General features: G+C 71.4%; 51 protein-coding genes, 1 other RNA gene and 1 pseudogene (1 of these 53 only partly in view). 17 read left to right on the top strand and 36 right to left on the bottom strand.

The genetic code is table 11. From position 1 onward, the window contains the following. From murI to clpS, 3 genes are all read right to left on the bottom strand, one after another. A protein-coding gene (gene murI / locus ABD907_RS21025; RefSeq protein ID WP_345219232.1) for a glutamate racemase crosses the window boundary here: on the bottom strand, positions 1–721 show its 5' portion. 110 nt of this gene lie to the left of the window's left edge; only the first 721 of its 831 coding nucleotides appear in the window; it begins with the start codon at positions 719–721; the stop codon falls past the left edge of the window. Positions 722–828: 107 nt separating this feature from the next. Next, positions 829–1506, bottom strand: coding sequence for a DUF2017 family protein (locus tag ABD907_RS21020; RefSeq protein WP_345219231.1), 678 nt, complete (start codon positions 1504–1506; stop codon positions 829–831). Beyond that, complete coding sequence (gene clpS, locus ABD907_RS21015; RefSeq protein ID WP_345219230.1) at positions 1506–1811, bottom strand: ATP-dependent Clp protease adapter ClpS; 306 nt, start codon at positions 1809–1811, stop codon at positions 1506–1508. The genes ABD907_RS21020 and clpS overlap by 1 nt, the downstream gene beginning before the upstream one ends. Before the next feature lie 108 nt (positions 1812–1919). Between clpS and ABD907_RS21010 the strand changes: the two genes are divergently transcribed. Further along, entirely contained in the window at positions 1920–3299 is a 1380-nt protein-coding gene (locus tag ABD907_RS21010) for a nicotinate phosphoribosyltransferase (protein WP_345219229.1), read from the top strand. A 156-nt stretch (positions 3300–3455) separates the two neighbouring features. On the opposite strand, the gene ABD907_RS21005 is transcribed toward ABD907_RS21010, so the two are convergent. The 10 genes from ABD907_RS21005 to ABD907_RS20960 all read right to left on the bottom strand — a co-directional run bounded on the left by ABD907_RS21005 (position 3456) and on the right by ABD907_RS20960 (position 11677). Next, complete coding sequence (locus ABD907_RS21005; protein WP_345219228.1) at positions 3456–3611, bottom strand: hypothetical protein; 156 nt, start codon at positions 3609–3611, stop codon at positions 3456–3458. Between the two features lie 47 nt (positions 3612–3658). Then, on the bottom strand, positions 3659–3814 hold the full coding sequence (locus ABD907_RS21000; RefSeq protein WP_345219227.1) for a hypothetical protein: 156 nt from the start codon (positions 3812–3814) through the stop codon (positions 3659–3661). A 117-nt stretch (positions 3815–3931) separates the two neighbouring features. Continuing rightward, positions 3932–5758 (bottom strand): DEAD/DEAH box helicase, encoded by a 1827-nt coding sequence (locus ABD907_RS20995; RefSeq protein WP_345219226.1) that lies wholly within the window; start codon positions 5756–5758, stop codon positions 3932–3934. Continuing rightward, positions 5755–6111, bottom strand: coding sequence for a DUF3039 domain-containing protein (locus ABD907_RS20990; RefSeq protein WP_345219225.1), 357 nt, complete (start codon positions 6109–6111; stop codon positions 5755–5757). The genes ABD907_RS20995 and ABD907_RS20990 overlap by 4 nt, the downstream gene beginning before the upstream one ends. Positions 6112–6121: 10 nt before the next feature. Then, positions 6122–6988: an ABC transporter ATP-binding protein gene (locus ABD907_RS20985; RefSeq protein ID WP_345219224.1), complete on the bottom strand. Its 867-nt coding sequence runs from the start codon at positions 6986–6988 to the stop codon at positions 6122–6124. Next, positions 6985–7995, bottom strand: coding sequence for a FecCD family ABC transporter permease (locus ABD907_RS20980; RefSeq protein WP_345219238.1), 1011 nt, complete (start codon positions 7993–7995; stop codon positions 6985–6987). The genes ABD907_RS20985 and ABD907_RS20980 overlap by 4 nt, the downstream gene beginning before the upstream one ends. A gap of 68 nt (positions 7996–8063) precedes the next feature. Further along, on the bottom strand, positions 8064–9119 hold the full coding sequence (locus ABD907_RS20975; protein WP_345219237.1) for a FecCD family ABC transporter permease: 1056 nt from the start codon (positions 9117–9119) through the stop codon (positions 8064–8066). 46 nt (positions 9120–9165) lie between these two features. Continuing rightward, entirely contained in the window at positions 9166–10209 is a 1044-nt protein-coding gene (locus ABD907_RS20970) for an iron-siderophore ABC transporter substrate-binding protein (RefSeq protein ID WP_345219223.1), read from the bottom strand. A 217-nt stretch (positions 10210–10426) separates the two neighbouring features. Next, the gene (nagB, locus tag ABD907_RS20965; RefSeq protein WP_345219222.1) at positions 10427–11212 is read right to left on the bottom strand and encodes a glucosamine-6-phosphate deaminase; all 786 of its coding nucleotides are present in this window, start codon (positions 11210–11212) and stop codon (positions 10427–10429) included. A gap of 183 nt (positions 11213–11395) precedes the next feature. Then, the gene (locus ABD907_RS20960; RefSeq protein WP_345219221.1) at positions 11396–11677 is read right to left on the bottom strand and encodes an HU family DNA-binding protein; all 282 of its coding nucleotides are present in this window, start codon (positions 11675–11677) and stop codon (positions 11396–11398) included. 297 nt (positions 11678–11974) lie between these two features. Between ABD907_RS20960 and ABD907_RS20955 the strand changes: the two genes are divergently transcribed. Continuing rightward, a complete protein-coding gene (locus ABD907_RS20955) occupies positions 11975–12967 on the top strand; it encodes an aldo/keto reductase (protein WP_345219220.1) in 993 nt (330 codons plus the stop codon). Positions 12968–12988: 21 nt separating this feature from the next. Here the strand turns inward: ABD907_RS20955 and ABD907_RS20950 are convergent, their stop codons facing one another. Further along, complete coding sequence (locus ABD907_RS20950) at positions 12989–14005, bottom strand: threonine aldolase family protein (RefSeq protein WP_345219219.1); 1017 nt, start codon at positions 14003–14005, stop codon at positions 12989–12991. 12 nt (positions 14006–14017) lie between these two features. Further along, on the bottom strand, positions 14018–15499 hold the full coding sequence (locus ABD907_RS20945; RefSeq protein WP_345219218.1) for a hypothetical protein: 1482 nt from the start codon (positions 15497–15499) through the stop codon (positions 14018–14020). A gap of 218 nt (positions 15500–15717) precedes the next feature. Between ABD907_RS20945 and ABD907_RS20940 the strand changes: the two genes are divergently transcribed. After that, complete coding sequence (locus ABD907_RS20940; protein ID WP_345219217.1) at positions 15718–16821, top strand: 5-methyltetrahydropteroyltriglutamate--homocysteine S-methyltransferase; 1104 nt, start codon at positions 15718–15720, stop codon at positions 16819–16821. Positions 16822–16953: 132 nt separating this feature from the next. On the opposite strand, the gene ssrA is transcribed toward ABD907_RS20940, so the two are convergent. The 6 genes from ssrA to ABD907_RS20910 all read right to left on the bottom strand — a co-directional run bounded on the left by ssrA (position 16954) and on the right by ABD907_RS20910 (position 22814). Continuing rightward, positions 16954–17321, bottom strand: a transfer-messenger RNA (tmRNA) gene (gene ssrA / locus ABD907_RS20935). 107 nt (positions 17322–17428) lie between these two features. Next, complete coding sequence (locus tag ABD907_RS20930; protein ID WP_345219216.1) at positions 17429–18478, bottom strand: LLM class flavin-dependent oxidoreductase; 1050 nt, start codon at positions 18476–18478, stop codon at positions 17429–17431. Positions 18479–18500: 22 nt separating this feature from the next. Then, positions 18501–18929: a hypothetical protein gene (locus ABD907_RS20925; RefSeq protein WP_345219215.1), complete on the bottom strand. Its 429-nt coding sequence runs from the start codon at positions 18927–18929 to the stop codon at positions 18501–18503. 107 nt (positions 18930–19036) lie between these two features. After that, a complete protein-coding gene (locus tag ABD907_RS20920) occupies positions 19037–20995 on the bottom strand; it encodes a DUF2207 domain-containing protein (protein WP_345219214.1) in 1959 nt (652 codons plus the stop codon). Positions 20996–21082: 87 nt separating this feature from the next. Then, positions 21083–21607: an SsrA-binding protein SmpB gene (gene smpB / locus ABD907_RS20915; RefSeq protein ID WP_345219213.1), complete on the bottom strand. Its 525-nt coding sequence runs from the start codon at positions 21605–21607 to the stop codon at positions 21083–21085. Between the two features lie 211 nt (positions 21608–21818). Next, entirely contained in the window at positions 21819–22814 is a 996-nt protein-coding gene (locus ABD907_RS20910; protein ID WP_345219212.1) for a stage II sporulation protein M, read from the bottom strand. 18 nt (positions 22815–22832) lie between these two features. Here ABD907_RS20910 and ABD907_RS20905 point away from each other — a divergent pair, with 18 nt between their 5' ends. Next, the gene (locus ABD907_RS20905; RefSeq protein ID WP_345219211.1) at positions 22833–23696 is read left to right on the top strand and encodes an RDD family protein; all 864 of its coding nucleotides are present in this window, start codon (positions 22833–22835) and stop codon (positions 23694–23696) included. A gap of 54 nt (positions 23697–23750) precedes the next feature. Here the strand turns inward: ABD907_RS20905 and ABD907_RS20900 are convergent, their stop codons facing one another. Next, positions 23751–25049 (bottom strand): glycine cleavage T C-terminal barrel domain-containing protein, encoded by a 1299-nt coding sequence (locus ABD907_RS20900; RefSeq protein WP_345219210.1) that lies wholly within the window; start codon positions 25047–25049, stop codon positions 23751–23753. Positions 25050–25180: 131 nt separating this feature from the next. On the opposite strand from ABD907_RS20900, the gene ABD907_RS20895 reads away from it, so the two are divergent. Then, positions 25181–25960 (top strand): IclR family transcriptional regulator, encoded by a 780-nt coding sequence (locus ABD907_RS20895; RefSeq protein WP_345219209.1) that lies wholly within the window; start codon positions 25181–25183, stop codon positions 25958–25960. Positions 25961–25985: 25 nt separating this feature from the next. Here the strand turns inward: ABD907_RS20895 and ABD907_RS20890 are convergent, their stop codons facing one another. Beyond that, a complete protein-coding gene (locus ABD907_RS20890; protein ID WP_345219208.1) occupies positions 25986–28505 on the bottom strand; it encodes a GcvT family protein in 2520 nt (839 codons plus the stop codon). Positions 28506–28573: 68 nt separating this feature from the next. Here ABD907_RS20890 and ABD907_RS20885 point away from each other — a divergent pair, with 68 nt between their 5' ends. Continuing rightward, positions 28574–29311: a GntR family transcriptional regulator gene (locus tag ABD907_RS20885; RefSeq protein WP_345219207.1), complete on the top strand. Its 738-nt coding sequence runs from the start codon at positions 28574–28576 to the stop codon at positions 29309–29311. 129 nt (positions 29312–29440) lie between these two features. Beyond that, positions 29441–30271 carry a ChbG/HpnK family deacetylase gene (locus tag ABD907_RS20880; protein WP_345219206.1) on the top strand — a complete coding sequence of 277 codons (831 nt, stop codon included), beginning with the start codon at positions 29441–29443 and terminating at the stop codon, positions 30269–30271. Between the two features lie 142 nt (positions 30272–30413). Here the strand turns inward: ABD907_RS20880 and ABD907_RS20875 are convergent, their stop codons facing one another. From ABD907_RS20875 to ABD907_RS20860, 4 genes are all read right to left on the bottom strand, one after another. Then, on the bottom strand, positions 30414–31631 hold the full coding sequence (locus ABD907_RS20875) for an ABC transporter permease (RefSeq protein WP_345219205.1): 1218 nt from the start codon (positions 31629–31631) through the stop codon (positions 30414–30416). Further along, the gene (locus ABD907_RS20870; RefSeq protein WP_345219204.1) at positions 31628–32521 is read right to left on the bottom strand and encodes an ABC transporter ATP-binding protein; all 894 of its coding nucleotides are present in this window, start codon (positions 32519–32521) and stop codon (positions 31628–31630) included. Before ABD907_RS20870 ends, ABD907_RS20875 begins: the two co-directional genes overlap by 4 nt. Before the next feature lie 164 nt (positions 32522–32685). Further along, the gene (locus tag ABD907_RS20865) at positions 32686–33540 is read right to left on the bottom strand and encodes a response regulator (RefSeq protein WP_345219203.1); all 855 of its coding nucleotides are present in this window, start codon (positions 33538–33540) and stop codon (positions 32686–32688) included. 47 nt (positions 33541–33587) lie between these two features. Next, a complete protein-coding gene (locus ABD907_RS20860; RefSeq protein ID WP_345219202.1) occupies positions 33588–34946 on the bottom strand; it encodes a sensor histidine kinase in 1359 nt (452 codons plus the stop codon). A 484-nt stretch (positions 34947–35430) separates the two neighbouring features. On the opposite strand from ABD907_RS20860, the gene ABD907_RS20855 reads away from it, so the two are divergent. From ABD907_RS20855 to ABD907_RS20845, 3 genes are all read left to right on the top strand, one after another. Beyond that, positions 35431–36666, top strand: a complete 1236-nt coding sequence (locus ABD907_RS20855; protein WP_345219201.1) for a quaternary amine ABC transporter ATP-binding protein — start codon at positions 35431–35433, stop codon at positions 36664–36666. After that, positions 36666–37607: an ABC transporter permease gene (locus ABD907_RS20850; protein WP_345219200.1), complete on the top strand. Its 942-nt coding sequence runs from the start codon at positions 36666–36668 to the stop codon at positions 37605–37607. The genes ABD907_RS20855 and ABD907_RS20850 overlap by 1 nt, the downstream gene beginning before the upstream one ends. Positions 37608–37669: 62 nt before the next feature. Then, positions 37670–38617, top strand: a complete 948-nt coding sequence (locus ABD907_RS20845) for a glycine betaine ABC transporter substrate-binding protein (protein ID WP_345219199.1) — start codon at positions 37670–37672, stop codon at positions 38615–38617. A 320-nt stretch (positions 38618–38937) separates the two neighbouring features. On the opposite strand, the gene ABD907_RS20840 is transcribed toward ABD907_RS20845, so the two are convergent. Further along, the gene (locus ABD907_RS20840; protein ID WP_345219198.1) at positions 38938–39909 is read right to left on the bottom strand and encodes a hypothetical protein; all 972 of its coding nucleotides are present in this window, start codon (positions 39907–39909) and stop codon (positions 38938–38940) included. A gap of 161 nt (positions 39910–40070) precedes the next feature. Between ABD907_RS20840 and ABD907_RS20835 the strand changes: the two genes are divergently transcribed. Next, a complete protein-coding gene (locus tag ABD907_RS20835; protein WP_345219197.1) occupies positions 40071–41003 on the top strand; it encodes a cation diffusion facilitator family transporter in 933 nt (310 codons plus the stop codon). Positions 41004–41691: 688 nt separating this feature from the next. Here ABD907_RS20835 and ABD907_RS20830 read toward each other — a convergent pair. Continuing rightward, the gene (locus ABD907_RS20830) at positions 41692–41913 is read right to left on the bottom strand and encodes a Trm112 family protein (RefSeq protein ID WP_345219196.1); all 222 of its coding nucleotides are present in this window, start codon (positions 41911–41913) and stop codon (positions 41692–41694) included. A gap of 25 nt (positions 41914–41938) precedes the next feature. Continuing rightward, on the bottom strand, positions 41939–42352 hold the full coding sequence (locus tag ABD907_RS20825; protein WP_345219195.1) for a DUF3499 domain-containing protein: 414 nt from the start codon (positions 42350–42352) through the stop codon (positions 41939–41941). Positions 42353–42485: 133 nt separating this feature from the next. On the opposite strand from ABD907_RS20825, the gene ABD907_RS20820 reads away from it, so the two are divergent. Then, positions 42486–42947: a metallopeptidase family protein gene (locus tag ABD907_RS20820; RefSeq protein ID WP_345219194.1), complete on the top strand. Its 462-nt coding sequence runs from the start codon at positions 42486–42488 to the stop codon at positions 42945–42947. A 50-nt stretch (positions 42948–42997) separates the two neighbouring features. Here the strand turns inward: ABD907_RS20820 and ABD907_RS20815 are convergent, their stop codons facing one another. From ABD907_RS20815 to ABD907_RS20800, 4 genes are all read right to left on the bottom strand, one after another. Next, complete coding sequence (locus ABD907_RS20815; protein WP_345219193.1) at positions 42998–43738, bottom strand: hypothetical protein; 741 nt, start codon at positions 43736–43738, stop codon at positions 42998–43000. Between the two features lie 84 nt (positions 43739–43822). After that, positions 43823–45448 (bottom strand): DUF5719 family protein, encoded by a 1626-nt coding sequence (locus ABD907_RS20810; protein ID WP_345219192.1) that lies wholly within the window; start codon positions 45446–45448, stop codon positions 43823–43825. Continuing rightward, positions 45445–48993 (bottom strand): glycosyltransferase family 2 protein, encoded by a 3549-nt coding sequence (locus tag ABD907_RS20805; RefSeq protein WP_345219191.1) that lies wholly within the window; start codon positions 48991–48993, stop codon positions 45445–45447. The genes ABD907_RS20810 and ABD907_RS20805 overlap by 4 nt, the downstream gene beginning before the upstream one ends. Positions 48994–49027: 34 nt before the next feature. After that, positions 49028–49366: a WhiB family transcriptional regulator gene (locus tag ABD907_RS20800; RefSeq protein ID WP_345219190.1), complete on the bottom strand. Its 339-nt coding sequence runs from the start codon at positions 49364–49366 to the stop codon at positions 49028–49030. Positions 49367–49552: 186 nt separating this feature from the next. On the opposite strand from ABD907_RS20800, the gene ABD907_RS20795 reads away from it, so the two are divergent. The 5 genes from ABD907_RS20795 to ABD907_RS20775 all read left to right on the top strand — a co-directional run bounded on the left by ABD907_RS20795 (position 49553) and on the right by ABD907_RS20775 (position 55034). Next, positions 49553–50353, top strand: a complete 801-nt coding sequence (locus tag ABD907_RS20795; protein ID WP_345219189.1) for a TIGR03089 family protein — start codon at positions 49553–49555, stop codon at positions 50351–50353. Positions 50354–50357: 4 nt separating this feature from the next. Next, positions 50358–51227 (top strand): glucose-1-phosphate thymidylyltransferase RfbA, encoded by an 870-nt coding sequence (gene rfbA, locus ABD907_RS20790; protein ID WP_345219188.1) that lies wholly within the window; start codon positions 50358–50360, stop codon positions 51225–51227. Positions 51228–51839: 612 nt separating this feature from the next. Then, positions 51840–53363, top strand: a complete 1524-nt coding sequence (locus ABD907_RS20785; protein WP_345219187.1) for a SpoIID/LytB domain-containing protein — start codon at positions 51840–51842, stop codon at positions 53361–53363. Between the two features lie 107 nt (positions 53364–53470). Further along, positions 53471–54088 (top strand): dTDP-4-dehydrorhamnose 3,5-epimerase family protein, encoded by a 618-nt coding sequence (locus ABD907_RS20780; RefSeq protein WP_345219186.1) that lies wholly within the window; start codon positions 53471–53473, stop codon positions 54086–54088. 1 nt (position 54089) lies between these two features. Then, on the top strand, positions 54090–55034 hold the full coding sequence (locus ABD907_RS20775) for a glycosyltransferase family 2 protein (protein WP_345219185.1): 945 nt from the start codon (positions 54090–54092) through the stop codon (positions 55032–55034). Here the strand turns inward: ABD907_RS20775 and ABD907_RS20770 are convergent. Continuing rightward, positions 55007–56206 (bottom strand): CAP domain-containing protein, encoded by a 1200-nt coding sequence (locus tag ABD907_RS20770; protein WP_345219184.1) that lies wholly within the window; start codon positions 56204–56206, stop codon positions 55007–55009. The genes ABD907_RS20775 and ABD907_RS20770 overlap by 28 nt on opposite strands. A 246-nt stretch (positions 56207–56452) precedes the next feature. Beyond that, positions 56453–57270 (bottom strand): annotated as a pseudogene (locus ABD907_RS20765) (hypothetical protein); the annotation flags it as partial.

The following is a 57270-nucleotide window of genomic DNA, read 5'->3' as shown; positions in this document are numbered from 1 at the left end:
GGAACCGGCTCGGGGCGACTGGAGCAGCCGGGTCGCGCAGCAGGTCGTGCGCGACGAGGTTCCGATAGACGTCCTTGGCGGTCTCCTCGGCGGAGGAGACGAGCGTGACGCCCTCTCCCATGACGTAGGAGACGACGCCGGTCAGGAGCGGGTAGTGGGTGCACCCGAGCACCAGGGTGTCGACGTCGGCCTCGCGGACCGGCGCGAGGTACTCCTGCGCGGCGGCGAGCACCTCCGGCCCGGAGGTGATCCCCCGCTCGACGAACTCCACGAACCGTGGTGCGGCCGCCGTCGTGAGCGTCAGGTGAGGCGCGGCGGCGAAGGCGTCGGGGTACGCGTCGGAGTCGATGGTCGCGCGGGTGCCGATGACGCCGACGCGGCCGGTGCGGGTGGCGGCGACGGCCCGGCGCACCGCGGGCTGGATGACCTCGACGACCGGGACTCCGGCGTCGATCGCGTACCGTTCCCGCGCGTCCCGCAGGACGGCCGAGGAGGCGGAGTTGCACGCGATGACGAGCATCTTCACGCCGGAGAGGACCAGGTTGTCCATGGCTTCGAGGGCGAGCGCTCGCACCTGCGCGATCGGCTTCGGACCGTACGGCGTGTTGGCGGTGTCACCGAGGTAGAGGATGGACTCGCCGGGCAGCTGGTCGAGCACTGCGCGGGCGACCGTCAGGCCGCCAACGCCGGAGTCGAAGATGCCGATCGGTGCGTCGTCCACGACGTTCGAGCCTAATCGCGGGCTCCGCCGCGGAACATGCCTGGCGGAGTGACTCCGGCCACCTCGTCGGCCCTGTGACCAGCGCTGGGATCGGCCCGGTGACCGCGTTAACGGCCGCGGCCGCGGCCTCTGCGGGTCATCGCCTGCAGAAGTGACTCCTGCCACCACGTCAGTGCGGCGTACATGGTCGCCATCGCCTCCTCGACCTCGTCGCGCTCGCCGCTGCCGGGCTCCTCGGTGCCTCCGGTGCCCTCGCCGCCGGACGCCTCCTCCGGTCGGCCGGAGCGCGGCCGTTGCGCCCGGCGGTAGACGGCCTCGGCGTCGGCCTCGTTCTCGATGTGGAGCCGCGAGGCGAGGACGAGCCGCACGTCGGTGAGCGCGGACAGCCACTGGTCCTCGGTGCCCTCGTGGACCACGACGGCGTCCCTGTCCGCCGCCAGGGCGCGCCAGACGGTGTCGAGGCGCTCCACCTTGGCGGCCCGCAGCGAGCTCTCGGTCAGGCCACGCAGCTCGGCGGCGAGCTCCTCGTCGTGGCTCATCGGCGGCAGCAGGCGGGCGAGTGCGGCGTCGGCGGGTGCGTCGGGCGCGGACTCCTCGGCGGGCTCGAAGTCGAGGGAGGCGAGGATGTGGTCCTCGCCGGTGGCGTCGACACCGGCACCCGCACGGCTCTCGAGCTGGGTCCCGAGCAGCTCCGCGGTGTCGGCGACGAGGCGGGCGATGATCCGGCGCTCGACCTCCTCGAGCCGGGACACCAGTCTGCCCCGCACGGGTACGAAGGCGTGCACTAGCCCTCCCCCTCCTGGTCGAGAGTCGCCCAGAGCCCGTAGGAGTGCATGGCCTGGACGTCGACCTCCATCTTCTCCCGGGGCCCGGTGGAGACGACGGCGCGTCCCTCGGTGTGCACCTTCATCATGAGTCGGTGCGCGGTCGGCTCGTCGTAGCCGAAGTACGTCTGGAACACATAGGTCACGTAGGTCATGAGGTTGACCGGGTCGTCCCAGACCAGGGTGCGCCAGCGACGGTCCGGGGCCGCGGTCGTCTCCTCGACCGTCGACTCCTCCTCCACGGGCAGCGGCGATGCTCGATTCACGAGGACCAGCGTACGAGCCCCGCCGTCCGGGACCGGGACGACCGGCCGGACCGGCACGGCCTGGCGATACGGTTGTCTCGCCGCAGCGGCCTGACCTAGGAGAGACGTATGCGCACGACGGCCGGCACCGCCCTGCTGACGGACATGTACGAGCTGACGATGATCGAGGGCGCGCTGCGCTCGGGCACCGCCTCGCGGCAGAGCGTCTTCGAGGTCTTCACCCGCCGGCTCCCGGCCCGTCGTCGCTACGGGGTGGTGGCCGGCACGGCCCGGGTGCTCGACGCCGTCGAGGACTTCCGGTTCTCCGGCGCCGAGATCGACTACCTCGCCGGTGCGGGCATCGTCGGCGACGAGACCCTCGACCTCCTGCGCGACTACCGCTTCCGCGGCTCGATCATGGGCTACGCGGAAGGCGAGTGCTTCTTCCCCGGCTCCCCGATCATGACGGTGCGGGGCACGTTCGCCGACGCCGTCGTCCTCGAGACCGTCATCCTCGCGATCCTCAACCACGACAGCGCCGTCGCCGCCGCGGCCTCGCGGATGACCACGGCCGCGCACGGCCGCCCGTGCCTGGAGATGGGCGCGCGCCGCACCCACGAGGCGTCGGCCGTCGCCGCCGCGCGGGCCGCCGTCGTCGGGGGCTTCTCCGGCACCTCGGTGCTGGAGGCGGGTCGCTCCTACGGGATCCGCACCATCGGCACGGCCGCCCACTCCTTCACCCTCGTGCACGACGACGAGGAGGCGGCGTTCGCGGCCCAGGTGGCCGCGCTCGGGCCGGGCACCACGCTGCTGGTGGACACCTACGACGTCACGCGCGGGGTGGAGCGGGCCGTGGCGGCCGCCCGCGAGGCCGGCGGAGAGCTGGGTGCCGTGCGCCTCGACTCCGGCGACCTGGTGGCACAGGCGTTCACGGTCCGCGAGCAGTTGGACTCCCTCGGAGCCACCTCCACGAAGATCACCGTGACCTCCGACCTCGACGAGTACGCCATCGCGGCGCTGAACGCCGCCCCGGTCGACTCCTACGGCGTCGGCACGAAGCTCGTGACGGGCTCGGGGCACCCGACGGCGGAGCTGGTCTACAAGCTCGTCTCCCGCGAGGGCGCCGACGGGGCCATGGAGGAGGTCGCGAAGTCGTCGGTGTCGAAGGCGTCGCTCGGCGGCCTCAAGGTGGCCGGGCGGGTACGGGACCGCAGCAGCCGGGCCGCCGAGGAGCTCGTGGTCTCGTGCGCGACGCTGGGGTCGGGCCGGGCGGAGCTCGAACGCGCCGGGGCCCGGCCGATGCAGGTGGAGCTGGTCCGGGACGGCGGCGAGATCGTCGACGAGCATCGGGACGACGGCGCGCTGGAGCGTGCGAAGGAGCGGCACCTGGCGTCGCGGAACGAGCTGCCCTACGCGGCGTGGCGGCTCAGCGAGGGCGACCCGGCGATCCCGACGCGGCACGTCGACATCTACCCCGGCGACGACGAGGACCCCGCGGCGACCATCTGAGATCCGCGACGGCCTGGCACCGGCGTCGCGGCTGGAGAACGCCAGGACACTCCTTCTGCAGTACCGCCGATCCATGGACCACGCCGGTCCCGCCGCGCGCGCCGACCGGCGCGGCGCGAGTCGGGCAAGCCTGCCCCCGCCGCGCCGGCCGGGAGGTCAGCGGTCCACGTCGGTGCTCTCCAGCGCCGTCATGATGACCGAGACGATGAGCACGATCACGCCGGTCCAGACCAGTGCCGTCGCGGCCTGGATCGCGCTGCCGATCACCAGCATGACGACCGCGACGCCGATCAGGATCGGCCAGAAGTTCATGCTCGGTCCCTTTCAGCCCTCCCGGGCGCGGGTCTGAACCACCTCTCTCAGACCTTGTTCCGGGACCTCGAGACGAAGGTCATGATCAGCGAGACCACGAGGACGATGATGCCGATCCACAGCAGTACCTTGGCGGCCTCGACCGCGATGCCGAGGATGAGCATGATGACGCCGACGATGATGAGAATGAGCCAGAGGTTCACGAAGGGCTCCTTTGTGCTCGGGGCAGGCCGGTGACCTGCGCGTTTCCGTACCCCGAGTCTCCTGGGAACACGACGTCTCCGCATCTCGGGTCGCATCTCACGCGGTCGCGGTGACGTTCAGCCCCGCCCGACGAACCACTTGCGCACGAGCGCGATACGTGCCTCGATCTCCTCGGTGCGTGCCAGCGCCACCTCAGGGCCACCGCAACGACGCCGTAGCTCCGTGTGGACCACCCCGTGCGGCTGACCCGAGCGGCGTGACCAGGCGGAGACCAGGCTGGAGAGCTCCTTGCGGGCCGCCTGCCGGCGCCGGTGGTCGTCGACGCCGGAGTTGGCGCGCCGTGTCTCGTCGGCCTGGGCCTGGCGCTTCTGGGTCTTCACCTGCTCGGCCTGACGCTCGCGGAGCAGGTGCGTGACCTGCTCCGGCTCGAGCAGGCCGGGGATGCCGAGGTACTCCTGCTCCTCGACCGAGCCGACCGCGGCCCCCGTGCCGAACTCGCCGCCGTCGAAGAGCACCTTGTCGAATGAGGCCTGCGCCTCGAGCGCCTCGAACCCGGGGAGCAGCCCGTCGCCGGCCTGCTCGGGCTTGTTGGCGGCGGCGACGAGGGCGTCCTCCGGGTTGTACTCGGCGCCCTTCTCCTCGTCCGTGAGCACCCGGTCGAGCGCGTGGTCCCGCTCGTTCTCCAGCTCGCCGGCCAGCCCCAGCAGGTGAGCGACGGACGGCAGGAACATCGAGGCGGTCTCGCCGCGCCGACGCGCGCGGACGAACCGGCCGACGGCCTGCGCGAAGAACAGCGGCGTGGACGTCGCGGTGGCGTACACCCCGACGGAGAGCCGCGGGACGTCGACGCCCTCGGAGACCATCCGGACCGCGACGAGCCAGCGCTGCTCCCCCGCGGCGAACTCCTCGATGCGCGAGGAGGCTCCGGCGTCGTCGGACAGGACGGTGACCGCCGACTCGCCGGTGATGCGCTGCAGGATGCCGGCGTAGGCGCGGGCGGCGTTCTGGTCGGTCGCGATGACGAGCCCACCGGCGTCGGGGACGCTGCGCCGGATCTCGCTGAGCCGCTGATCGGCCGCCTGCAGGACGGCCGGGATCCACTCTCCCGTCGGATCCAGCGCGGTGCGCCACGCCTGCGCGGCCATGTCCTTGGTCATCGTCTCGGCGAGGTCGGCCGCCACCTCGTCACCGGCCTTGGTGCGCCAGCGCATCTGCCCGGAGTAGCTGAGGAAGATCACCGGCCGCACGACGCCGTCACGCAGCGCGTCGCCGTAGTTGTAGGAGTAGTCCGCGCGCGAACGGCGGATGCCGTGCGAGTCGGCCACGTAGTCGACGAACGGGATCGCGGCGGTGTCCGACCGGAACGGCGTGCCGGTCAGCGCAAGACGTCGCCGGGCGGGTTCGAAGGCCTCGCGGACGGCGTCGCCCCAGCTGAGGGCGTCGCCGCCGTGGTGCACCTCGTCGAGGATGACGAGCGTCGGCTCCGCCGACGTCCGGGCCCTGTGCAGGGCGGCGTTGGCGGCCACCTGCGCGTAGGTGATGGCGACGCCGTCGAACGACGCACCGTGCCGGCCCTGGGCATTCTTGAAGCTCGGGTCGATCTGCAGCCCGACCCGGGACGCCGCGTCGGCCCACTGGGACTTCAGGTGCTCGGTGGGGCAGACGACCGCGACCCGCCGGACCACGCCTCCGGCGAGCAGCTCCGTGGCGACCCGCAGCGCGAAGGTCGTCTTGCCGGCACCTGGCGTGGCTACCGCCAGGAAGTCGCGGGGGTCCTTGTCGAGGTAGAGCCGGAGCGCGTCGGCCTGCCAGGCACGCAGCCGGGACGCCGTTCCCCACGCCGCGCGCGCCGGGTAGGCGGGCGGCAGGTGCTCCGCCGCGGCCGTGGAGACGGCGGCGGGAAGCTGGTTGGAGGGGGACCGGCGTTCGTGGGCGCCGGTCACTCCCCGCTTCCCGAGCCGCCCTTGCGGCCGAACGGCCAGCCTCGGCCCTTGCCGGAGCCGGACGACTCGCCCTGGTCACCGATGCCCTCGTAGATCGCCTTGCAGGTGGGGCACACCGGGTACTTCTTCGGGTCGCGGCCGGGCGTCCAGACCTTGCCGCACAGGGCGACGACGGGCTCGCCGGCGACGGCCGCCGCGGTGATCTTGTCCTTGCGGACGTAGTGGGCGTAGCGCTCATCGTCGCCCGGCGAGGCCTGCTCGCGCAGCTCCTCGCGCTCGATCACGCCGGTGCTGCCGCCCGTCGACGGCGGTGCCGGCTCCTGCGGGGAACTGGGCGGGGTCGTCGAACTCATGGCGATCATTCTAAGCGCTCGAGGGGACATGTCGCCGACCGGGGAGGTCCGCCACCGGATCCCGGGAGTCGATGTCCGGGACGTCGTGGTAGCGGCCGCGGGGAAGCACGAGCGGCTTGGCGGAGATCGGGTCGACGATCACCTCACTGCGGAGACCGAACACCGACCGCACCATCTCGGGCGTGAGCACGTCCGCCGGAGGTCCGGCGGTGTACAGCCGCCCGCCGGCGAGAGCCACGAGCTGCTCGCAGTACCGCGCGGCGAGATTCAGATCGTGCAGGACCATCACGATGGTGGTCCCGCGCTCCCGGTTGAGGTCCGTGAGCAGGTCGAGCACCTCGACCTGGTGACTCACGTCGAGGAACGTCGTCGGCTCGTCGAGGAGGAGGATGTCGGTGCGCTGCGCCAGCGCCATGGCGATCCACACCCGCTGACGCTGGCCGCCCGAGAGCTCGTCCACCGGCCGCTCCACGAGCTCGACCGTGTCCGTGGCCACGAGCGCCTCAGCCACCGCCTCCTCGTCGGCACGGCTCCACCGGGCCATCAGGCGCTGGTGCGGGTGGCGACCGCGCCCGACCAGGTCCGCGACGGTGATGCCCTCCGGCGCCACCGGGGACTGCGGCAGCAGTCCCAGGATCCGTGCCAGCTCCTTGGGAGGCATGCCGTGGACCGCCTTGCCGTCGAGCAGGACCTGGCCGCCGCGGGGGGTGAGCAGCCGGGACATCGAGCGCAGCAGGGTCGACTTGCCGGACGCGTTCGCCCCGACGATCGCTGTGATCCGCCCCGGCGGGACCACGAGGTCGAGCGAGTCGATCACGACGCCCTCGTGGTACCCGAGGGTGAGGTTCTCCACGAGCAGATCACGGTCCCGGGTCACAGGGCACCTCCGGTGCGGTTCGTACGGACGATCAGGTAGAGCAGGTACGGGGCGCCGAGGACCCCCGTGACGACGCCGACGGGGAAGCGGGTGCCGAGAGCCCACTGCGCGCCGAGGTCCGCGACGAGCACCAGCAGCGCACCGACCAGCGCCGCGGGCAGCAGCATCGAGCCACGCGGACCGACGATCCGGGCGGCGATCGGGCCGGAGAGGAAGGCGACGAAAGCGATCGGCCCGGTGGCCGCCGTCGCGAATGCTACGAGACCGACGGCGGCGACGACGGCGATCACCCGGGTGCGCTCGATCCGCACGCCCAGGGCGGCCGCGGCGTCGTCGCCCAGGTGTACGGCGGCGAGGTTGCGGGTCTGCGCGACCAGTGCCGGCCCACCGGTGACCAGCGCGAGGAGGACCGGCAGCGCCGTCTGCCAGTCCGCACCGTTCAGACTTCCGGTGAGCCAGCGCATCGCCTCCTGCAGCTCCCACTCCGGGGCGCGGTCGAGCAGGTACGCGGTGACGCTGTCCAGCATGGCTGCGAGGCCGATGCCGATGAGGATGAGGCGAGTTCCGGCCGTGCCGTGCCGGTACGCGAGCAAGTAGACGAGCATCGCGATGACGAGACCCGAGACGATCGCCAGCAAGGAGACCGCCGCGCCGTCCAGCCCGAGCACGATGATGCCGAACACCGCGGCGGCGCCGGCACCGGAGCTGATACCGATGATGTCCGGACTGGCCAGCGGGTTGCGCAGCATGGTCTGGAACGTGACGCCGCCGAGCCCGAAGCACAGGCCCACGAGAACGGCCAGCGAGGCTCGCGGGAGCCGGAGCACACCGACGGTGAAGGAGGCGCCGGGAACCTCCTGGCCGAGGATCACACGCAGGACGTCGACCGGGGCGTAGACGGTGTGACCGACCATGAGCGAGGCCGCGTACGCGGCAGCGACGAGCAGGGCCAGCACGGTGATGACCAGGCGACGGTGTCGGGTGCGTCCCCGGCGGACGCGGGCCACGCGGGCGACGGCCTCCGTGGCGCTGCGTCCAGGGGCGCCGCGAGCGGCCGCCCGGGCGGGTGGGGCCGTCACAGCCCCCGCGCCTTCTGCCGGCGGACGACGGCGATGAAGAACGGGGCACCGACGACGGCGGTGATGATGCCGACATCGATCTCCGTCGGCCGGGCGACGACCCGGCCGAGCACGTCGGCCCCAACGAGCAGGCAGGAGCCGGCGACGGCGGACAGCGGCAGGAGCCACCGGTGGTCCGGCCCCACCAGCAGCCGGACCAGGTGCGGCACGACAAGTCCCACGAACCCGATCGGACCGGCAACAGCCGTCACCGCACCGCACAGCACGACGGCGCCGAACGAGGCGATCCCGCGGGTGAGGGCGACCCGCGTTCCCAGCCCCGAGGCGAGATCGTCGCCGAGCGCGAGCGTGTTCAGCGTCCGGGCGGCGAGCAGGCAGATCACCGCGCCGACCACGAGGAAGGGGAGCACCTGAGAGATCGAGAAGAACGTGCCGCCGCCGACGCCCCCGATCTGCCACGACCGGACGCTCGCGGCGATGTCGTTGCGGGGCAGTACCACCGCCGTGATGAAGGAGGCGAACGCGGCGGAGGTCGCGACGCCCGCGAGGGCCAGCTTGAGTGGTGTCGCACCGCCGCGACCGGCCGAGCCGAGGATGTACACCATCGTGGCCGTCACCCCGGCCCCGACGATCCCGGTCCAGATGAAGCCGGTCACGGTGGTCAGCGAGAACCAGGCGATCCCGATGACGACGGCGAGCGAGGCCCCCATGGTCACACCGAGGATGCCGGGATCGGCGAGCGGGTTCCGGGTGACGCCCTGCATCACGCATCCGGAGACCGCGAGCGCCGCACCCGCGAGCACGGCGAGCAGGGTACGTGGGATGCGCCGGGTGATCGCGGCGCGGTCGAAGCCCTCGGCAGAGCCCCCGAGCGCGGCGCCGATGTCGTCCCAGCCGACGTCCCGAGAGCCGATCGCGACCGACACGACGGCCAGCACGACCAGCGCCGCGAGCAGGGCCAGCAGCGACAGCACGCGCATCCGTCGCGGCCGGCGCACGGCGGCGAGGCCGGCAGCGGGCACGTCGGTGGCTGCCGGGGCGCTGGCGGACATCTCGGTGGCGGGCGTGGTCACGGCGTCACGCTCGTGCTGCCGTGCGTCACTCGCCCGCGGAGGCCCTCGCGGCCTCGGCGAGCAGCTCGACGTAGTCGTCGACCATCGAGGAGACCTGGAGCGCCGTGGGGTTCGCGACGGTACCGAGGGGCGAGTCGCCGGGCAGGGTCACGATGGCGCCGTTCTCGACGGCAGGCAGCTGCGACAGCAGCGGGTCGGCCTCGAGCGCGTCGATCAGGTCCTGGCCCCCGTAGGTCACGAAGATGTCCACGTCCTCGAACACGTCGGCCCGCTCCGCACTCAGGCTGCCGCTGAAAGAGTCGCTGCCCGCGGACAGCTCCTCGAGGCTGGCCGGGACCTCCATGCCGAGGTCCTCGAAGAACTTGCTGCGCGTGTCGTGGGCGGAGTAGAAGCTGATCTCGCTCAGGTCGTTCACATCCACGTGGGTGACCATCATCGCGGTGGCACCCTCGAGCTCCGGGTGCTCCGCGACGGCGTCCGCGATGCCGGCCTCGATGTCGGCAATGAGCTGCGCGCCCTCGTCTGCCATGCCCAGCGCCTTGCTGTTGATCTCGACGGTCTCCCGCCACGGCGTCGCCCAGGGCGCCTCGGGGTAGGCGACCACCGGCGCGATCTTGCTCAGGGTGTCGTAGTCCTCCTGGCTGAGACCGGAGTAGCCGGCGAGGATCACGTCGGGGCGGGTGTTCGCGACCGCCTCGAAGTCGATCCCGTCGGTCTCGTCGAAGAGGACCGGGGTCTGCGCGTCCAGCTCCTCGAGTCGCTCCTCCACCCACGGGTGCACGCCGTCGCCGTCGTCGTCGCCCCAGGTGCTGGCGGCCATGCCGACGGGGACGACGCCGAGGGCGAGCGGAATCTCGTGGTTCGCCCAGGCGACGGTCGCGACCCGCTCCGGCCGGTCATCGATGGTGGTGGTACTGAGCGCGTGCTCGATGGTGACCGGCGTCCAGTCGTCCGACGTGCCGCTCGCGACCTGCTCCGGCTCGTCCGGCACCGCCGACGAGCAGCCGACGAGCCCGACGGCGAGGAACCCGCAGAGGGTGAGACCGGCCAACCTCGAAGCACTGATCATGACGTTCCTTCCGGAGATGCGACCGCGGCCGCGTCCGGCACGGGCGCCGACGACGGCCGGTTCGACCCACGTGCGTGGGCACCACAGCGTCCGGCACCCGGGGCACGAACCGTCCACGTTCGGGAGTAAGGGTTGCCTTGCCTAAGTAAACTAGCGCCTGTGCGGAGATTTACACAAGTACCCTGGTTCGTAAATTGGGTGCCCGAGCGTCACCTGCTCAGAGAACCTGCCAGTCCGGCTTGCTCGCGTACACCTCGCGGTAGTAGCCGGCGAGCTGCAGCCGCGACGCCGCGGCCGGGTCGAGGAGGACCGTCGCGCGGGGGTGGTGCTGCATGACGGTCGCGGGCCACATGGCGCTCACCGGGCCCTCGACGAGGTGGTGGACAGCCTCGGCCTTGCCCGGCCCGGTGGCGACGAGGACCAGGTGCCGGGCGGACATGATCGTCGCCAGGCCCTGCGTGAGGCAGTGGTGGGGCACGGCGTCGGGATCGCCGCCGAAGAACCGGGCGTTGTCCTCCCGCGTCTGTCGGGTCAGTGTCTTGATGCGGGTCCGTGAGGCGAGCGAGGAGCCTGGCTCGTTGAAGGCGATGTGCCCGTCGCTGCCGATGCCGAGGAGCTGCAGGTCCACGCCGCCGGCGCCGGCGATGGCGTCCTCGTACGCGGCGCAGGCGGCCGGGATGTCCGTCGCTGCGCCGTCAGGGCCGTGGACGGCGTCGGGCGGGAAGTCCACACGGCCGGTGAAGGCGCGCTCGATGACGTTGCGGTACCGCTCGGGGTGGTCGGCGGCCAGGCCGACGTACTCGTCGAGCATGAAGGCCCGCGCGCGGGCGAAGGTGATGCGGTCGGCCTCATGACGCCGGACCAGCTCGTCGTAGACCGCGAGCGGGCTGGAGCCGGTGGCCAGCCCCAGGACGGCGTCGGGCCTGTCCGTCAGCAGCCGCTCGAACACGTCGGCCACGATCCCGGCGATGTCCTCGCCGTCGGGCCGGATGACGACCTCCACAACACACCCTTTCGTCGCTGAGGGGCCCGGTCCGGCCCCGGGACAACGTAGCGCCCACGTGACCACCCGGACGACCGAGGAGTGTCCGCCCCGAGCGCCGACCGACCCGAGACGACGAGGCGGGCAGGACCAGCCTCGGTCCTGCCCGCCTCGTGGCTGCGCGTAGAGCGCGTCAGCGCGTCGTCACTTGGCGACGGCCTTCTTCAGGGCCGAGCCGGCGGAGATCTTGACGCCGTAGCCGGCGGGGATCTGGATCTCCTCGCCCGTGCGGGGGTTGCGGCCGGTGCGGGCGGCGCGCTCGACCCGCTCCACGCCCAGCAGACCGGTGACCTTGACGGCCTCGCCCTTGCTGAGCGAGTCCACCAGCACCTCCTGCAGCGCGGACAGCGCGGCGTCGGCCTGGGTCTTGGTCAGCGACGAACGCTCGGCGACAGCAGCGACGAGCTCGGTGCGGTTGACGGACATTGAATCCCTCTCATCGTTCGGGTTCGGGCACCTGTTGCTGGTGCCGCATGCGCCGACACTACGCACACGGTTGCTCGGTTGTCGCATTCACGCGCCGGTTTTTCCGCGTGTCCTCGCGTTTTTGACCCGCTCTTACACCGTGAGTGGTCTCGTGGAGCCCTTCGTTCGTCACATCGGTCTCAGCAGTCACAAGGGACACAGACGTCGCGACCGGAGGCGCCGCCGGGCAGGATGGTCCAGATCGAGGACCACGGCGGGCGCCGGGAGGCGCCGACGCGTTGACGGAAGGATGACGGCATGGAGCAGCGGACGCTGGGCAGCACCGGGCAGGCGGTTTCGGTGGTCGGCCTCGGCACCTGGCAGCTCGGCACGGACTGGGGCGACGTGAGCGAGTCCCAGGGCCTCGATCTGCTGAGTGCGTCCGTCGAGGAGGGCGTGACGTTCTTCGACACGGCCGACGTCTACGGCGACGGCCGCAGCGAAGCCCTCGTGGGCCGGTTCCTGGCGGAGCACCCGTCGGCCGGCGTGTACGTGGCGACCAAGATGGGCCGCCGGGCGGAGCAGGTGCCGCAGAGCTACACCCTGCGGGCGTTCCGCGAGTGGACGGACAGGTCGCGGAAGAACCTCGGCGTCGACCGGCTCGACCTCGTCCAGCTGCACTGCCCGCCCACCGAGGTGCTCACCTCCGCTCAGACGCGTGACGCGCTCGAGACCCTGGTGGCCGAGGAGCGGATCGCCGCGTACGCGGTCAGCGTCGAGACGTGCGACCAGGCGCTGGCCTCGATCGACGCGTTGGCGCCGGCGAGCATCCAGATCATCCTCAACGCCTTCCGGCGCAAGCCGCTGGAGCAGGTGCTGCCGCGCGCCGCCGAGGCCGGGGTCGGCGTCATCGCCCGCGTGCCGTTGGCCTCCGGCCTGCTGTCCGGCCGGTACACGAAGGAGACCACGTTCGCCGAGACGGACCACCGAACTTTCAACCGGCACGGTGCGGCCTTCGACGTCGGCGAGACGTTCGCCGGCGTCGACTTCGAGACGGGCGTCGACGCGGCGCAGGAGTTCTCGCGTCTCGTCGACGAGCTGGGGCCCGACGGCGCCACGCCCGTGCAGGTCGCGCTGCGGTGGGTCGTTCAGCAGGGCGCCACGAGCGTCATCCCGGGCGCCCGGAACGTGGAGCAGGCACGCGCCAACGCGGCCGCCGCGGCGATCGAGCCGCTCTCGCAGGAGCTGCTGTCTGCCCTCGAGAACCTCTACGACGAGCGCATCCGCGCCCAGGTGCACCACCGCTGGTAGCGGGAGGACGAAGCCCCACGCTCAGCAGTCCAGGTGGCGCGCGAGCGTGGCGACCAGGGCGTCGACGTCGTCCTCGGTGGTGTCGTAGGAGGCGACGGCGCGCACGGTCGTGGCATCCCAGCGCAGCACCGGCGCCTCGGCCAGGACGTGGGTGAGCGCCTCGGCCGGGACGGGAATGAAGACGGCGTTGGCGCCCACCGGGTAGCGCGGGCTCAGGCCGAGCGTGGCGAGCTTGTCGGCGAGCAGATCGGCGGCGGCGTTCGCGCGGCGGGCGTTGTCCTGCCACAGGCCGTCGGAGAGCAGCGCGAGCAGCTGTGCGGAGACGAACCGCATCTTCGACGCCAGCTGGGTGGAGGCCTTGCGCAACCGGTCGACGGCCTCGGCCAGGGCCGGGTCGAGGGTGACGACCGCGTCACCGAGCAGCAGCCCGTTCTTGGTGCCGCCGAAGGTCAGGAGGTGGACGTCCCCGACGGCCTCGCGCAGCCCGGTGCGCAGCCGCACGGCGGCGTTGGCCAGGCGGGCGCCGTCGACGTGGACGCGGGCGTCACGGTGCCGCGCGTAGGCGGTGAGCTCGGTGAGCTCGGTGAGCGTGTACGTGGTGCCCAGCTCGGTGGCCTGGGCGATGGTCACCGCGGCCGGGCGGGCGTGCCGCACGGTGCCGTCGTAGGCGTCGAAGGCGGGGGCGAGCGACTCGGGCGTGGCCTTGCCGTCCGTGTGGCCGACCGTGACGATCCGGGTGCCGCCGACCAGCTGCGGCGCGGTCGACTCGTCGTTGACCATGTGCGACTCGGTGGTGGCGACGACGGCGTCCCACCGCTGGAGGAGCGCCTGCACGCTGATCACGTTCCCGCCGGTGCCGTTGAACACGGGGAAGATGCCGGCGTCCGGACCGAAGATGTCCCGGACGAGCTCCTGGAGGGCGGCGGTCCAACGGTCGGTGCCGTAGGAGGGAGCGTGCCCCTCGTTCGCCTCGGCGAGCGCGGCCAACGCACGCGGATGGATGCCGGAGGCGTTGTCGGAGAGGAAGCCACGAGTCATGGCGGCCATTGTTCAGCGAGTGGTGGCCGCCCGGTACATCTCGCGTGCCTGCTCGAACCCGATGACCCAGCCGGTCTGGCGGATGCTTCGGTAGAAGGGCGTGGTGAGCATCTCGCCGTCGGGGCCGTACACCTCCGGGAAACCGCCGTTGGCGACCATGGCGTCGGCGTAGGTGTCCAGGTGACGGCCGGCCTCGTCGAGATGGTGCTCCTCCCCCGTGGACCGGTGCAGCAGCACCAGCGTCTTGATGTACTCCATGCCCCAGAAGCTCCAGATGGCGTCGCCGCCGTAGGAGGCGACGGCGAGCCGCACGACGGGGACCTGGCGGTGCGCCCGCTGCTCGGCCTGGTACTTCACCGGCAGCGGGTCGGCGATGCCGTGGCTGCGGATGTAGTCGACGGACCTGGCGTAGTAGTGCCGCTCGGCCGGGTCTGCCGGATCGAGGAAGCCGGTGGCGAGCACGATGAGCCAGTCGGAGGAGTAGTACCTGCCGGCGAGCGACTCCGGGGAGAGGTCCTCGAGGAAGTGACCCTTCTCCTCCAGCCAGAACGTCTCGAGGATGGTGGCCTTGAGCGCGGCGAGGAACTCCGGGTCGTCGTCGGTGAGCCCGAGCGTCATGGCCAGCTGCGCCGTCTTCCAGAGCACGACGTTGTCGAAGAACGCCGAGCGCCGCTCGGTGATGTCTTTGGCCCCGGAGACCCGCATGTCGGTCCGGACCAGGAGGCGCTCGTCGTCGAGCAGCCGCGCACGGTAGGTGCGGTAGTGGCGAGCCAGCGAGTCGCCGTAGCGCTCGAGCAGGGCCGCGGCGGCGTCCTGCGTGGTGAGCTCGTGGCGGTCCGCGCCGTACGGCGCCGCGCGCGCGGGCTCGACGCCGGCCAGCGTGGCGAGCGAGTAGAGCATCCCGTAGAGGGTGTCCGAGGGATAGTGGTAGAAGTTCACGCAGGTCGCGGCGGTGCGGCCCGTGGAGACGATCGTGGTGCTCAGCTCGTCGGTCTGGTCGAAGACGCCGAGGGCGTGCGCGAGCGTCTGGAGGTAGACGGCCTGCCGGTCGCGCCAGTCCTGCTCGGTGCCGGGGATCGCCGTGTCGAGCATCGGGTAGTAGAAGACGCCCAGGTTGCGCACGAACAGGGCGCTGAAGTGGTCCCCGGAGATGAGCAGCAGCCGCTGGGGGTCGAACCGGAGTGCGTGGATGTCGTCGATGATCCCGTCGACCGTGTCGGCGTGGGAGCGCGGGGAGGTCAGGTAGCGGGTGCTGAGCACGTTGAGCCCGGTCGCGTAGACCGCGAGCGGCTGCCAGAAGGGGCCCTGCCGCACGACGAGCCGGTCGTTGCGGTCGATCGCCCGCAGCGTGTCACCGGTGAATCGCGCCCGGTAGGTGGGCTCGACGATCGTGAACCGGGAGAACGGGTTGGTCACGTACGTGAAGACGAGCGACCCGAGCGCCGCCACCGCCGAGGCGAGCGCGAGCAGCGGGGAGGTCAGGACACGGAGCAAGGGTTCCCCCAGAGTGCTGGGCCGGTTGACAGGCCGTCGGTCGGGCTCGCTCGAGCGTACCCGTGCGGCTGTCGCCAGCAGAGCTGCGAGTGCCGTCCCAGTACCCCTTCGCACCCGCGCGGCGGGAAGCAGCCGACGACGGCGGCCCGCGCGTCCACATCGCGGGCGGACGGTTCCCCGCCCCGCGTCTCACCGAGCCGCGCCCGTAGCATGCCGGCATGAGCATCGATCCGCCCTACCGCGCCGACGTCGTCGGCAGCTTCCTGCGGCCCCCCGCCCTGAAGCAGGCGCGGGCCGACCACGAGGCCGGCCGCCTCGACGACGCCGCCCTGCGTCGCGTCGAGGACGCCGAGATCGCCCGTCTCGTCGCGAAGGAGGAGGACGCCGGTCTGCAGCTGGCCACCGACGGCGAGTTCCGCCGGTCATGGTGGCACTTCGACTTCTTCGGCATGCTCGACGGCGTCGACGTCGTCACCCTCGACCACGGCATCCAGTTCGCCGGGGTGGAGACGCAGCCCCGCGGCGTCCAGGTCTCCGGACGGGTCGGCTTCCCGGAGGCGCACCCGATGGTCGAGCACTTCCGCTTCCTCCGCGACCGGACGAACGTCACGCCGAAGTTCTCGATCCCCGCCCCCACCGTGCTGCACTTCCGGCTCGAGCAGGACGCCCTCACCGCGCCCGGCTACGGCGACCGCGAGGACGTCGTCGAAGATCTCGCGGCGGCGTACCGCGACGCCATCGCGGCGTTCTACGACGCCGGCTGCCGCTACCTCCAGCTGGACGACACCGCCTGGGGCTACCTGTGCTCGCCGGAGGAGATGCGCAAGGCCGCAGCGCGCGGGATCCGCACCGACGGTCTCGCGGAGCGGTACGCGGCGCTCCTCAACGAGTCGCTGCGCGACAAGCCCGAGGACCTGACGGTCACCACCCACGTGTGCCGCGGCAACTTCCGGTCGACGTGGATCTCCTCCGGCGGTTACGAGCCGGTCGCGGAGCAGCTGCTCGGTGAGACCCGCTACGACGGCTACTTCCTCGAGTACGACACCGAGCGCGCCGGCGGCTTCGAGCCGCTCCGGTACCTGCCCGAGGGCGACAAGACCGTCGTGCTCGGCCTCGTGACGTCCAAGAGCGGTGATCTCGAGGACCCAGAGGACGTCAAGGGCCGCATCGACGAGGCCACGGCGTTCGCACCGCTCGACCAGCTGGCGCTCAGCCCGCAGTGCGGATTCGCCTCCACCGAGGAGGGCAACGTGCTGTCCGAGGACGAGCAGTGGTCGAAGGTGCGTTCCGTCGTCGACATCGCCGCCGACGTCTGGCGCTGAGGATCCGCCGCCGAGGCCGGCCTGGCGGGCGGGGGGCAGCACGAGAGGGCCGGACACCGTGGTGTCCAGCCCTCTCGTTCGCACGATCCCGCGACTTCTACGGACAGATGTCCGAGGTCTACGAAATTCCGGTTGTGGAGATGGCGGGAATCGAACCCGCGTCCGACGGCGTGGAAACAGGGCTTCTCCGGGCGCAGTCTGCTGCTGATTTTCTCAGCCCCAGCGATCACGCAGACAAGTCGCTGACAGGCTCAGTCACCTGAGTGTTCCCGCAGCCCCGGTGACAAGGACTACGAGCAGTGGCTCTCTAGCTGACGCCAGGAACCGGGTCGAGAGCTAACCCGGGCTGACGGAGTTCAGAACTCGCTCAGGCGGCGAGGGCGAACTCGGTGCGCTTGGAATCGGCACCTATTGGTTTGCAGAGGGCGTTAACGAGATAACTCTGCATCCTCGGCCCGCTTCACCTGGATCGACGACCGTCGTCGAAACCGATCATCCCCTATGGAGTTGTGCATGCGGTTCTGCCCCTGAAGGGCTGGACCGTTGTTCCATGCTACGGGTTGAACAGCACCCCCGGCACGTTCATTCCCCCGCCGAGCGATCCGGATCACGCCGGACGGGCCAGCTCGGCGTCGACGAGCTCCTTGACCCGGCCCAGCAGCTCGACGGCACGCATCGACGCGCCGTCCGGGACGCCGGAGACGTCCATCTGGAACAGCTGCCTGTCGTGGCCGAGGTAACCGTGCAGGGTGACGATCTGTTCCGCGACGGTCTCCGGGGATCCGATGAAGAAGGCCCCGTGGCGCTGCGACTGGGCCTCGTAGGAGATCCGGTTCGGCATGGCGAAGCCACGCTCGTCCGCGATCTTCGTGGCCGACCGCAGCCAGTACGGGTAGAACGTCTCGCGCGCCTCGGCGTCGGTCTCGGCGACGAACCCCTGCCCGGAGACCGTGACCGTGTCACCACCGCTCGGGTGGCCGGCCGCGGCGTACGCCTCTCGGTACAGCTCGACCAGTGGGGCGAACCGGCGCGGCTCACCACCGATGACGGCGTAGTTGACGGGCAGGCCGAGCCGACCCGCCCTACGTGAGGATGCGGGAGACCCGCCGGTGGCGACGGCGATCCGCAGGTGCTCCCCCGCGTCCGGCTTGTCCGTCGGCCGGGGCAGGACGACCGCGTCCGTCAGGCCGGGCCGGAATCGGCCCGACCAGGTGACGGGGTTCCCGCCGTCGAGCCGCAGCAGCAGGTCGAGCTTCTCCTCGAAGAGTGCGTCGTAGTCCTCGAGGGACGCCCCGAAAAGCGAGAAGGACTCGATGAAGGAGCCGCGGCCGACGAGCAGCTCGACCCGGCCGTCGGAGAGCTGGTCCATCGTGGCGAACTCCTGGAAGACCCGCACCGGGTCCTCGGTGGACAGCACGGTGACCGCGCTGCCCACGCTGATCCGGCCCGTCCGGGCGAGGATCGCGGCGACCACCACGCTCGGTGCCGAGACCGCATAGTCGGGGCGATGGTGCTCCCCGATGCCGACGTGGTCCAGGCCCACCTGCTCGGCGAGCTCGGCACGTTCGACGACCTCGCGCAGCCGCTGACCGGGCGAGACCAGTGCCGCGCCCGGACCGGCGTCGAGGTCACCGAAGGTGTAGAGGCCCAGGTCCATCGAGCGCCCTCGGCCGCCGTTGCTACTTCTTGCGGGAGACGAGGTCGTCGAGGATCAGCGTCAGGGCGATGCCGAGCAGGAAGACGTCCTTGGCGATCGGCGTGCCCTCGGAGGTCGGTTTGACCTTCGACCCCTCCTCGGTGAGGCCGGGCGTCTTGGTGTACATCCGCAGCAGCGAGCCGGAGAACCCGGCGAGGCCGAGCCCCACGAGCCAGCTGGGCACGAACGGGGTGAGCAGCGCGCTGCCGAGAGCGATCTCGCTGGTGGACAGCAGCTTGCCGAAGTCGTTCGGGGAGACGTCCTTGAGCTGCGGGAAGGCGTTGGCGCCCATCGACTGCATGCCGGCGGCGGAGTCCTCGGGAAGCTCGCGCTTGCCGAGCCCGGCGTTGAGGATGAACGAGCCGGCGGCGGCACGGATGGGGACGTGGCTGAGCTTGATCGGCAGACCCATGCGAGGAACCTCCGGCAGTTCGAGCGGATGACGGGACGCATGACAACGTAACCCGGTCCCCGCGCCGGCGCACAGCCGGGCCGGCAGGTCGGTCCGCAGGCCGGCGACTACCAGGTTCCGCCGCCCATCCCGCCGACGCCGCCGCCCACGGAGCCGCTGAACCCGGAGGAACCGCCCGCACCGGTGGAGGCGGTGGTGGCCGCCGCCGTGAAGGCGCCGACCGAGGAGGAGAAGCGGTCGCCGCCGGACCACAGGGCCGCACCGTGCAGACCGACGTACCACCCGGGCTCGGGCACCGGGCGGCCCTGTGCGGCCGCGTCGGAGACGATCTGCGCCCACCGGTCCGCGAGCCCGAACACGATCGCCCACGGCAGGTACCGCGAGAAGACGTCCGCACCCTCCTCGAAGCGGATCTGCTCGGCCTCCGCCGTCGCCAGGTACTCGCGGAAGCCGAGCGCCTGGGCCAGCACCGCCGTCCCCGCGGCGGTCCGGGCGGGCATCGCGGCCGAACCGATCATGACGGCGATCCCCACCCCGACCGGCGCGACAGCGAGGACGACGGGCGTCTGGGTGAGCCAGAGCACCGGGACGGCGACGAGACCGAGGGCGAGGATCGCGAGGCCGCGAAGCACCCACCGGGTGCGCACCTTCTGCGGCGCGGCACGGAACCAGCCGCGCTCCGTGACGGTGCGGTACAGGTCGGCGGTCGCGCTCGTCAGCGTGGTGCTCAGGTCCTCGCCGAGGTCGCTGAGCGTCGGAGCGTCGTGCTCGGCGAACAGACGGTCGAGCAGCGCGGCCTCGTAGGGCTCGAGGCCGTCGGTGTCGGTGCGGAGGCGGACGAGCCGCCACTCGGTCGCCTCGCCGTCATCAGTGCCGGTGCCGGTGCCGGCGGCGGTGTCGGTGTCGGTGCTGGTGTCGGCGTCGGTGTCTTGGTCGCCTTCGTCGGCGGCTTCTTCGCTATCGGCGACCTCCTCGACCCGGAGGTAGCCACGTACGGCGAGGTCGACGATGGTGGCGGTGACGTCGTGCCGGTGGGCGACCTCGTCGGCGAGCGTGCCGACCTCGCCCGGCCGGACGCCGTCGGGCGGTGTGAACCGCACGGTCGCCGGCCCACGAGACGCCGGCCCGGTGCGCGCCTCCTCGCCGGGGCGGGGCGCCAGTCCCGGCGTCAGGCCGAGGTAGGCGCGGTCGCGTCCGCGGATCCGTGCGCCCAGCACGACGGCGCCGATCCCGGCGACCAGCGCAAGGCCGGTGACGGAGCCGGTGAGCGGCGTGAGTTGCAGGACGTTGCTCGCGGTGTACCGGTGGACCAGCTCCGGCTCCGCGCCGGTGAACGTCCCCGCCGGCCAGCCGACCACGAGGCTGAGCCCCTCGCCGTCGTCCAGCTGCGGCTGTGCCGCCTCGACGGTGTCACCGGTGGTGGTCAGGCTTGCGCACTCCCGGTCGGAGCCGGTGCTGCCGACGTAGCAGGCGCCGGCGGTGGGGGTCGCGGGACCGGTGACGGCGACCGTGACGTCGTCGATCGGGATCTCGAAGCCGCCGGGTGCGATGACGTTCCAGTAGAGCTCGTCGGTGCCATCGACGTCGGGGTTGATCAGCCCGGTGATCGTGTACTCGACGCGGTAGGTGTGTGCGCCGGTGATCTCGGTGTCCTCGTCGCCGATGTATACCTGCACCGCGCCGTCCTCGCGCTCGACCCGCAGATCGTCCGGTGCGGTCTCGGACGAGGCGGAGATGTCACGGACGTCGAGGCGCCGGTAGTGGTTCGGGTCGCCGACGATCTCCTGCAGCTCGGCGAGGACGAGATACGGCCCGTGGGCCTCCTCGGATCCCAGGTCGAGCTCGAGGTTGAGGACGACGCGGGCCTCGCCCCCTTCCGCGGCCAGGTCTGCGGTGATGTCCATCCGCGAGATGCGGCCGACGGCGTCCTCGTCCGCGCCGGCCGGTGGGGCGGTCAGGACACCGGCGGCCAGTCCGACCAGGAGGAGGGCCGCCAGGGCGAGTGACCGCGTCACCGTACGCAGGCCGAAAGCGGACGTGGAGGCGGTCGGCGCGGATGTTCTCACGGCCAAAACGTATCGGACGGGGTCGTCGGTCTCGGCGGCGTGCCGCCGGGGCCCCCGCGGGACCGGCGACCACGAGTCCGGAGGCCGCTACATGTGTCGGCGCAGGCTCATGGCGGCCTGCGCCTCACGCTCGGCCTGCTTGCGGCGCAACGTCTCCCGCTTGTCCCACTCCTGCTTGCCTCGCGCGAGCGCGATCTCCACCTTGGCCTTGCCCTTGGTGAAGTAGAGCTCGAGCGGCACGACCGTGTGCCCCTTCTCGCGCGACTTCGACCCGAGCCTGACGATCTCATCCTTGTGCAGCAGCAGCTTGCGCTTGCGTCGGGGGCCGTGGTTCGTCCACGAGCCCTGGGAGTACTCCGGGATGTGCACGTTGTGCAGCCACGCCTCCCCGCCGGTGACCTCGATCCATCCCTCGATCAGGGAGGCTCGCCCCATCCGGAGAGCCTTGACCTCGGTGCCGGTCAGGGCGATCCCGGCCTCGAACGTCTCGTCGATGTGGTAGTCGTGACGCGCCTTCTTGTTGCGGGCGATCACCTTGCGCGCATCGGCCTCGGCCTTGGCCCGCTGCGCCGCGGTGGGCTTCTTGGCCCCGGGTGCCTTGGTGCCGGCCACGGTCGATCCTCCCCGTCTGGGTGTGCGTCTGATAGGTCTGTCCGAACGGACGGCGCGAACGCCGACCCTCCAGAATACGGCAGCGGACCGCCGCCTCACGATGTGATTTCACCACCGGCGCAGACGGGCCGGCCGCCGTCGCCGACTCCCGTGCGTGCCGACTGCCGTGGGTGCGCACGCCTGCGCCGGACTCAGCCGGCCTCAGCCGGCCTCAGCCGGCCTGGGCGAGGGTGTGTCCGGCGAGGTCCTGCTCGAGGTCGCCGGTCTCGCCCGCCCTGACCGCGCGGCGGCCCGGCACGAGCGTGTAGGTCCAGTAGGCGCCGAGCACGAGGGCGCCGATGGTCAGCTCGGCCCAGGTGGGCAGGAACGAGCCGGTGACGAAGCCCTCGACGAGCCCGGAGACACCGAGGACGACGACCAGACCGACAGCCACGGTGACGAGCGAGCGTCCCTCCTGCGCGAGGGCGTAGCCGCGGGTGCGCCGGCCGGGCGCGACGAGGGTCCAGAACAGCTTCAGCCCGGTGCCGCCCGCGACGAAGACGGCGGTGAGCTCCATGAGCCCGTGGGGAAGGATGAGCGCGAAGAAGACGTCGAGGTCGCCGTAGACGTCCATGATCGCGGCCGTCTGGCCCACGCCGACGGCGTTCTGGTAGAGCACGTAGAGCGGGAAGACGCCGGTGATGCCGAGACCGATGCACTGGGCCGCGATCCACGCGTTGTTCGTCCACACCTGTGCCGCGAAGTCGGGCGCCGGGTAGTTGTTGTAGTAGGCGGCGAACGCGTCGCGCGCGTAGCGCTCGAGCTGGGTGGGAGTGCCGAGCTGGGCCATGGCTTCCGGCGTCCTGGCGGTGTGCACGGCCACGACCGCACCGAGCGCGATCCACAGGGTGGCGACGACGACGGTCCACCACCGCACCCGGTAGAACGCGGCGGGCACGGAGACGGCGAAGAACCGCACGACGTCGGAGAGCCGCAGCTCGTGCGTGCCGGCGACTCGTCCGCGCGCCTGTCCGAGCAGCACCGAGAGCCGGCTGACCAGGTGCGGGTCCGGAGCCGAGCTCCGCAGCGTGGACAGGTGCCCCGCGGTGGTCTGGTACAGGCGCACCAACTCGTCGGCCTCGGGTCCCGTCAGCCGGCGCTGGCCGGTCAGCTCCTCGAGGCGCCGCCACTCGGGCTCGTGCACGGCGGCGAAGGCGTCCGTGTCCACGGCGGTAGCCTCGCACATGTGAGCAGTCACGCGTCCGGTCCCCAGGCGGCGCTGGTGAACGCACGCCTGCAGGACGACCTGATCGTCACCGGCGAGGCCGTGGCGCTCGAGTCACGTCCGGCGTCGGTGGGTGTCCGGGCGGTCGGCGCGGTCCTCGACGCCGCGGTGACCGCGACGGCGGGCTACCTCCTGCTGCTCGTCGGCGAACCGCTCCTCAGCCAGCTCAACCCGGCGCAGCAGGGCACCGTGAGCGTCGTCTTCATCGCGACCATCCTCGTCCTCACGCCCGTCGTCGTAGAGACCCTCACCCGTGGCCGGTCGCTCGGCAAGCTCGCCACCGGCATCCGCGTGGTGCGCGACGACGGCGGCCCGATCCGGTTCCGTCACGCCCTCGTGCGCGCGCTCGTCGGCATCGGCGACCTGTGGATGACCGCCGGGTGCGCCGCCGTGATCACCGCGGCCCTGACCCGCCGCGGCAAGCGCGTCGGCGACATCCTCGCCGGCACCTACGCCGTGCGGGTGCGTGGCGACGAACGCCGGCAGCCGCCGCTGATCATGCCGCCGGAGCTGGCCGACTGGGCCTCGTCCGCCGACATCCGCGCCCTGCCCGACGGCCTCGGGCTCGCGGCCCGCCGGTTCCTGGGCCGCACCGGCTCGATGGAACCGGGCGCCCGGGCGGAGATGGCGCGGAACCTGGCGGCCCGCGTCGAGCCGCTCGTCTCACCTCCCCCGCCCTGGGGCACGCACCCGGAGCGGTTCCTCGCTGCCGTGCTGGTGACGCGGCGCGACCGCGAGTACGCCACGGGTCTCCGGACGAAGCAGCGCGACGAGGTCGAGGCGGCACGCGTCGCGCGGCTGCCCCACCAGGTGGGCGAGACATAGGGACCGGGGCGGCGCATGCGCGCCGCCCCGGAGCCCCAGTCACCCTGGGCCGAGCTAGTGACCGCTGAGCGCCGGCGCCGCCTCGCTGCTCGAGCGGTCGCCGACCGGCGCGCCGTTCGCGCCGTTCGCGCCGTTCTGGGCGCTCGCACCGGCCGGGACGGCGTCGACACCACCAAGCCGGAGACTCTGCTTGGGCCGCTCCTTGGTCGGGTCCACGAACGGCTTGGGCACGACGACGGCGGAGACCCGCCCGGCCGGGGTGGTCACCGCGACCTCCGTGCCGACCTCACCGAGCTCGACGGGCAGCATCGCCAGGCCGATGTTCTTCTCCAGCCGTGGCGACCAGCACGCCGAGGTCACCTCGCCGACCACCGCGCCGTCGACGGACACCTCGAACGGTTCGATCATCGAGCCGTCGACGTAGCTCCCGAGCCGCTCGCCGGCGATCTCGACGCCCACCATCCGGCGGTGGACGCCCTCGTCCTTGATCCGCTGGAGCGCGGCCCTGCCGATGAAGTCGGCGTCCTGGTCGAGGTTGACCATCCAGTCGTAGCCCATCCCGATCTCGAACGGGTTCGTGCCGAAGGTGATGTCCGCGCCGTGCGCGAGCATGCCGGCCTCGATCCGGCGGATGTGGCAGGGACCGATCGGCCGCATGTCGTAGGGACGACCGGCCTCCCACACGCGCTCCCAGAGCCGGACGCCGTCCCGGCTGGCGTTCTTGACGTAGATCTCGAACCCGGCCTCGCCGCTGTACCCGGTGCGGGAGACCACCAGGTGCATCCCGTCGAGCTCGTACTCGCGCAGCCGGTAGTAGTCGATCTCGAGCACGCTGGGCCCGAAGAGGTCACTCATGACGTCGACCGACTTCGGCCCCTGGACCTGGACCGGGCCGACGTCCGCCTCGTGAATCTGCACGTCGAAGTCGGAGCCGTGGGCGACCCCACGCGCCCACAGCAGGATGTCGCTGTCGGCGAGGGAGAGCCAGAAGTGATTCTCGCCGAGCCGCAGCAGCACCGGGTCGTTGAGGATCCCGCCGTCGTCGTCGGTGAGGAAGACGTACTTGCACTGGCCGACGTCGCACCGGCTGAGGTCACGGGTGACGAGGTAGTTCGTGAAGTCGAACGCGTCCGGCCCGGTGATCTCGATCTGACGCTCCACGCCGACGTCCCACAGGGTCACGCCGGTCAGCAGAGCCCAGTACTCGCCGATGGGATCGCCGTAGTTCCGGGCGTGGTACGTGCGGTTGTAGACGCTGTACATGGCCACGCCGTGCTGGCGTGAGGCGTGGAAGAAGGGGGACTTGCGGATGCGTGGGTAGAGGAGGACCTGGGGCGTTGGGTTGATGGGCATCGTGAGCTCCTGCCAATGGTGATTCACATCACCCCCTTCCTAACAGTGGGTTGCGCTCTGCGCAATGGGTTGCGCATAGCGCAACGGCAAATGGCCACGGACGACGGCGTACCGGGCTTAGGGTCGGGGGCATGAGCGTCGACACAGAGCGACCGAATCGTCCGGTCCAGTCCGTCGACCGTGCCCTGCGCGTGCTCGAGATCCTCGCCCGCGAGAACGAGGCCTCGCTCGGCCAGCTGGCCGCGGAGCTCGGGGTCCACAAGTCGACGGTCTCCCGACTCGTCGAGGTGCTCTCGAGCCACGACCTCGTCGAGCCACCCGAGGGCCAGGGCCGCTACCGCCTCGGCGTCGGCTGCCTGCGCCTGGCCGGGGCGACCGCCGGCCGGCTGAGCCTGGCCGTGGAGGCGCAGCCGGTGTGCAACCAGCTCGCCGTCGAGCTGGACGAGACGTGCAACGTGGCGATGCTGCACTCCGGGATGGCGGTCAACGTGTGCCAGGCGGAGGGGTCGACCACCGTCGCGACCCGCAACTGGATCGGTCAGCGGACGCCCCCGCACGCCACCTCCAACGGCAAGGTCCTGCTGGCGTTCGTGCCGGAGGCGGAGCAGCGCCTCCTGCTGGCCAGGCGGCTGGAGCGGTTCACCGACCGGACGATCACGACGGCGACCGAGCTGCGGCGGGCGCTGCAGGAGGTGCGCGAGCAGGGTTACGCCTACGCGCACGAGGAGTACGAGGAGGGTCTGCGCGCGGTGGCCGCCCCGATCCGTGACCACACCGGCGCCGTGATCGCCGCGCTCAGCGCCGCCGGGCCGGGTTACCGCCTCACGGAGGAGGAGTTTCCTCGGGTCCGCGACGCGGTGCTGCGGGGCGCCGGCGAGATCTCGCGCCGACTCGGCTCCGGTGCGGGCTGAGCCAGCCCGGGGCAGCGACTCGGGCTCAGGCCTTCAGTCGGCTGTGGTCCGGGTCGAACGGTGCGCTGCGGCCGACCGTGAGCACATCGACCGGGAGCCGCTCGCCCAGGTAGTCCACGGTGAGCCGCGTGCCCTCCGCGGCGTACGCGGGCGGCAGATACCCGAGCAGCAGGTACTTGCCCAGCGACGGCCCTGGTCCCGCGCTGGTGACGTACGAACGGCGACCACGGCCGTCGACGATCGGCTCCCCGTCCGCCGTCAGCAACGGTTCGTGCCCCGTCGGGTACCGCGTCACGCCGTCGGCGAGGGCGAGGGTGCACAAGATCGCCGCGGGCTTGCGGTCGCGGGCGGCGACGTAGGCCTCCCGGCCCACGAAGTCGGCGTCCTTGACGCGTGGGAGGGCCAGCCCGGCTTCGACGGGGTCGTAGTCGGCGGTGAGCTCCGATCCCATCAGCCGATGCGCCTTCTCCAGGCGTCCGGTGGTGCCGTAGACACCGCCGCCCGCGGCGACCAGGTCGTGCGGCCGCCCGGCCTCCCACAGCGCGTCCCACAGCGGCAGCCCGTGCTCGGTCGGCAGGTGGATCTCCCAGCCGAGGTCGCCGACGTAGGAGATCCGCACCATCAGCGTCGGGATGCCCGCCAGCACCACCTCGCGCGCGGTGGCGAACCCGAAGGCGTCGGTGGAGAGGTCGTCGTCGGTCAGCGCGGAGACGATGTCGCGCGCCCGCGGCCCCCACAGGCCGAGCGCGCAGGTGGCCGACGTGAGGTCCGTCAGCGTCACCGAGCCGTCCTCCGGCAGGTGACCCCTGAACCACGCGAGGTCGCGGGGTCCGTCGGCCGCTCCGGTGATCACCCGGTACCGGTGCTCCCCCAGCCGGACGATCGTCAGGTCCGCCCGGAAGCCGCCCTCGGGGTCGAGCAGCGGTGTGTAGATCACCCGTCCGACGGGCCGGTCGACCTGCGCCATGGCCAGCCGCTGGAGGTAGTCGAGGGCGGCGGGGCCCGTGATGTCGAAGACGGCGAACCCGGAGAGGTCGAACAGGGCCGCCCGGTCCCGCATCGCCAGGTGCTCGGCCTCGATGATCGGTGACCACCACCGGGCGTCCCACTCGTGCTGCCGGTCGGCCGTGCGGTCGCCGTACTCGGCGAGCAGGGCGTCGTTGGCGCCGTACCACTGCGGTCGCTCCCAGCCGCCGGCCTCGAAGAACACCGCGCCGAGGTCCGCCTCACGGGGGTAGAACGGGCTGGTGCGGATCGGGCGGTTGGACTCCCACTGCTCGCGGGGATGGCTGATCCCGTAGATCTTCGGGAAGCCCTCGGCGGCGCGGGCGCGGACGTGGTGCTCGGTGCGCTGGTGGGGGTAGAGCCGGGCGATGTCCGCGCCGTGGACGTCGATCTCGCTGATGCCGTGGGTGAGCAGCTCCGCCACGGCACGGCCCACGCCCGGGCCCTCCTTGATCCACACCGCGGCCGCCGACCACAGGCCCCGGACCTCGGGCGTCTCGCCGAGCACGGGCGAACCGTCCGGGGTGAGGGAGAGCAGGCCGTTGATCGCGTCCGTCGTCCGGACGTCGTCGCGGTCGAGCAGCGAGGGGAACAGCTGACGCGCGGCGCGCAGCTGCGGCACGAAGTCCGCTTCGGTGAAGGGCATCCGCGTCGGCGAGGTCTGCGGGCCGACGCCGAGCGGCGGGATCTCGAGCGGACGGTGCAGGATCGGGCGGTGCGCGTACGAGCCCACCTCCAGGTCGGCCCCGCGCTGGCGCTCGTACATCTTCTCGTCCATGTCCCGCACCAGCGGGAAGCTGATGACGGAGTCCGTGGCGGCCAGCTCGGGGATCGGACCGACATCCATCATCTGGTGCACCGCCGGGGTGAGCGGGATGCGGGCGCCCGCGAGCGCGGCGACGGCGGGGCTCCACACGCCGCAGGCCACCACGACGGTTTCAGTGGCGACCCGGCCGCGGCTGGTGCGGATCCCGGTGACGCGAGGCCGCCCGTCCGGACCCTCGACGGTGTCGATGCCGGTGACCTCGGTCCCGTCCGCGACGGTGAGTGCGCCACGGTCGATCGCGTGGCGGCGCATGAGCTCGCCCGCGCGCACGGGGTCGACGATGGCGCCGGTGGGCGTGTGGAAACCGGCGCGCAGCAGGTCCTCGCGGATCCAGGGGACCAGCTCCTTGATCCGAGCCGGACCGATCAGCTCGGCCTCGACGCCCCACGCCAGGGACGAGGTCAGGCGGCGCCTCAGCTCCTGGTGCCGCTCCTCGCTGCGGGCGACCTCGATGCCGCCGCACGTGGTCAGGACGTCGAGCTCGGCGTACTGGCGCATCGAGTCCAGGGTCAGCTCGGTGATCTCCTTGGAGTGGTCGACCGGGAAGACGAAGTTGGACGCGTGGTCGGTGGAACCTCCGGGTTCGGGGAGCGGGCCCTTGTCGATCAGCAGCAGATCGCGCCGGCCCAGCTCGGCGAGGTGACGGACCAGGGAACTACCCACGATCCCGGCTCCGATGACGACGACGTCTGCTCGCTCGGGGAGATCACTCATTTCCGCCTCCGCTCCGCGGTGAAGGGGCGCTGATATCCTGACGATATATCAGACCTGGAGCGGTGACCATGCCCACGACCGAACCAGCGCCGACGACGATGCCCGACAACCTCACGGTGCTCGTGCCGGACGGTGCCCCGACGGCCAGCCGGTCCGACATCGCCTACTACCTGATCCGCGACCTCGTCGTGACGTTGGCGCTGGCGCCCGGGGCGCCGGTGCGCGAGCCCGACCTGATGGCTCGGCTCGGCCTGGGTCGCACGCCCGTCCGGGAGGCGCTGCGGCGCCTCGCCGACGACGGGCTGATCACGATCTGGCCGCGCCGCGGGATGGTCGTCTCGAACGTCGACGTACGAGACCTGGCGAGCATCTCCGAGGTGCGGCTGGAGCTCGAGCCCGCCGCCGCCCGGCTCGCCGCGCATCGGGTCGGAGGATCCGGCGGGTATCGGGCGGCCGAGCCGGCCGCACGCCGGATCGAGCGTCTGGAGGAGCTGATCGTCGAGGTGGACCGGGTGTCCGAGGACCCGCGGCAGCTGATCCGGCTGGACCAGCGGGTGCACCGCTTCGTGCACGAGGCGGCCGGCAACCGGTACCTCGCCCGCACGCTCGAGGAGTACCTCGTCCTCAGCCTGCGGCTGTGGTTCCTGGGACTGGACCGCGTGGGGCACCTCGACGATGCCGTCAGGGAGCACCGCGACCTGCTGCTCGCCGTCGGTGCGGGCGACGCCGCGCGCGCCGCGGCGACCGCACGCGAGCACGTCCGCGAGTTCCAGGTCGAGATCGGTCGCGTGCTCACCGGCCGGTGAGTGCTCGCGCTGGTGAGTGCGCACCGGCCGGTGACGCACACCGGCCGCTGTGGACCGCCGCACGGTCGCTGGACCGTCCGGGTGCCGGCCGGGCGAGGGTGACGTAATCTGCGAGCGAGGAGAGAGCCCATGTCAAGACGTCTGGTAGTGACTGCCGACGACCTGGGCCTCGGCCCGCGCACGAACGAGGCCATCGTCGACCTGGCCGCGCGCGGCCGGATCACCTCGACGACCCTGATGCCCGTCGCACCTGGCGCCCGTGACGCCGTCGACCGGGTGCGTGCCGCTGGTGTCGCGGACCCGCGGCTGCACGTCACGCTCACCAGCGCCCGCGAGCTGCCACCGTGGCGCCCGCTCGCCACCGACGTGGCGTCGCTGACGGACGGTGACGGCACCTTCCACATCCTCCCCTCCCGGATCCACGGCGCGGGCGAGCCCGCCGAGTTGCGGAGGGAGATGCGGGCGCAGCTGTTCTGGATGCACGAGTACGGGCTGCGGCCCACGGGCCTGGACTCGCACTCCGGCAGCCTCTACGGCCGGCGCGGCCTCTCGGCGGCGCTGAGATTCTGCGCCGAGCAGTCCCTCGCTTTCCGGCTGCCGCGCCGGCTCCCCCGCCTGGTCGACGTCGGCTTGCGCGGCCGGCTGCGCCGTCGCTACGACGAGGCGGTCGGGGCCGCCCTCGACCTGGGGCTGAGCCTGCCGGAGACTCTGGTCAGCACCTGGCTGCCCGGCCGCATGCTGGTGAGCTACGGCCAGCTGCGCGCCCTGGTCCTGGGCCAGCTGCGCGCGCTGCCTGACGGCGTCTCCGAGCTGGTCCTGCACCCTGCGCCGGCATCGGCCGCCGGCCGCCTCGACGCCGCGGAGGGGCGCAAGCGGGTGTGGGAGCTGCGACTGCTGCACGATCCGCTGTTCCTCAAGACGCTCCACCGGGAGCGCATCGGCCTCGTCCCCGCCTGGTGAGCGAGCGGCACCGACCGGCAGGCTGGCACCTCACCGAGGCACTGACGTCTCACCGAGGTACTGACATCTCACGACAGGTGGTGTGAGCGAGCGGAGCGGACGCACCCGCCGGTGCGTGCGGGTGCGTCCGCCGTCTGTGGGCTCAGGCCTCGAGCTTGAGGGCCTGACGCCAGCTGAGCGCCGTGCCTCCCTGCAGCACGGCACGCTGGTAGATCCGCTCGCCGAACCGCACGAGGCCGTACGCCGCGACGAGGTTCAGCAGCAGCGCGACGATCGGCTGCCACACGGGCACGTCGCCGCCGAGCATCCGGACCGGCATGGCCACCGAGGAGACGATCGGCACGAACGACGCCACGGTCAGGAACGTGCCGGTGGCGAAGATGCCGATGAACGTCGCCGCCATGATCACCATCATCACCGGGCCGGTGCTCGAGTTGAGGTCCTCGGTCCGGCTGGCCAGTGATCCGATGACGCCGAACACCGCTGCCAGGGCGAAGAAGCCGACCACGAAGAAGACGACGAACCAACCGGCGGCGCCCACGATGAACCCGACGTCCGCCACCACGTCGGTGAAGTTCAGGCCCACGAGTCCGACGACGGCGTACAGCGCGATCTGGGCGAGCGCCAGCGCCGAGTTGCCGACGACCTTGCCGTAGAGGAGCTGGCGGATCGGGATGGCGGTGGCGAGGATCTCGACGACGCGGTTCTGCTTCTCCTCCAGCACGGAGGTCGCGATGGTCATGCCGAAGACGATCGCCGCCATGTAGAAGAGGAAGGCGAACGCGAACCCGACGATCCGTTTGAGCAGCGCGTTCTCGGCGTCACCCTCGAGCAGCTCGACCGCGACGTCGGAGCCCGCGGTCAGCTCCTCGGTGGAGGTGCCTGCCTCCTCGGCGTTCCGCTCGAGGACCTCGGCGGCCACCGCGTCGCGGAGCAGACGCTCGATGTCGCTGCCGACGTCCGACAGACCGACGACGGTCCAGCTGCCGTCTGCCGGCAGCAGCGCGACGTCGACCTCTTCGGCCTCGACGGCGGCCCGGGCCTCGGCGGCGTCGGCGTACCGCCTCGCCGTTACCGAGTCGCCGTCGACGACCGTCTCGTCCGCCGTCTCGACGATCTCCTGGCCCGTGTCGCCTACGACGCCGACGGTGTGCTCGGTGGTCCGTGCACCGAAGTAGGCCGAGATCCCGACGCCTGCGGCGATCATGAGGATCGAGACCAGCGTCGAGATGATGAAGTTCCGGTCGCGGAGCTTGACCACCACCTCGCGGACGGCGACGACCAGCCACGGTCGCGGCACGGCTCCGGCCGACTCGGCGGCGGGAGCTGCGGTCTTGTGCTCGGGAGCGGTGACGGTCATCGGACGGCCTCTCGGTAGATCTCGGACAGGGTCGGCACGAGCGGAGTGAACTCGGTCAGCCCCCGCTCGGCGGCTCGGCGCACGACCCGGTCACGGGAGGCGTCGTCGTCGAACCGGACGACGGCGCTGGTCCCCTCGACGTCGACGACGTCCACGCCGGCCTCCTCGCGCACCCATCCCACGTCGGCGGCGGTGCTCAACCGGTAGTTGCGCGGGCCGCTGGCCCGCAGCTCGTCACTGCTCCCGGCGGCCCGCACGCGGCCCCCGGCCAGGATCACCAACGAGTCGCAGATGCGGTCGACGAGGTCGAGCTGGTGGGAGGAGAACAGGACCGGGACACCGTTGCGGGTGTGCTCGCGCAGGAGGTCCACCATGGAGTCGACCGCCACGGGGTCCAGGCCGGAGAACGGCTCGTCGAGGATGAGCGCGCTCGGGCCGTGCAGGAGGGACGCCGCGACCTGGACGCGCTGCTGGTTGCCCAGGGAGAGCGACTCCAGCTTGTCGTGCAGCCGCCCGCCGAGCTCGAACCGCTCGAGGATCCGGGTGGCCTCGGCGGCGGCGTCGCGGCGGGTCATGCCACGCAGCTGGCCGAGGTAGACGAGCTGGTCGACGACGGGCTGCTTGGGGTACAGGCCCCGCTCCTCGGGCATGTAGCCGAAGCGAGCACGGTCCCGGCCGGTGATGGCGCGCCCGTCCCAGCGGACCTCGCCGTCATGGATGGCGAGGATGCCCATGATCATGCGCATCGTGGTGGTCTTGCCGGCCCCGTTGGCACCCACGAACCCGGTCAGCTTTCCCGGCTCGACGGCGAACGAGACCGCGTCGACGGCGGTCTTCTCCCCGAAGCGCCGGGTCAGGTCCATGACCTCCAGCGCGCGTGCTGACTCCATCGTGAGTCCTTCCTTCTCGACTGGTCACGACACTAGGAAGGACACGGTCCGGATACATCGGTCCGTGGGGTGAATCGCCACCGGGCGGCCCCGGCCAGGACCTCCACCCCGGGGATGAGCTCCGGCGTGGACCCTCGCCCTCGGCCGGCGTCGACGTCGGGGACTCAGGCTCGCGCGGCGAGGCCGGCCCGGTGAGCCAGGACGACGGCCTGCACCCGGTCGCGGGAGTCGGTCTTGGTGAGGATGTGGGAGACGTGTGTCTTCACCGTCGACTCGCCGAGGAAGAGGGTGTCGGCGATCTCGTTGTTGGACAGGCCCTCGGCCATCAGGGCGAGCACCTCGCGCTCGCGGGCCGTCAGGGCCCGGACGGCGGCCTCCGCCGGGGGCGCCGCCGTCGAGCCGGTCCAGGTTTGTTCCGTCCCGCCGGGCGCCGTGGCCTCGGCGGAGCCGGTCCCGGCCGCGGGGCTCGTTCGGGCCCCCGGGACCGCTTGGGCGGCGGGTGCCGTGCCCGCGGGTGTCGAGGGCGCCGCGGCGGGGCCCGGTGCCTCGCGCACAGGCGGCGGCGCCGTCGGCACTCCCGACGCGGACCCGTTCTGCTGCACCAGGCGGGAGATGACCCGCACGGTGACCTCGGGGGCGAGCAGCGCATGACCGTCCGCGACGGCGCGGACGGCCTCCACCAGGTCCTCGGGGTCCGCGTTCTTCAGCAGGAACCCGCTCGCGCCCGCGGCGAGCGCGTCGAAGAGGTAGTCCTCGCGGTCGAACGTGGTCAGGATGATGACCTTGGCGAGGTCCTGGTCGACCACCTGCTTGGTGGCCGTGATGCCGTCCATCAGCGGCATCTGCACGTCCATCAGCACGATGTCCGCCGGGGTGGCCGCGAGCGCGTCGAGGGCCTGTGCGCCGTCGGACGCCTGGCCGACCACCTCGATGTCGTCCTCGACGGACAGGACCATGGCGAAGCCCGAGCGCACGAGTGCCTGGTCGTCGGCGATGAGGACACGCACGGGGGATGTCATGGGTTCTCTTCTCGTCCTGCTCTCACGGATGTGTCAGGCGGGCCTGGTCAGGCGGAAAGCACGGGCTCGCGGGCGCGCAGCGGGAACCGCGCGCGCACGCGCCACCCGTCGCCGGTACGTCTCGGCCCGATCTCGACGTCCCCGCCGTGCAGGGAGACCCGCTCGCGGATCCCGCGCAGACCGTAGCCGGAGCCCTCGGTGCCGGGCCGCGACCGTCCGTCGTCGACGATCTCGGCCTCGACCCACCCCGGACCGTCCTCGGTAGCCCCACCGGTGCGCAGCGTCACGAGCACGTGCGAGGCGGTGGAGTGGCGGACCACGTTCGCGAGGGACTCCTGCACGGTTCGGTACAGGGACAGGGCCATCGGTGCGGGCACGTGCTCCAGGTCGCCCTCGGTCTCCTCCACGCGCTGGAGGTCGACGTCCAGACCGGACTCGCGGTACTCGTCGCTCAGGCAGGCGAGGTCGGCCAGCGCGGGTTCCGGGGATCGGTCGCGGGTTGTGTCCGTCTCGCTGCGAAGCACCCCGAGGAGCGATCGCATCTCCCCCACCGCGTCGCGGCTGGAGCCCTCCACCGTGCGCAGGGCCTCGGTCGCGGCGTCGAGGTCCTTGCCGAGCACCCGGCGGGCGGCGCCCGCCTGGATGCCGATGACCGCGACGTGGTGGGCGACGACGTCGTGCAGCTCCCGAGCGATGCGCAGACGCTCGTCGACGACAGCGCGGCGGGCGAGCTCGCTCGTCTGCTCGCGGAGCCGCTCGGTCTGGCCGACCAGCCGCGCCCGCTGGAGGGCCGAGCGCCAGGAGGCCCGGCCGACGAGGATGGCACCGCCGAAGTAGGCGAGGTTCATCGCCGCCCCGTACAGCACGCCTGCGGTCAGCTCGCCGATGGGCCCGTCGGCGGCCTCGCTGCTGCCGAAGCCGTACTGCTGGGCGGTGTTCGCCCCGGTGTAGGAGACGACGATCCACAGGGCCATGGTGAGCAGGACGAGCGCCAGCGCCATCCACAGCACCCGACGGTCCTGGGCCCACGCGATCGCGGTGTACAGGGCGGCGAAGTAGGCGACCTGGAACGGTAGCTGCATGCTCGCTTCGGGGCTGAGGTACGACAGTCCGAGGAACAGGCCGCTGGAGACCAGCAGGACGCTGTTCGGGTAGCGCCGTCGGACCGCGAGCGGTGCGATCATCAGGGCGGTGGCCACGTAGGCGCGCCAATCCGCCTCGCCGTCCATGCGCATGCCGATGCTCTTCGTGAGGACGACCATGGCCAGTGCCGCGACGAGGAAGACAGCCGCACCCAGGACGTCGCGGCGCAGCTGCGTCGCGGTCGGGCTCGGACGCTCCCAGCTCGGCTCGACGGGATCGTTGAGCCAGGCGGTGAGCCGGCCGGGAAACACATCGGTGGCCATGACCGCCCAGGATAGTTCTGCCGCCGGCTCGGCACGTCACCCTCCGGGTGGAGTACCGCAGCACGACGGCGAGCGGGGCGGCGAGCGGCTTGGACCGAAGCCGCTCCCGACGTCGCGAATCGTGGGCCGACGGGTGATTTCACAGGTGCAGGCATGACGTGCGATAGTGGGTGAAGTACCTCACGTAGGGGGCAAGCGCGGGTAAAGCGCTGGTTACAACCCCATAACGATCCCAGCGGCTCCGACGGGGGATTTCCCGCGGTAGCCCGCGCAAAGGTACGGATGAGGGCGCTGGTTTCCATGCACAGGCATTGATGCGCCCCGACGGCACTTGATGCCATGGTGAACGGCGAACAAGCATCTACCGGGACACGTCCGCAGACCAGATCACCCTGATCACCGCGGTCGCATGTGTCCCGGACCGGGGACCCACAGACGCGCACGACCGTGCCGCGTCTCGCGACGAGCGAACGTCGAGGTGAATGTGAGCGCCATAAGCGCCGAACACGTCTACAAGGTTTTCGGCCGCCGGCCACACGAGGCGGTCAAGCGCCTGAAGGGCGGTGCGAGCCGCGACGAGCTCAAGGGACTTGGGACTGCGGCGGTCATCGACGCGACCTTCGAGGTGCAGCGGGGCGAGACCTTCGTCGTCATGGGCCTGTCCGGATCCGGCAAGTCGACACTGATCCGGATGGTCAACGGCCTCCTGGAGCCGACCGACGGCACCGTCGAGCTCGACGGCCAGGACGTCACCCACCTGTCCGCCGCCGGCCTCCGCGAGGTCCGCCGCAACAAGGTCAGCATGGTCTTCCAGCACTTCGCCCTGCTGCCGCACCGGACCGTGGGCGAGAACGCCGCCTACGCTCTCGAGCTTCGGGGAGTGTCCAAGGCGGATCGCGAGGCTCGCGCAGAAGAAGCGCTCGGCATGGTGGGCCTCAAAGGGCTGGGCGGCTCCCTGCCGTCTCAGCTCTCCGGCGGTATGCGTCAGCGCGTCGGACTTGCCCGGGCGCTGGCCGCCGGCACCGACGTGATGCTGATGGACGAGGCGTTCAGCGCGCTGGATCCCCTCATCCGCAAAGAGATGCAGGATCAGCTCCTGGAGCTGCAGTCCGAGCTGGGCAAGACCATCCTGTTCATCACCCACGATCTCAACGAGGCGATGCGGCTCGGCGACCGGATCGCGATGATGCGCGACGGCCGGGTCGTCCAGGTCGGCACCGCCGAGCAGATTCTCAACGAGCCGGCAACCGACTACGTGGCCCAGTTCGTCGCGGACGTGGACCGCAGTCGGGTGCTCACCGCTGACGCCGTGATGGTGCGGCCGGTGGCGGTGGTCGGGCCCGAGTCCGGCCCCAAGGCGGCGCACAAGCTGATGCGCGAGCACCAGGTGTCCTCGCTCTTCGTGGTCGGCCGAGACCGCAGGGTCCAGGGCCTGGTCTGGGAGGACGACGTCGCCGACGCGGTCCGGGACGGCGCCGAACGACTGCCGGTCAGCAGCGACAACGTCACCGGCGTGAGCCCGGACACGCCGCTGGCGGACCTGTTCCACCACGCCGCGGCCACGCGCGCGCCGCTCGCCGTCGTGAATGAGCAGGGTCGCCTGGAGGGAATCATCCCGCGGGTGACCCTGCTCAGCGCCCTGTCGGGTCCCACCGGCACCAACGGAGCCGGCCCGGCCGCCGCCGGCGAGACGCCCCTCGACACCGCAGGAGCCCGCTGATGAACCCGGTGCCCCGTATCCCGCTCGGTGATGTCGTCGAGACCGGCATCGACTGGATCAAGGCGAACCTCTCCGTCGTGCTGGACGCCATCAGCACGGCGCTGGGTTTCCTTGCCGACACGCTCACCAGCCTGCTGCTGCTTCCGCCACCCCTGGTGGCTGTGGCGCTGTTGACCGTGCTGGCACTGCTCGTGCGCTCCTGGGGATTCGCGCTGTTCACACTCCTCGGCATGCTGCTCGTCGGCAGCATGGAGATGTGGGAGCCCGCGATGGACACGCTCGGGCTGGTACTCGTCTCCACGCTGATCGCCGTCATCATCGGTATCCCGATCGGGATCCTGGCCGCCCGCAACGACACCGTGAGCGCGGCCGTCCGGCCGGTGCTGGACTTCATGCAGACCATGCCGGCCTTCGTCTACCTGGTACCGGTGGTGATCTTCTTCGGCATCGGTGTCGCGCCGGGCGTGGTCGCCACCACCATCTTCGCGATGGCTCCGGGCGTGCGGCTCACCGAGCTGGGCGTGCGGCAGGTCGACAAGGAGACCGTGGAGGCCGGCGAGGCCTTCGGCGGCACGCCGAGACAGATCCTGCGCGGAATTCAGCTGCCCCTGGGGCTGCCGACCATCATGGCCGGCGTCAACCAGGTGATCATGCTGGCACTGTCCATGGCGGTCATCGCTGGTCTCGTCGGCGCCGGAGGCCTCGGCCGGGAGGTCGTGGCTTCGATCTCCCGGGTCGATGTCGCCCTCGGGTTCGAGGCCGGGCTCGCCGTCGTCATCCTCGCGATCTACCTGGACCGCCTCACCGGCGCGATCGGCCAGCCCACAGGCCGCTCTCTCCTCGCGGTCATGCGCCTTCGTCGGCAGCGCAAGGGGCCGCTGGATGAGACAGCTGCTCTGGAAGTCGCGAAGTCGAAGGGCCGAAGGGCCGCAGGTGTGTAACGCAACCGGCCGCTTGTCGCGCCAAACGAGACCTCAACGCAAGACTGGAAGGAACTGATCATATGCGAACCCACCTAGCCACGAATCGCCGCCGAACGGCGGCGGTGGGCGTCACCGCCGCACTGGCGCTGACGCTGGCCGCCTGCGGGGGCAACGCCGACGACGGCGGCAACGCCGGCGGCGGAGATGACGGCGGCGACGGCGGTGGCAGCGAGGACAAGGGCACCATCACCCTTGGCTACATCCCCTCGTGGACCGACGGGCTGAGCACCGCCTACCTGCTGGAGAACCAGCTCGAGGCCGCCGGCTACACCGTCGAGCACCAGGAGATCAGCGACGCCGGCGTGCTCTACACCGCGCTGGCCGAGGGCGACGTCGACATCTACCCGTCGGCGTGGCCCGAGGTGACCCACGCCGACTACATGGACAAGTACGGCGACCGGATCGTGGACCTGGGGACCTACTACGACAACGCCAAGCTGACCTTCGCGGTGCCGGAGTACACGGACATCGACTCGATCGCCGACCTGCCGGACAACGTCGAGATGTTCGACGGGCGCGTCGTTGGCATCGAGCCCGGCGCCGGCCTGACGGACGCCACCCAGAACAGTGTCTTTCCTACCTACGGGCTCGAGGAGGCCGGCTACACGCTGCAGACCTCCTCGACCACGGCGATGCTCACCGAGCTGGAGACGGCGATCCAGGCCGAGGAGGACATCGTCGTCACGCTGTGGCGGCCGTTCTGGGCCAACTCGGAGTACCCGGTCAAGGACCTGGAGGACCCGGAGGGCGCGCTCGGTGAGTCCGAGGGACTGCACTTCCTCGGCACCCAGGGCTTCTCCGACGAGTTCCCGGAGGTCTCCGAGTGGATCGGCGAGATCAAGCTCGACGACGAGCAGTACGGCTCGCTCGAGCAGACCGTGGCCGTCGAGAACGAGGACGACCCGGCCGCCGGAGTCGAAGCATGGCTGGAGAACAACGGCGACGTGCTCCCCGAGCTCCAGGGCTGATTCCCGACAGTGCAGTGCCGCCGATGATCGGCATGAGGCGCACGACCGACCTCGTGCCGACCATCACCGGTTTCTGACCTGAGCGAAGGCCGGTGGCCCGCAACCGATACGGCTGCGGGCCACCGGTCTTTGTGCGCCCGGGCGCCCGACTGACCGGGCGAGCTGAGGGTCTGCCGCCCGTAGGGCGAATCCAGGAGCACCGGCGCGATCAACGAAGGCGATTCCTTCCGAACCCACGCCACTCCCCCGCCCGACCTGCCAACACCCCGCCACAACGTCAGCGCCACGCGTCAGCCCGGTCCTCGTCGAGCAAGCACGCCCTACGCCGCTTGGCATTCCGGCAGCTTGGCGACGTCGCACTCCGGGCCGCAGGGCCGCGGCCGGCCCGTCCAACCCTTCGATAGCAGAGCCAACGCAACCTGCCGGGCGACGGCGCACGGCGTGACCGTGACATGTCGCCATCGGTAGCGCAGCGTCAGCTCCTGTGCCGCGACGCCGACGACGTTGTCCCGCCAGACGTCGGCATCGGTGGTGCCGTTCCGGTGCGCCACCTGGCCGTCCAGCTCGACCCGCAGCGCGAGGCGGACGTAGCGGCAGTCCGCGCGCAGGTACAAGCCGTCCACGACCTCGCGCGCCTGGAGCCTCGCGACCGGCAACCCGTGTGCGCGTTCGATCCTCCGATACCTCAGCTCGAGCGGCGATTCCACGCCCTCGGCGGCGGCGGTCAGCATCTCGCCGAGCAACCCGCGGTGACGCAGCCGGCCTCGGGCCTGGCTGCGCCTGCGGATCTCTTCGAGATCCACGCCGACGCGGACGGCTCGGTTGAGGAGCGCGATCACGTCGTCCTCCGTGGTGCCGCGCCGATGGAGAAGATCCAGGAGCGTGTCGGCGGGATTGGTCGCGGGCAGCGCGCCCCAGCTCGGAGGAATGCTGCGGGACGAGCGGATCGTCAGACCGGGCTGGCGACGAACCGTGCGGCCGTGCGGGACGAGCACCTCGATGCGCTGTCCGGGTCGGTCGACCAGGCGATGACGGTACGCCGCGCTCGAATGGCTCAGCACGGCACCGCGACCTGCGTAAAGCAGAGCTGCGCGCGCCTTGCTCCGCCACTCCGGCCGTCCCGTGTGCGTGAGATACACGCCGGGAAACAACCTGGTCCAACGCCTGCCGCGGACCTGGCGAGTGATCCAGTCCGACGTCGCGCTGTGGGCGAGCAACTGCCCACGAGTCATGACGCCGTCCTGACGTTCGGCGAGCTGGTCGATGCGATTGAGGTCCGCCTGTGCTGCCATGTGCGCGAGCGTGCCCCACCCGACGGCCGCAGCACCGTCGGCACCCGCGATCCTGTGGAAGACGCGGCATCTCGACCATTAGCCACTGCGGTGGGCGTCCGTCGTGCGGGAACTCGTTTGTGCCATAGCCTGTCCACGGCACTACGCGAAAGGGGACGGGGATGGCATCGGGTGGGACCAAGGCGGTTGTAGCCGCGCTCACGGCGAACCTGGGCATCGCGGTCGCGAAGTTCGTCGGTTGGGCGCTGACGGGATCGAGCTCGATGCTCGCCGAGGGCGTCCACTCCATCGCCGACTCCTCGAACCAGGCTCTGCTGTTGCTCGGGGGCAGGCGCGCCCGGCGAAAGGCGTCCGAGATGCACCAGTTCGGCTACGGCCGGGCACGCTACATCGCGGCGTTCGTCGTCTCCATCGTGCTGTTCAGCCTGGGTGGTCTGTTCGCCCTGTACGAGGCGTGGCACAAGTTCACCGACCCGCATCCGATCGAGTCCTGGCAGTGGGTGCCGGTGGTGGTGCTCCTCGCCGCCGTGGTCATGGAGGCCCTCGCCCTGCGGACCGCCCTGCAGGAGGCGCGCGAGGTGCGCGGAGACATGTCCGTGCTGCAGTACGTCAAGGCGTCCCGGTCGCCGGAGATCCCCACCATCATCCTGGAGGACACGGGCGCGCTGGTAGGACTCGTCTTCGCGCTGTTCGGTGTCGGTATGACGATCGGGACGGGCGACGGCCGGTGGGACGCCGTCGGGTCGGCCGCGATTGGCGTGCTGCTGGTCGTCATCGCGGTCTTCCTGGCTCGGGAGATGACCTCGATGCTCATCGGTGAGTCGGCGATGCCGCACCACCACCGCGCCATCGAGCAGGCACTAGCCGGCCAGGGCATCACGGCAGTGCTGCGCGTCCGGACCCTGCACCTCGGGCCGGACGAGGTCCTCGTGGCCGCGAAGGTAAGCTTGGACTCCGAGCTCGGGGCCGAGGAGGTCTCGGACGCCATCGACGCGGCCGAGGCGCGCGTGCGGGACTCCGTTCCGCTCGAGGTCCAGAGTTACATCGAACCCGATCTCCGTGGCGCCGGCGCCAAGACCTCCGAAGCCACCTGACCGGTCGCCGAAAGGGCTAGCCTGCTGGTGAGCTGCGGGCTTCACGCGGCCCGGCGGGACCGCGGCGGGACTCCGGAAGGGTCCTGAAGCAACGGACGGGCTTCTCGCAGGCCTGGCCGACCTGCGGCGGGGTTCCGGAAGGTGCGCTGCAGCAACGGCGGGGTTCCGGAAGGCGGCCCGACACAGCGGCGGCGTTCTGGCAGGCGATTCCTTCGCTTCTCCCGCCGCGCCCTTGCGCGACCGCCGAGGGCGGTCGTGGCAGGGCACGGAGCCTTGGCAGGTGCCGGCGGCGGGCCCTCGAAGCCCCCGGGGGCTACGGCGGGTTCTCGACGGCCCGAGGGGACTATGACAGGCTTCTCGCAGGCCCGGCCGACCTGCGGCGGGGTTCCGGAAGGTGCGCTGCAGCAACGGCGGAGTTCCGGAAGGCGACCTGACACAGCGGCGCCCTTCTAGCAGGCGATTCCTTCGTTTCTCCCGCCGTTGCCGTGGACATCGGCGGATGGGCGGGTGGCAGGACGCGAGGGCTCCCCACGACACCCTCACCGCGACCGTGAGGCGGGATGGGTCAGAACGGGCCGAGACCGGGAGCGGACCGGACCGGCGTGCACCGGCCCGGCGCGTGCCGGGCCAGAGCGGGCCGGGCCAGAGCGGACCCGAACCGGCCCGGCGCGGGCAGGGACGGAGCGACCTACGGCACGGGGTCGAGCCGGCGCGCCTCGGAGGCCAGCAAGATTGGCACGCCGTCACGCACCGGGTAGGCGAGCTTGTTGACCTCGCTGGTGGAGACGAGTTCGGGCTCCCCGTGCGGACCCTCCCCGTCGACGAGGTCGGCACCCGTCACCGGGCAGCGCAGGACGTGGCGGACCCACGGGTCGATGCCGGGGGTCGGCCGGTGCGTCGTCGGGTTCATCTGCTGCTCCTGCTCGTCGCCGCGCTCAGTCGCCGTCGCCCTGGAGGACCCGGAGGTGGCCACGCCGGCCGATCTCGCCGTCGGCCGAGGGGTCCGGTACCCGGTGTGTCACCGGCGCGGGCTCGGCCCCGGTGGGCCGCTTCGCCGGGACGGACGCCTGCGGCGTGGAGCGGGACGCCTCGCGGACCGCGTTGGCGAGTGCGACGAGGTCGTCGTCGGACGGTGGGGCCGGCACGAAGTCGGTCGCCAGGCGGACGGCGTCCCACCCGCGCGGGACAGTCAGTCGCTCGGCGTGGACGTCGCACAGGTCGTACGCGTGCGGCTCCGCGCTGGAGGACAGCGGTCCGAGCACCGCGGTGGAGTCGGCATACACGTACGTCAGGGTGGCAACGGCGGCACGATCGCACGCGGACCGGGTGCACTGGCGGACGGCTCTCACGTGTCCGACGCTACCGCCTGTGCCTGACACGGCATACCCGGCCACGCCGTCCCCGGGCCCTCAGGTGGGCAGACCGCACCCGAGAGTGGTTCAGACGGCTCGAGCGCCGGACCACGGTCGTTACGCTCGACGGGTGAGCGCCTCGGAACAACCCGTACCTGCGCTGCCGCCACGCCGTGGCGCACGGCGACGTGACCGGCACGGCCGAGGGCTGCGCGGCCCGCTGATCCCGCCGACCGTGCCGGCCTGGCGCACGCGGATGGACAAGTTCGACGATCTCGTGCTCCGGTGCGTCCGCCAGCTCGAGAGGCGGTGGCCCAAGGAGCTCGCGGGGGTGGAGTTCGCCGTCGAGGAGGTGCCGCCGTCGGACCCGGCGCCGTGGGAGCACCGCACCATCGCACTCGGCCGCTACTTCCCCGGGGACAGCGCCGCAGGGCTGACGCACCGGATCGTCGTCTACCGCCGGCCGGCGCTGGCGCGGGCCGAGGACGCCGAGGAGCTGGAGATGGTGGTCCGGATGGTGCTGGTCGAGCAGATCGCGGGGATGCTCGGCCGGTCCCCGGAAGATGTCGATCCCGACTTCCCGATCGACTGAGCCCGGCCTCCCAGCGGGTGTCCACCGCGCTCGCCCGGCGCGGTCGAGGACTACGTGCTCCGTACCCGTAGCACCAGACTACGGTCGAGCCGCCAGATCCGGACAGCTCGCAACGGCGCGACAGCCATGACGGCGACGCCCAGCATCTCGAACAGCTCCTCGGCGTGGTACGCCGCCACGAGCCAGGAGCTCTCGCCCAGCCCCGTCGCGTGCAGCTGGCTCCCGACGCCCTCGAGGCCGACAGCACCGACGAAGAAGAGCCCGAGCCCGGCCAGCAGGAGGGTGCGCGTCTGGCGTGCGATGCGTCGCGCTGCGGCGATCACGGTGATGATGACCGCCAACGCGAGCGGAACCCCGAGGATCAGCCAGACGAAGGGCACGTCCTGCGGCGAGGCGAGCAGGCGGGCGGGCTCGTGCAGCCGTTCGTGCAGGCCCGTGTCCTCATCGAGGCAGAGCAGCAGGAGCAGGGCGCCGACGAACCACCAGCTCAGCCCGCTCGCCTGGCCGAGGGACCGATACAGAACCCCCACGAAGACGAACCCGAGGGCGCCCCCGACGAACATGACGATCGTCCACCAGGTCGGGACGTTGCCCTCGACCCCGACGTTGAGGTATGCGTGTCCGCCACCCCCGACCTCGAAGAACGGGTGCGCGACCAGCTCGAGACTCACCCAGCTGACGGCAACAAGGATGAGCGACACGGCCGCCAGGACTGCGAGCGGACCACGCCACGGAACCGACCGCTCCTGCTCACGAGCATCGGACTCACGAGCATCGGACGCCTCGGCCATGTCTCCTCCGTACCTGCCGCCCCGCGGGTCGGGGAAACGTGCGGTGCCGGTCCGAGACTAGTCGGTGAACGAAGGGTTGACGGTTCAACGGAGGTCCACCCGCACCGTCCGCTGCTCGTGCGGGTCCGGCGTCATCGGCAGCACACTGATCAGCTCGCCGTCGTCCGCCGCGGCGGTCAGCACGGTGGAGGCGACCAGCCCGCCGCCGTCGGCGGTCAGCCGGACGGCCGGACCGCCGTCGGTGAGCTCGGCGGCGTCGCGGGTGACGGTGCTGCCGGCCGGCACGGTCACCCTGACCGGGTCGCCGATCTCCCCGCCGGCGATCACGGGGACCAGCTCGACCTCGACGTCCTGTTCGCCCGGGTTGGTCAGGACCACGGTCGCCGAGTCGACCAGGTCCCCGAACGTCGACGTGTGCAGCAGGCCGGCCCGACTCGGCTCCGCCGCCGCGGTCCACGCCCGCTCCACCGGCGGCACGTCCGGGTCGATCTCGCCCGCCTGCCCCACGCGGGTGAGCACGACGCTCCCGGTGACGGGGCGGTCGGAGGTGATCTCGACGGCGTAGGCGCCCGGCTCGATCCCGGCGAGCGTGAGGTCCAGGACGACACCGGGGTCGAGCACGACCTCCTCGGCGCCGGGGACGTCGACGGGACCGTCGGGGCCGAGCAGCCGCACGGAGGCCGTGGCGGTCTCCTGGCCGGGGTTGACCAGCCGCAGCGCCGATCCCTTTTCCTCGATGTCCGACTCCTCCAGCACGACGCCGGGCACTGTCACGTCGAGGCCGGGTGGTGCGGCGCGGGTGACGAGGTCGACGCCGGCGCTCACCAGCCCGTCGAGCTGCTGATCCTGCACGCGGGCGACGATCTGGCCCCCGGACGCATCGATCCGCAGGGCCAGCGCCCGGTCACCCGCGGAGACACCCTCCAGGAGGACCGACGTCGCGCTCCGGGGTGCGATCACGATCTCGGAGAGCTGCGGCGCGTCCGCGCGGCCGAGCGACGTCCACATCGTCGCCGTCACGCTCGCCGGCGTGTCGCCGGTGTTGGTCAGCACCAGCTCGGCGCTCTGGCCAAGGTCCGTGCCGCCACCCACCAACCAGGCGGTCGACGTCGGAGCCTGGCAGGGTGCCGCCGCGAGGCCGCGCAGGTCACCCGCGTTCGTGCGCGTGACCGTCGCGCCACCCGCGAGGGCGGCGAGGTCGTCGACGGGGCCGGCCTCGAGGAAGCCGCCGGAGGCAGGCTCGCGGACCTCGAGGGTGCGCACCTCACCCGCCTCGGACAGCTCCGCCGGTTCCGCGTCGAGCTCGGCGTACGTCGCCTCGGCCGGTCCGGCCACACCCCGCGGGAGGGTGTACGTCTTGGTCAGCGTGGTGGGCTCGGTGTCCTGCGGGTCGAGCTCGGGGTCGATGGACATGCCACCGCCGGCGGTCAGCTCGGCCGGACCGGCGCAGACCTGCGTGACCGGACCGGCCGGGACGTTGACGGCGGGGACCTGGACGGTGGCGCGGTCGCCCGGCGGCACGGACTCGGCCACGACGACGGCGGCCGCTCCCGCGCCCAGCAGCACCACCGCGGAGACGGCCAGCCCGACGCCGCGCAGCACGCTCGCCCCACCGCGCCGCGGCTTCTCCGAACGCGACTCCTCCGGAACCGGTTCCTCGGAGGGCGCCTCCGGACGCGTCTCCTCGGGCTTCTTCTCGTCGTCGCTCACGTGTCCACCTCCGTCCGTCGGCGTCGCACCGGCAGCGCCAGCAGCACGGTCAGGCCGAGCACGACGCCCTGCAGCCAGGCCCACTGGGTCGCCAGCGGCGCCGAGTACGTGAGGGTGAGCGTCCCAGGTCCGGAGGGGAGCTCGAACGCCTGACGCCAGCCCTCGGTGGTGGCACGCAGCGGCTCGCCGTCGTACCAGGCGCGCCACCCGTTGTCGGACCGCTCGGCCAGCACCAGGGTGCGTTCCTGCGGCCCTTCGGGGACCTCCGTGTACATTCCGACGACGCCGGCAGGCAGGTACCGCAGCACGTCGCCGTCGCCGCCGACCACCCGGGCCCGGGCGACGGAGTCGGCGGAGTCGACGCCGGCGGTCGAGACGCGCCAGATGGCGCCCGACTCGTTCTCCGTCACGCGCTCCAGCCCTGCGGTGTTGTCCAGTCGCTCGATGAGCGCCCCGCGCTCGGCCGTCGTCGGCTCGGTCCCCGGCGCGACGAACGACCGCTCCGGAGGCACGACGACGATCCCGACGGCGTGCGAGCCGAGCACCTGGCCGACGTCGTCGGCCGCTCCCAGCGACATGGCGGCGACGAGCTCGGCGATGTCGGCGCCAGCCGCGTCCATCTCGCCCTCCTCCAGGCGGTTCAGCTCGGCCAACGACTCCGTGGCGCTCGCCTCGGTGAGCTGAGGCCCGGCGTCGCGCCACACGTCGGCGCGGACGGTGCCGCCGGTGGGCGTCAGGGCGAGCACGCGGGACCGCTCGCCCGAGGTCTGCATCTCGGTGGCGACGGCGGGCACCGGGGGCGCCGACCGGCCGTGCACGGCCAGCAGCTCGCTCGGCCGGTCCTGGGCCTCCTCGGCCGAGGCACGCATGGTGACCAGCCAACCGGCGGCGGTGACGAGCGGGCCCGCCACCATGACGCCCACCAGCACCGTGGTGCCGACCTGGAGCCAGCCGAAGCTGCGGCTGCCGAGCGTCTGCCGCAGTCCGTCTCCGGCCGAGACGACGGCCACCAGCAGTCCCAGGACGACGAGCGAGACGCCCGGACCGGTCCAGCCGCGAACCACCTGGGTGACGCCCTCGAGACCGGGACCGACACCGACGTCGGTGCGGGCCGCCAGCAGGGCGACGGCGAGGCCGACGAGGACGACGAGCCAGCCGCCGCGGACGGCCCGGGCGCGCGGCGTTCCGCGCAGCAGCGCCAGGATCGCGGCCAGCAGCAGCGTGGCGCCGCCGACGAGCATGCCGTGCTCGGCGGCGATCGCCGTCGTCCCGCCCTCGGCGGGGTCGAGGCCGGGGAACGGGACCGGTTCCGACGGCCAGCCGAGCAGCGGGAGCCAGGAGGGGCCGGCGTCGGACGGGTACGGGACGCCGTCGGCGAGGAGGACGCGCCAGCTGCCGCCGGGGATGTCCTGGACGGCCCGCAGCACCAGGGGCCCGAGCAGCACCAGGGCGGGCAGCGGCACGGCGAGCAGGACGGCTCGCCTGCGCGGCACGACGACGGTGAGCAGGACGACGGCGACGATCGCCGCGGGCAGCAGCACCGGCGCGCCGGCGGCCGCTGCGGCCAGGGCCAAGGCTGCGCCGGCACCTGCGGCGATGGAGCCGGCACGCGACCGGCGCGAGACCTCGACGCCGCCGCCGGCCGGTACTGCCCGTCTCGCGGCGGTGGCGCGGACCTCGGCGGCTCGCGCGCGCTCGGTGCGCCGCGCCCCGACCATCCCGGAGAGGACGACGTCGCGCCGGTCGACGGCCACTGCCCGGGCGACGCCGAGCGCCACCCACGGCAGCAGGACGTGCGCGACGAGCGGCCCGAGCCGGCCCTGCCCGGTGGCCAGCAGCAGCACGGGCGAGAGCGCCCAGGTCAGCGTGGCGAGCGCCCGCAGGCCCACGGAGCGCGAGGCGGCGCCCGCCGCGAACCAGGCGCCCAGGCCCGCGAGCGGGATCGAGAAGACCACGAGCCCGGTGAGCAGCACGTTGGCGGAGCCGCCGAACGGGGCGAGCAGCAGCATGGGGAGGGCGAGGACCTGCAGCAGCGGGTTCGCCGGGCCGGGGTGGCCGTCCCCCTCGGGGATCCAGCCGGAGCGGGCCAGGCTCCACAGCTCGGCGGCGGAGGCGTCGATCGGCCGCAGGGCGCCGCCGGTCAACGGGCTGCCGATCAGGAGATCGGCGAGGGCGACGAGCGCGATGGCGGTCAGGGCGAGGAGGCTGACCGCGGCGGTGGTCCGCCGTCGTCGTGCCAGGACCGCGCGCTCGGCGATCTCCAGCTCGCTGGGGGCGGCGACCATCTTGCGGGCGACCGCCTGGCTGCGGCGCACGTCCCGCTTGGCGGCGCGGATCTCCGCCGCCTTGGCCTCCAGGGGTTTCAGCGCCCGGGCCGGGATGCGCCGGGTGCGTCGCGCCCGACGACGGGCGCGCCACAGGTTGGCCGGCTCGGCGAGCAGCGTGAGGGGGACCGCCAGCTCGGCGCCGGCGAGGCCGATCTCCTTGGTCGCCACCCGCCACAGGGCTCGTAGGGCGCCGACCACGACGAACCACAGAGACAGCAGCGGCACCGCGAGGAGGGGCGCGGCCAGGAGCGCGTTGTACAGCTGTGCGCGCCTGCGGTGCAGGAACGAGCGGCGGGGGTCGGGCCGCTCGTCCGGCTGGTGCGCGGGCACGTGCGCGTTCAAGGGCCCACCCCCACGCAGCCCCATCAGCGAGGCACGCGCGTGGAAGACGACGGCGGTGGGCACCACGACGACGCGGTGGCCGGCGAGGCGGGCGCGGCGGCTCAGCTCCAGGCCGTCGCCGAAGGGGCCGAGAGCGGGGTCGGTGCCGCCCAGCTGATCCCAGGCCGCCTGGCGCACCAGCGCACCGGCGGTGCCCACGGCCAGGACGTCCTCGCGGTGGTCGTACTGCCCCTGGTCGATCTCCCCCGGCTCGATCTCCGGGACGCGGCGCGCCGTCCTGGTGGCCCGGATGCCGACCTCGAGGAGCCGGTCCGGATCGTCCCAGTCGCGCTGCTTAGCCCCCGCGACCGCGACGGAACGGCCGGACTCGGCCGCGTGGAGCAACTGGTCGAGGGCGCCGGGGGCGGGGGCGGAGTCGTCGTGGAGCAGCCAGAGCCACTCCGCGCGGGCCCCGGTGTCCGGCGGCGCGTCGAGGCCGATCGCCCGCATCTCGCCGGTGGTGACGGGGCTCAGCTCTCCGGTGACGCCGGACCAGCCGACGCCCGTGGTGGCGGCCTCACGGTTGCGGGCCCGGCGCGCCGCGCGCTCGACGAGCGCGTCGTACTCCTGCAGGCCCTGGCGGACGGCGTCCCCGAACGTCGTCGCCTCCGGGGCACGGACCACGCGGACGCGGGCGATGTCCTCGAGACCCGCGTCGGCGACCGCCTCGTGCATCGGGATCCCGGTGCCGAGGTCGCGTCCCGCGGCACCGACGTCCACCAGCAGCACGACGTCGGGCCGTTGGGTCTGCGCGGCGAGGGCCGTCAGCGTCCGGGGGAGGTAGGTGGAGACTCCTGCACTGACGACGACGGCCAACGTCGTCGGGCGCGTGGGCACGATGGAGGAAACCGCTGTCGTCGAGCTGCCGGTGTCAGACGGCTCGACGCTTGAGCTTGCGCCGCTCGCGCTCGGACATGCCGCCCCAGATGCCGAATCTCTCGTCGTGCGCCAGGGCGTACTCGAGGCACTCGGACTTCACATCGCAGGAGGTGCACACGCGCTTTGCCTCGCGGGTCGAGCCCCCCTTCTCCGGGAAGAAGGCCTCGGGGTCCGTCTGCGCGCAGAGAGCACGGTCCTGCCATGCGAGGGCGCCGTCGTCCCCGTCGTCCTGAGAACCAAACAGGTGCAGGACGTCCGACCCCACCGACGGATGCTGCTCCTCCGCCGGCATGCCGAAGGTCAGCGGACCATCACCGAGAATGTTCCACACGGTACTTCCCCCTCGTCCTTCGGTTGCTCCTTCAGTGAATTACACGCGTGTCATCCTCCGGAGTCAAGCCCAGAAGTGCTATACGGGTCGATACGGAACTGTGCGCGACGCCGCGGCCAGTCCCGCAGACAAGAGCGCCCTCCTCCCGACCTGGGGGAACGCCTGAACCACCGTACCCTCGGGCCCATGGCACATCCCGACACGATCCCCGGCCGGCTCCTCGAGTCGCTCGACGCCGACGGCACCTCCCCGCGGCTCACCTGGTACGGACCCGGCGGCGAGCGCACCGAGCTCTCCGGCCGGGTGCTGGCCAACTGGGTCACCAAGGCGGCCAACATGCTCGTCGAGGAAGGGGACGTCGAACCGGGCACCGCCGTCGTCGTCCACCTGCCGGTGCACTGGCGTGCCCTGGTGTGGGCGCTGGCCGCCTGGACGGCCGGTGCCCAGGTACTCCCCCGCGACGCCGGAGACGCCGGAACGGGCGCCGGTGGTCGTGGCGACGCGACGGCGGACGAGGAGCTGGCCACGGCCGACGGCGTGGTCGTCGTCACCTCCGAGCCGGACCACGCGCCGGGGCGCGAGGGCGCGGACCTGGTGCTCGCCGTCGCCCTGCCGTCACTTGCGATGTCCTGGGACGGGCCGGACCTCCCCACCGGCGTAGTGGACGCCGCCGCGGAGCTCCTCGGGTACGGCGACGCGCTCGGTTACGTCGTCGAGCCCGACGACGGCGATCTCGCCGTGGGTGGTGACGTCACCTATGGCGAGCTCGCCTCGTGGGCTGCCGGCACCGTCGGTGCCGCTGCCGAGGAAGACCGGCCTGCCCGCGTGCTCGTCAGCCCCGCGAGCCTGCACGGACTGCTCCGGCAGGCGGTCGGCGTGTGGCTGGCCGGCGGATCGGTCGTGCTCGTCGAGCCGGGCTCAGGGACGGCCATCGAGGACGTGACCGCCGCCGAACGGGTGGACCTGCGACTCGATGGGAGACACTAGGCCCATGCGAGGCATCATTCTGGCCGGCGGGTCCGGCACGCGACTGCACCCGATCACCCAAGGAACGAGCAAGCAGCTGGTCCCGGTGTATGACAAGCCAATGGTCTACTACCCGCTGACGACGCTGATGCTGGCGGGTATCCGGGACGTGCTGGTCATCACCACGCCGCACGACGCGCCTTCCTTCCACCGACTGCTCGGTGACGGTTCGCAATTCGGCATCTCGATCACCTATACGGTGCAGGAGGTGCCTAACGGCCTGGCCAAGGCGTTCGTGCTCGGTGAGGACTTCGTCGCGAACGACTCCGCAGCCCTGGTGCTCGGCGACAACATTTTCTATGGCCACGGCATGGGACAGACGCTCAACCGGTTCGGCGAGATCGACGGCGGCGCCGTCTTCGCCTACCACGTCTCGGACCCGAGCTCGTACGGTGTGGTCGAGTTCGACGAGAACTTCCGGGCGCTGTCCTTGGAAGAGAAGCCTCAGGAGCCCAAGAGCGCCTTTGCGGTTCCGGGCCTGTACTTCTACGACAACGACGTCGTCGAGATCGCCAAGGGCCTCGAGCCGTCGGCCCGCGGGGAGTATGAGATCACTGACGTCAACCGGAAGTACCTGGAGCAAGGTCGGCTGCAGGTTGAGGTGCTACCGCGTGGGACCGCCTGGCTCGACACCGGCACGTTCGACTCGCTTGCGGACGCCACTGCCTTCGTGCGTACGGTCGAGGCCCGGCAGGGCCTGAAGATCGGCTGCCCGGAGGAGGTTGCCTGGCGCAACGGCTTCCTCTCCGACGATGAGCTCCGCGAGCGTGCCGAGCCGCTGCGCAAGTCTGGGTACGGGGAGTACCTGGTCGATCTCCTCGAGCACCGGATCTGAGCAAGCGGCCGACACAGTCCCGGGCCCGTCCGCCCGCACCTTCCTCCCCGGCGCGGGCGGGTAGATCGGTACGCCGGTTTAGTGTTGGTTAGCCCGCAATGGAAGGCAGGACGCAGAAGCGCGGTCTACCGTAACGTTCCACGTGCGGCGGGAGGGCGCCTGCCGTTCGTAGCGGCTCTGGCCGCCATATTCAGGAGAACCATGCCAGTCAGTGTCTTCATCACGCGAGGAGTCTCAGGGCTCCTCGTGTTTGCTCTCACCATCACTGGGCTCGTAACGGTAGGGGCCCCGGCCTCGGCGGCGGAAGAACGCTACGCGCCACCTGCCAGTGGTGTCTGGGAGGTGGACGGCCGGGGCTGGGGCCACGGCATCGGGCTCTCCCAGTGGGGCGCGAAAGGCGCCGCGGAGCAGAGCCGCACTTACCGTGAGATCCTCGACTTTTATTACCCTGGCACGACTATGGGCCCCACGAGCAACCCGGTGCTCCGCGTGGGCCTGTCGGCCCCTGGGCTCATACCGACCGCATCCGTCGAGGTCTGGAACCCGCCGGGCCAGAACCTCTTGTTCCTCGAGAGCCCCGGCGCCCGCCGAGATGACCTCGGTGCAGGATGGTTGACCGTAAAGCGATCCGACTCTGAATACGTCGTCGAGCGCCGCCGGACGTTCGACGGCCCTGTGGTCGAGACGGTGACTCGCGCAGGGAATCAGCTGACGATCACCTCGGGTGATGGTGTCGTCGTCGCGAAGGGTCGGCGGGCGGCCGAAGGGACCTGGTACCGCGGCGCGATCCGCCTCGCGGCCAGCACGACGGCCGGCACGTTTGACGTCGTCAATGACGTCCGCCTCGAGGACTATCTGCGCGGCGTCGTTCCCCGGGAGTCGCCCGCGAGCTGGCCAATCGAGGCACTCAAGGCTCAAGCCGTCGCTGCTCGCAGCTATGTGCTCGCCGAGGGCCGGCGTGGCCACAACTTCGACACGTGCGACACGACCGCGTGCCAGGTCTACGGCGGCCGCGCGACAGTTGCCTGGGACGGACGAGTGACGTGGGCGAAGGAGTCGTCCAGGACGAGCCGTGCGATCGGTGAGACCGCGGGCGAGGTGCGCATGTACGGCGGTGCCGTGGCGTTTACCCAGTTCTCGTCGACGAACGGCGGCTATTCCCGGCAGGGCAGCAAGCCGTACCTCGTCGCCAGGCCTGACCCGTACACCGGGACGGCGACCGGGGACACGCGGACCCGTTGGACGGACACGCTCGCCGTGTCCACGGTGCAGGCGAAATGCCCCTCCGGCGGGCGGCTCCTGAACCTCGTGATCGTGCGGCGCGACGGGAACGGCGAGCTGGGTGGTCGGATCACCGAGGCGCGGGTGGAGTGCACCACCGGGAGTCGGACGCTGACGTCCACAGGCGACCTCGCCTTCGGCATGTTCTCCCACTGGTGGCGGCCGGTGGACCAGCCAGGGACGTTCTACCTCAACGACACGTGGAGCGGTACGGCGAACATCGAGTTCCGGCACGGCATGCCCGCTGACGAGGTCTATGTCGGTGACTGGGACGGTGACGGGATCGACACCGTCGCGCTCCGCCGCGGGCACATCTTCTCGGTCCGGAACAGCAACACCCCCGGACCCGCGGACACGACGTTCGGCTATGGGCGGCCTGGCGACACGGTCCTGGTCGGCGACTGGGACGGTGATGGCACGGACACCCTTGCCGTGCGTCGCGGCTCCTTCTACCACATCAAGAACTCTGTCTCGGCCGGAGAGGCAGATCTCATCGTCCCGTACGGCCGTGCCGGAGACGAGGTGCTCGTGGGTGACTGGGACGGCGACGGTGACGACACGCTCACCGTGCGGCGAGGCAACGCCTACTACGTGAAGAACACCATCGCCGGTGGGGAGGCCGATCAGGTCGTCCACTACGGGCGGTCAGGCGATGTCACGCTGGCCGGTGACTGGGACGGCGACGGTAACGACACCTTCGCCGTACGGCGGGGCCACATCTACCACGTCAAGAACACGATGAGCGGCGGCGAGGCGGACATCGTCCAGCCGTACGGTCGGCCCAGCGACGAGGTGTACGTCGGCGACTGGAACGGCGACCGGAGGGACACCCTGGGCGTGTACCGGCGCGCTTGAGGCCTTCAACGAGGTCGCCGTACGAGGCTTTCGGCAAAGTCGGCAGCCTCGACCACGGATAGGGTGTCCGACGGATTCGAGGTCCGGCGGATGACGAGGGAGATGACGTGGAGTTCCGAAAGCTGAAGGTCCCGGACGCCTGGGAGATGACGCCGAAGCAGTTTGGTGACTCCCGGGGGGTCTTCCTCGAGGCGTTCAAGGAGGAGGCTTTCGTCGAGGCAGTGGGCCATCCGCTCGACCTCAAGCAGGTGAACTCGTCGGTGTCGGCAGCCGGCGTGGTCCGCGGTATTCACTTCGCGGACGTCCCGCCGTCCCAGGCCGAGTACGTCATGTGCCCGAGCAGCGCTGTCCTCGACGTCGTGGTGGACATCCGCGTGGGCTCACCGACGTTCGGCCAGTGGGACACCGTGCTCCTCGACGACGCCGACCGCCGTGCGATCTACATCTCCGAAGGGCTCGGGCACGCCTTCTGCTCGCGCCAGGACGGCTCCACCGTGGTCTACCTGTGCTCCGCGCCGTATGCACCCGGCCGCGAGCACGGCGTGAACCCGCTGGATGAGGCTGTCGGGATCCAGTGGCCGGATACCGGCCGGGACGGCCGGCCGCTCGAGCTGCTGCTGTCCGAGAAGGACACAGACGCACCAGGCCTGCACGAGGCCGCCGAGCAAGGCCTGCTGCCCTCGTACAACGCTGTCCGGGAGTACGTCTCCTCGCTGAGTCGCTGACGTGAGGTCGCCGCTGCCGGTGGTGGCCGTCGTGGTCACGTACCACCCCCAGGTCGGGCACACCGGCCGCCTCGTCACCGAGCTGGCCCGTCAGTGTGACAACGTCGTCGTGGTGGACAACGGTTCGTCGCCTGACACGGTGGAGGAGCTGCACCGACGGTGCAACGGGGTTGGCGCCGAACTGGTCGAGCTGGGCGAGAACCGAGGAATCGCCCGAGCCCAGAACGTGGGGACCGCCCGGGCGCGTGAGCTCGGCGCGGGCAGCGTCCTCTTCTCGGACCAGGACTCGCTGCCCGAGCCGGACATGGTGGACCGGCTGCTGGCTGGTCTGGAACGGGCACGGGCGCACGGCTTTCGGGTGGCTGCCGTGGGACCGATGGCACGCGAGACGCGCACCGCCGACGAGGTGATGGTCTACGCGCCGCGCCGCTGGGGCCCCCGCCGTGCCCGCGGCGAGGGTCGCGACGGGTTGCTCGCAGCGGCGTTCCTGCTGGCGTCGGGCTGCCTGGTTCCGCTCGAAGTGCTGGACGACGTCGGACCGATGAACGATGGCTGGTTCATCGATCATGTCGACCTGGAGTGGGGGCTGCGCGCCCGGCGTGCCGGCTATCGGATCTTCGCCGTTATGGACGCGGGACTGCACCACGAGCTGGGCGACAGTGTGGTCAAGCTGCCGGGCCGTCGGCAGGAGGTGCACGTCCATTCCCCTGCGCGGACGTACTACCTGGTGCGGAACACGGTCTTCCTGACTCGCGGCGACCTCATGCCGTGGCGGTGGCGGCTCGGCTACGTCGTGTGGTTGACCAAGTTCGTCGCCTTCAACGTCATCGTCGCCCCAGCGCGACTCGACCGCGCCGCCATGATGGTCCGCGCATTACGTGACGGCCTGCGCGGCACGACGGGCCCCCTGCTCCAAGCTCAGCCACATGTGACGGCGAACCGCTGAGTGTTGTAGAGATCGCCGTCGACCATGAGTGTCCCCGTTGCCACGTATCGTAAGTCGGTGCTGAGGATGTTGGCGCGGTGACCAGGCGAGTTCATGTATGCCTCCATCGCCGCTTCCGGAGAGGCCCGGTAGCTGGCCGTGAAGATGTTCTCGCCGTAACCTCGCGCGCAACCCGCCTCGGCCGTGTCGGACCAGAGGGTCGAGGAGCTCGCGTGCTGGAACTGCCCGATCTCGCCCATCCAGCGGGAGTGGTCCAGAGCGCCGTCTCGCAATGGGTCCCAGTACGTCAGCGGAGGCGCACCATTCGCGACCCGAGCGTCGTTGATGAGTTCGACCATGCGCGCATCGAATGCGTTCTCCGCGCCCGGCACCGGAGTGACAGGACCGGGCGCGCTCTCCACCGGTCGGCGGACGCCGAGGGTGTCTGCGCCGTCACCGTTCCAGTCACCGACCAGGGTGGTGTCCGCCGGCCGGCCGTACACCACTGTCCGGTCGGCCTCCCCACCGCGGATCTCGTTCGCGATGTAGTACCGCGTGCCCCGCCGCACAGTGAACGTGTCGTCCCCGTCCCCGTCGAAGTCACCGACGTACACGTCGTCGTCGACCCGCCCGTACGCCACCACCGTGTCCGCCGGCCCGCCCGCGATGGAGTTCTTCACGTAGTAGTGCGATCCCCGTCGCACCGCGAACGTGTCGTCCCCGTCCCCGTCCCAGTCACCGACCAGGACCTCGTCGTCGGCGCGCCCGTACGCCACCGTGACGTCCGCGGGGCCTCCGGAGAGGCTGTTCTTCACGTGGTACTCCGACCCTCGGCGCACGGCAAAGGTGTCGTCGCCGTCGCCGTCCCAGTCACCAGCGAGGACGACGTCGCCGGGTCGGCCGTATGCCACCACATGATCCGCACTTCCACCGCTGTTGGAGTTGCTGATGTAGAACGTCGATCCCCGCCGCAACGCCAACGTGTCCGTGCCGTTCCCGTCCCAGTCCCCGACGTAGACCAGGTCGTCCGGTCGACCGTAGGCGATGTGGGTGTTCGCTTCGCCGCTCCACGAGTCGTTGAGGAAATACTCGTTCCCGGACCCGCCGACCTCACCGCCCTGCGCTGTGGCCGGTACTGCAGACAGCAGCGTTCCTGCCACCGCCGCCATCACGGCCGTGGCCGTGACCCTCACGTGTCGCGCTTTCACATCGCCCCCCTCGTGCGGACGAGCACGGTGACGCCTCGTCGCGCAAAGATCGCTCACGACGGCGCATCCGCTGTACTCCCCTGCGAAGCACACTCGCCTGTCATTCGTGGTCGGTCAAAGTACTCCACCGTAGAGGGAGGGGCCTTGGAGCACCACCGGCGGAGATCGGTGAACACGTCGCCTGCCAATCGACGGGCCAACCTTGGTCCGCCCATTGGCAGGCGACAGTTCTCAAGGAAGCCGGCGGACGCCCAGTGTGTCGGTACCGTCGCCGTTCCAGTCGCCTACGTACACCTCGTCGTTCGGCCGGCCGTATGCCTGGACGATGTCGGCCTCACCGCCGCTGATGGTGTTCTTGACGTAGTAGACCTGTGCCCGTCGCACGGCGAGCGTGTCATCACCGTCTCCGTCCCAGTCACCGGCCAACGTGACATCGTCCCGACGGCCGTAGTGGACCACCTGGTCCGCCTCGCCGCCAGCGATGGTGTTCTTCACGTAGTAGGCGCTCCCTCGCCGCACAGCAAGAGTGTCATCTCCATCACCGTCCCAGTCACCGACCAGGACGACGTCGCCAGGACGGCCGTAGAACACGACCAGATCCGCCAGACCGCCGGAGATCGTGTTCTTGATGTGGTATTCACTGCCTCGCCGTACCGCGAGCGTGTCGATACCGTCACCATCCCAGTCACCGACGAGGACGATGTCATCCGGACGACCGTAGACGATCTCGTGCTCCGCCTCACCATCTCGCTGACCGTTGCTGACGTAGTAGACGTTGCCCCTGCGGACGGTGATGGTGTCGATACCGTCACCATCCCAGTCGCCCATCAGTACCTGGTCCTCGTACCGGCCGTAGTGGAAGACGTGGTCAGCTTCGGCATCCCAGGCGTCATTGAGGAAGAAGCCGTACCTAGGTTCGGGTTCCACCGGCGCGGTCGTCGCGTCGAAGGTGTGCGACCACTCCGCGACCGCACCCCCGGCCAGCACGTACCCCTCCAAGGCCCGCGCCGCCACCGTCACCGAACCCGAGCCCGGGTACGAACCCGGCT

The sequence above is a fragment of the Georgenia halophila genome (assembly GCF_039541595.1).
Note: the sequence above shows the minus strand (reverse complement) of the source record. Positions and strands in the feature narration are given on the sequence as shown.

What these genes read in the sequence shown, in the direction of transcription:
- ABD907_RS20960 (WP_345219221.1), bottom strand. Translation starts at nt 11,677, where the DNA reads ATGTCCGTCAACCGCACCGAGCTCGTCGCTGCTGTCGCCGAGCGTTCG.
- ABD907_RS21010 (WP_345219229.1), top strand. Translation starts at nt 1,920, where the DNA reads ATGCGCACGACGGCCGGCACCGCCCTGCTGACGGACATGTACGAGCTG.
- ABD907_RS21005 (WP_345219228.1), bottom strand. Translation starts at nt 3,611, where the DNA reads ATGAACTTCTGGCCGATCCTGATCGGCGTCGCGGTCGTCATGCTGGTG.
- ABD907_RS20875 (WP_345219205.1), bottom strand. Translation starts at nt 31,631, where the DNA reads ATGACCGTCACCGCTCCCGAGCACAAGACCGCAGCTCCCGCCGCCGAG.
- ABD907_RS20835 (WP_345219197.1), top strand. Translation starts at nt 40,071, where the DNA reads ATGGCATCGGGTGGGACCAAGGCGGTTGTAGCCGCGCTCACGGCGAAC.
- ABD907_RS20865 (WP_345219203.1), bottom strand. Translation starts at nt 33,540, where the DNA reads ATGACATCCCCCGTGCGTGTCCTCATCGCCGACGACCAGGCACTCGTG.
- ABD907_RS20890 (WP_345219208.1), bottom strand. Translation starts at nt 28,505, where the DNA reads ATGAGTGATCTCCCCGAGCGAGCAGACGTCGTCGTCATCGGAGCCGGG.
- ABD907_RS20975 (WP_345219237.1), bottom strand. Translation starts at nt 9,119, where the DNA reads ATGTCCGCCAGCGCCCCGGCAGCCACCGACGTGCCCGCTGCCGGCCTC.
- ABD907_RS20885 (WP_345219207.1), top strand. Translation starts at nt 28,574, where the DNA reads ATGCCCACGACCGAACCAGCGCCGACGACGATGCCCGACAACCTCACG.
- ABD907_RS20860 (WP_345219202.1), bottom strand. Translation starts at nt 34,946, where the DNA reads ATGGCCACCGATGTGTTTCCCGGCCGGCTCACCGCCTGGCTCAACGAT.
- ABD907_RS20895 (WP_345219209.1), top strand. Translation starts at nt 25,181, where the DNA reads ATGAGCGTCGACACAGAGCGACCGAATCGTCCGGTCCAGTCCGTCGAC.
- ABD907_RS20845 (WP_345219199.1), top strand. Translation starts at nt 37,670, where the DNA reads ATGCGAACCCACCTAGCCACGAATCGCCGCCGAACGGCGGCGGTGGGC.
- ABD907_RS20900 (WP_345219210.1), bottom strand. Translation starts at nt 25,049, where the DNA reads ATGCCCATCAACCCAACGCCCCAGGTCCTCCTCTACCCACGCATCCGC.
- ABD907_RS20870 (WP_345219204.1), bottom strand. Translation starts at nt 32,521, where the DNA reads ATGGAGTCAGCACGCGCGCTGGAGGTCATGGACCTGACCCGGCGCTTC.
- ABD907_RS20930 (WP_345219216.1), bottom strand. Translation starts at nt 18,478, where the DNA reads ATGGACCTGGGCCTCTACACCTTCGGTGACCTCGACGCCGGTCCGGGC.
- ABD907_RS20850 (WP_345219200.1), top strand. Translation starts at nt 36,666, where the DNA reads ATGAACCCGGTGCCCCGTATCCCGCTCGGTGATGTCGTCGAGACCGGC.
- ABD907_RS20955 (WP_345219220.1), top strand. Translation starts at nt 11,975, where the DNA reads ATGGAGCAGCGGACGCTGGGCAGCACCGGGCAGGCGGTTTCGGTGGTC.
- ABD907_RS20815 (WP_345219193.1), bottom strand. Translation starts at nt 43,738, where the DNA reads ATGGCCGAGGCGTCCGATGCTCGTGAGTCCGATGCTCGTGAGCAGGAG.
- rfbA (WP_345219188.1), top strand. Translation starts at nt 50,358, where the DNA reads ATGCGAGGCATCATTCTGGCCGGCGGGTCCGGCACGCGACTGCACCCG.
- ABD907_RS20925 (WP_345219215.1), bottom strand. Translation starts at nt 18,929, where the DNA reads ATGGGTCTGCCGATCAAGCTCAGCCACGTCCCCATCCGTGCCGCCGCC.
- ABD907_RS20940 (WP_345219217.1), top strand. Translation starts at nt 15,718, where the DNA reads ATGAGCATCGATCCGCCCTACCGCGCCGACGTCGTCGGCAGCTTCCTG.
- ABD907_RS20840 (WP_345219198.1), bottom strand. Translation starts at nt 39,909, where the DNA reads ATGGCAGCACAGGCGGACCTCAATCGCATCGACCAGCTCGCCGAACGT.
- ABD907_RS20990 (WP_345219225.1), bottom strand. Translation starts at nt 6,111, where the DNA reads ATGAGTTCGACGACCCCGCCCAGTTCCCCGCAGGAGCCGGCACCGCCG.
- ABD907_RS20795 (WP_345219189.1), top strand. Translation starts at nt 49,553, where the DNA reads ATGGCACATCCCGACACGATCCCCGGCCGGCTCCTCGAGTCGCTCGAC.
- ABD907_RS20950 (WP_345219219.1), bottom strand. Translation starts at nt 14,005, where the DNA reads ATGACTCGTGGCTTCCTCTCCGACAACGCCTCCGGCATCCATCCGCGT.
- ABD907_RS20970 (WP_345219223.1), bottom strand. Translation starts at nt 10,209, where the DNA reads ATGATCAGTGCTTCGAGGTTGGCCGGTCTCACCCTCTGCGGGTTCCTC.
- ABD907_RS20880 (WP_345219206.1), top strand. Translation starts at nt 29,441, where the DNA reads ATGTCAAGACGTCTGGTAGTGACTGCCGACGACCTGGGCCTCGGCCCG.
- ABD907_RS20830 (WP_345219196.1), bottom strand. Translation starts at nt 41,913, where the DNA reads ATGAACCCGACGACGCACCGGCCGACCCCCGGCATCGACCCGTGGGTC.